At 67.5% G+C, this 54,685-nt stretch carries 54 protein-coding genes and 1 pseudogene (2 of these 55 cut by a window edge); 16 read left to right on the top strand and 39 right to left on the bottom strand.

Features of this window, described 5'->3' with window-relative positions; genetic code table 11:
* The 5 genes from ACZ5TO_RS03105 to ACZ5TO_RS03085 form a co-directional block, all read right to left on the bottom strand.
* Positions 1–87 carry the 5' portion of a S49 family peptidase gene (locus ACZ5TO_RS03105; protein WP_464799500.1) on the bottom strand. Its footprint begins 789 nt before the window's first position, so 87 of the gene's 876 nt are visible here — the first part of the coding sequence; it begins with the start codon at positions 85–87; its stop codon lies beyond the left edge, outside the window.
* 78 nt (positions 88–165) lie between these two features.
* Complete coding sequence (locus ACZ5TO_RS03100; RefSeq protein WP_184146188.1) at positions 166–486, bottom strand: type II toxin-antitoxin system RelE/ParE family toxin; 321 nt, start codon at positions 484–486, stop codon at positions 166–168.
* On the bottom strand, positions 486–749 hold the full coding sequence (locus tag ACZ5TO_RS03095) for a CopG family ribbon-helix-helix protein (protein WP_184146186.1): 264 nt from the start codon (positions 747–749) through the stop codon (positions 486–488). The genes ACZ5TO_RS03100 and ACZ5TO_RS03095 overlap by 1 nt, the downstream gene beginning before the upstream one ends.
* 49 nt (positions 750–798) lie before the next feature.
* Positions 799–1,575, bottom strand: coding sequence for a tRNA1(Val) (adenine(37)-N6)-methyltransferase (locus ACZ5TO_RS03090; RefSeq protein WP_464799499.1), 777 nt, complete (start codon positions 1,573–1,575; stop codon positions 799–801).
* Positions 1,576–1,804: 229 nt separating this feature from the next.
* Positions 1,805–2,026, bottom strand: coding sequence for a putative signal transducing protein (locus ACZ5TO_RS03085; RefSeq protein ID WP_184146181.1), 222 nt, complete (start codon positions 2,024–2,026; stop codon positions 1,805–1,807).
* A 107-nt stretch (positions 2,027–2,133) separates the two neighbouring features.
* Here ACZ5TO_RS03085 and ACZ5TO_RS03080 point away from each other — a divergent pair, with 107 nt between their 5' ends.
* The gene (locus tag ACZ5TO_RS03080) at positions 2,134–3,150 is read left to right on the top strand and encodes a polyprenyl synthetase family protein (protein WP_184146178.1); all 1,017 of its coding nucleotides are present in this window, start codon (positions 2,134–2,136) and stop codon (positions 3,148–3,150) included.
* Between the two features lie 296 nt (positions 3,151–3,446).
* Positions 3,447–5,288 carry a tetratricopeptide repeat protein gene (locus tag ACZ5TO_RS03075; RefSeq protein WP_184146176.1) on the top strand — a complete coding sequence of 614 codons (1,842 nt, stop codon included), beginning with the start codon at positions 3,447–3,449 and terminating at the stop codon, positions 5,286–5,288.
* Between the two features lie 50 nt (positions 5,289–5,338).
* Here ACZ5TO_RS03075 and ACZ5TO_RS03070 read toward each other — a convergent pair.
* Positions 5,339–5,492, bottom strand: a pseudogene (locus ACZ5TO_RS03070) (bifunctional diaminohydroxyphosphoribosylaminopyrimidine deaminase/5-amino-6-(5-phosphoribosylamino)uracil reductase RibD); the annotation flags it as partial.
* Between the two features lie 8 nt (positions 5,493–5,500).
* Between ACZ5TO_RS03070 and ACZ5TO_RS03065 the strand changes: the two are divergent.
* A complete protein-coding gene (locus tag ACZ5TO_RS03065) occupies positions 5,501–6,382 on the top strand; it encodes a 4-(cytidine 5'-diphospho)-2-C-methyl-D-erythritol kinase (RefSeq protein ID WP_464799498.1) in 882 nt (293 codons plus the stop codon).
* The gene (gene moaB / locus ACZ5TO_RS03060) at positions 6,369–6,917 is read left to right on the top strand and encodes a molybdenum cofactor biosynthesis protein B (protein WP_464799497.1); all 549 of its coding nucleotides are present in this window, start codon (positions 6,369–6,371) and stop codon (positions 6,915–6,917) included. Before ACZ5TO_RS03065 ends, moaB begins: the two co-directional genes overlap by 14 nt.
* Here moaB and ACZ5TO_RS03055 read toward each other — a convergent pair whose 3' ends face one another.
* On the bottom strand, positions 6,918–7,433 hold the full coding sequence (locus ACZ5TO_RS03055) for a glycosyltransferase family protein (RefSeq protein WP_464799496.1): 516 nt from the start codon (positions 7,431–7,433) through the stop codon (positions 6,918–6,920).
* Positions 7,434–7,752: 319 nt separating this feature from the next.
* On the opposite strand from ACZ5TO_RS03055, the gene ACZ5TO_RS03050 reads away from it, so the two are divergent.
* On the top strand, positions 7,753–8,910 hold the full coding sequence (locus ACZ5TO_RS03050) for a PA0069 family radical SAM protein (protein ID WP_464799495.1): 1,158 nt from the start codon (positions 7,753–7,755) through the stop codon (positions 8,908–8,910).
* A 126-nt stretch (positions 8,911–9,036) separates the two neighbouring features.
* Complete coding sequence (locus ACZ5TO_RS03045) at positions 9,037–9,705, top strand: ribonuclease HII (protein ID WP_464799494.1); 669 nt, start codon at positions 9,037–9,039, stop codon at positions 9,703–9,705.
* 248 nt (positions 9,706–9,953) lie between these two features.
* Here ACZ5TO_RS03045 and ACZ5TO_RS03040 read toward each other — a convergent pair whose 3' ends face one another.
* The 12 genes from ACZ5TO_RS03040 to ACZ5TO_RS02985 all read right to left on the bottom strand — a co-directional run bounded on the left by ACZ5TO_RS03040 (position 9,954) and on the right by ACZ5TO_RS02985 (position 21,349).
* A complete protein-coding gene (locus ACZ5TO_RS03040) occupies positions 9,954–10,439 on the bottom strand; it encodes a F0F1 ATP synthase subunit B (RefSeq protein WP_464799493.1) in 486 nt (161 codons plus the stop codon).
* A gap of 10 nt (positions 10,440–10,449) precedes the next feature.
* On the bottom strand, positions 10,450–11,082 hold the full coding sequence (locus ACZ5TO_RS03035) for a F0F1 ATP synthase subunit B (protein ID WP_184146579.1): 633 nt from the start codon (positions 11,080–11,082) through the stop codon (positions 10,450–10,452).
* An 88-nt stretch (positions 11,083–11,170) separates the two neighbouring features.
* Entirely contained in the window at positions 11,171–11,398 is a 228-nt protein-coding gene (locus tag ACZ5TO_RS03030) for a F0F1 ATP synthase subunit C (protein ID WP_160861648.1), read from the bottom strand.
* Positions 11,399–11,463: 65 nt separating this feature from the next.
* Entirely contained in the window at positions 11,464–12,216 is a 753-nt protein-coding gene (locus tag ACZ5TO_RS03025) for a F0F1 ATP synthase subunit A (RefSeq protein ID WP_464799492.1), read from the bottom strand.
* 60 nt (positions 12,217–12,276) lie between these two features.
* Entirely contained in the window at positions 12,277–12,645 is a 369-nt protein-coding gene (locus ACZ5TO_RS03020; protein WP_184146575.1) for an AtpZ/AtpI family protein, read from the bottom strand.
* 277 nt (positions 12,646–12,922) lie between these two features.
* Positions 12,923–14,011, bottom strand: a complete 1,089-nt coding sequence (locus ACZ5TO_RS03015; RefSeq protein ID WP_464800322.1) for a cell wall hydrolase — start codon at positions 14,009–14,011, stop codon at positions 12,923–12,925.
* A 304-nt stretch (positions 14,012–14,315) separates the two neighbouring features.
* On the bottom strand, positions 14,316–16,202 hold the full coding sequence (locus ACZ5TO_RS03010) for a potassium transporter Kup (RefSeq protein WP_464799491.1): 1,887 nt from the start codon (positions 16,200–16,202) through the stop codon (positions 14,316–14,318).
* A 14-nt stretch (positions 16,203–16,216) separates the two neighbouring features.
* Positions 16,217–17,200, bottom strand: coding sequence for a CorA family divalent cation transporter (locus ACZ5TO_RS03005; protein ID WP_184146571.1), 984 nt, complete (start codon positions 17,198–17,200; stop codon positions 16,217–16,219).
* Between the two features lie 277 nt (positions 17,201–17,477).
* Positions 17,478–18,659 (bottom strand): iron-sulfur cluster carrier protein ApbC, encoded by a 1,182-nt coding sequence (apbC, locus tag ACZ5TO_RS03000; protein WP_464799490.1) that lies wholly within the window; start codon positions 18,657–18,659, stop codon positions 17,478–17,480.
* Between the two features lie 130 nt (positions 18,660–18,789).
* Positions 18,790–19,536, bottom strand: coding sequence for a helix-turn-helix transcriptional regulator (locus ACZ5TO_RS02995; protein WP_184146567.1), 747 nt, complete (start codon positions 19,534–19,536; stop codon positions 18,790–18,792).
* An 81-nt stretch (positions 19,537–19,617) separates the two neighbouring features.
* Positions 19,618–20,352, bottom strand: coding sequence for a helix-turn-helix transcriptional regulator (locus ACZ5TO_RS02990; RefSeq protein WP_184146565.1), 735 nt, complete (start codon positions 20,350–20,352; stop codon positions 19,618–19,620).
* A gap of 259 nt (positions 20,353–20,611) precedes the next feature.
* Entirely contained in the window at positions 20,612–21,349 is a 738-nt protein-coding gene (locus tag ACZ5TO_RS02985) for an IclR family transcriptional regulator (RefSeq protein ID WP_464800321.1), read from the bottom strand.
* A 155-nt stretch (positions 21,350–21,504) separates the two neighbouring features.
* On the opposite strand from ACZ5TO_RS02985, the gene ACZ5TO_RS02980 reads away from it, so the two are divergent.
* From ACZ5TO_RS02980 to ACZ5TO_RS02960, 5 genes are all read left to right on the top strand, one after another.
* Positions 21,505–22,266, top strand: coding sequence for an SDR family NAD(P)-dependent oxidoreductase (locus ACZ5TO_RS02980; protein WP_464799489.1), 762 nt, complete (start codon positions 21,505–21,507; stop codon positions 22,264–22,266).
* On the top strand, positions 22,266–23,195 hold the full coding sequence (locus ACZ5TO_RS02975) for a 2-dehydro-3-deoxygalactonokinase (protein ID WP_464799488.1): 930 nt from the start codon (positions 22,266–22,268) through the stop codon (positions 23,193–23,195). Before ACZ5TO_RS02980 ends, ACZ5TO_RS02975 begins: the two co-directional genes overlap by 1 nt.
* A 10-nt stretch (positions 23,196–23,205) precedes the next feature.
* Entirely contained in the window at positions 23,206–23,844 is a 639-nt protein-coding gene (locus ACZ5TO_RS02970) for a 2-dehydro-3-deoxy-6-phosphogalactonate aldolase (RefSeq protein ID WP_464799487.1), read from the top strand.
* Positions 23,841–24,725 (top strand): SMP-30/gluconolactonase/LRE family protein, encoded by an 885-nt coding sequence (locus ACZ5TO_RS02965; protein WP_464799486.1) that lies wholly within the window; start codon positions 23,841–23,843, stop codon positions 24,723–24,725. Before ACZ5TO_RS02970 ends, ACZ5TO_RS02965 begins: the two co-directional genes overlap by 4 nt.
* A gap of 153 nt (positions 24,726–24,878) precedes the next feature.
* Positions 24,879–25,622 carry a PRC-barrel domain-containing protein gene (locus ACZ5TO_RS02960; protein WP_464799485.1) on the top strand — a complete coding sequence of 248 codons (744 nt, stop codon included), beginning with the start codon at positions 24,879–24,881 and terminating at the stop codon, positions 25,620–25,622.
* A gap of 90 nt (positions 25,623–25,712) precedes the next feature.
* Here ACZ5TO_RS02960 and ACZ5TO_RS02955 read toward each other — a convergent pair whose 3' ends face one another.
* Positions 25,713–27,254 carry a trimethylamine methyltransferase family protein gene (locus tag ACZ5TO_RS02955; RefSeq protein ID WP_464799484.1) on the bottom strand — a complete coding sequence of 514 codons (1,542 nt, stop codon included), beginning with the start codon at positions 27,252–27,254 and terminating at the stop codon, positions 25,713–25,715.
* An 88-nt stretch (positions 27,255–27,342) separates the two neighbouring features.
* On the opposite strand from ACZ5TO_RS02955, the gene ACZ5TO_RS02950 reads away from it, so the two are divergent.
* Complete coding sequence (locus ACZ5TO_RS02950) at positions 27,343–28,272, top strand: LysR substrate-binding domain-containing protein (RefSeq protein WP_464799483.1); 930 nt, start codon at positions 27,343–27,345, stop codon at positions 28,270–28,272.
* A gap of 147 nt (positions 28,273–28,419) precedes the next feature.
* Here ACZ5TO_RS02950 and ACZ5TO_RS02945 read toward each other — a convergent pair whose 3' ends face one another.
* From ACZ5TO_RS02945 to ACZ5TO_RS02935, 3 genes are all read right to left on the bottom strand, one after another.
* Positions 28,420–28,755 carry a PilZ domain-containing protein gene (locus ACZ5TO_RS02945; RefSeq protein ID WP_184146549.1) on the bottom strand — a complete coding sequence of 112 codons (336 nt, stop codon included), beginning with the start codon at positions 28,753–28,755 and terminating at the stop codon, positions 28,420–28,422.
* Positions 28,756–28,866: 111 nt separating this feature from the next.
* The gene (locus ACZ5TO_RS02940) at positions 28,867–30,222 is read right to left on the bottom strand and encodes a putative bifunctional diguanylate cyclase/phosphodiesterase (protein WP_184146547.1); all 1,356 of its coding nucleotides are present in this window, start codon (positions 30,220–30,222) and stop codon (positions 28,867–28,869) included.
* 141 nt (positions 30,223–30,363) lie between these two features.
* Entirely contained in the window at positions 30,364–32,103 is a 1,740-nt protein-coding gene (locus tag ACZ5TO_RS02935) for a response regulator (RefSeq protein WP_464799482.1), read from the bottom strand.
* A 426-nt stretch (positions 32,104–32,529) separates the two neighbouring features.
* Here ACZ5TO_RS02935 and mutL point away from each other — a divergent pair, with 426 nt between their 5' ends.
* Both mutL and ACZ5TO_RS02925 read left to right on the top strand, forming a co-directional pair.
* On the top strand, positions 32,530–34,320 hold the full coding sequence (gene mutL, locus ACZ5TO_RS02930; protein WP_464799481.1) for a DNA mismatch repair endonuclease MutL: 1,791 nt from the start codon (positions 32,530–32,532) through the stop codon (positions 34,318–34,320).
* Positions 34,321–34,395: 75 nt separating this feature from the next.
* A complete protein-coding gene (locus tag ACZ5TO_RS02925; protein WP_184146589.1) occupies positions 34,396–34,632 on the top strand; it encodes a DUF2093 domain-containing protein in 237 nt (78 codons plus the stop codon).
* 253 nt (positions 34,633–34,885) lie between these two features.
* On the opposite strand, the gene lpxK (ACZ5TO_RS02920) is transcribed toward ACZ5TO_RS02925, so the two are convergent.
* From lpxK (ACZ5TO_RS02920) to ACZ5TO_RS02885, 8 genes are all read right to left on the bottom strand, one after another.
* Positions 34,886–35,926 carry a tetraacyldisaccharide 4'-kinase gene (gene lpxK, locus ACZ5TO_RS02920; protein ID WP_464799480.1) on the bottom strand — a complete coding sequence of 347 codons (1,041 nt, stop codon included), beginning with the start codon at positions 35,924–35,926 and terminating at the stop codon, positions 34,886–34,888.
* Positions 35,920–36,987 (bottom strand): tetraacyldisaccharide 4'-kinase, encoded by a 1,068-nt coding sequence (lpxK, locus tag ACZ5TO_RS02915; RefSeq protein WP_464799479.1) that lies wholly within the window; start codon positions 36,985–36,987, stop codon positions 35,920–35,922. The genes lpxK (ACZ5TO_RS02920) and lpxK (ACZ5TO_RS02915) overlap by 7 nt, the downstream gene beginning before the upstream one ends.
* A gap of 231 nt (positions 36,988–37,218) precedes the next feature.
* Positions 37,219–38,148, bottom strand: a complete 930-nt coding sequence (locus ACZ5TO_RS02910; protein ID WP_464798050.1) for an IS110 family RNA-guided transposase — start codon at positions 38,146–38,148, stop codon at positions 37,219–37,221.
* A gap of 222 nt (positions 38,149–38,370) precedes the next feature.
* Positions 38,371–39,099, bottom strand: a complete 729-nt coding sequence (locus ACZ5TO_RS02905; protein ID WP_464799478.1) for an HAD family hydrolase — start codon at positions 39,097–39,099, stop codon at positions 38,371–38,373.
* Positions 39,100–39,109: 10 nt separating this feature from the next.
* The gene (waaA, locus tag ACZ5TO_RS02900; protein ID WP_464799477.1) at positions 39,110–40,426 is read right to left on the bottom strand and encodes a lipid IV(A) 3-deoxy-D-manno-octulosonic acid transferase; all 1,317 of its coding nucleotides are present in this window, start codon (positions 40,424–40,426) and stop codon (positions 39,110–39,112) included.
* Positions 40,427–40,519: 93 nt separating this feature from the next.
* Positions 40,520–40,756 carry a DUF4170 domain-containing protein gene (locus ACZ5TO_RS02895; RefSeq protein WP_184146535.1) on the bottom strand — a complete coding sequence of 79 codons (237 nt, stop codon included), beginning with the start codon at positions 40,754–40,756 and terminating at the stop codon, positions 40,520–40,522.
* A gap of 113 nt (positions 40,757–40,869) precedes the next feature.
* Positions 40,870–41,676 (bottom strand): 3'(2'),5'-bisphosphate nucleotidase CysQ, encoded by an 807-nt coding sequence (locus ACZ5TO_RS02890; RefSeq protein WP_464799476.1) that lies wholly within the window; start codon positions 41,674–41,676, stop codon positions 40,870–40,872.
* A gap of 4 nt (positions 41,677–41,680) precedes the next feature.
* Complete coding sequence (locus ACZ5TO_RS02885; protein ID WP_464799475.1) at positions 41,681–43,027, bottom strand: TldD/PmbA family protein; 1,347 nt, start codon at positions 43,025–43,027, stop codon at positions 41,681–41,683.
* A 107-nt stretch (positions 43,028–43,134) separates the two neighbouring features.
* Between ACZ5TO_RS02885 and ACZ5TO_RS02880 the strand changes: the two genes are divergently transcribed.
* Complete coding sequence (locus tag ACZ5TO_RS02880; protein ID WP_464799474.1) at positions 43,135–44,928, top strand: monovalent cation:proton antiporter-2 (CPA2) family protein; 1,794 nt, start codon at positions 43,135–43,137, stop codon at positions 44,926–44,928.
* Between the two features lie 36 nt (positions 44,929–44,964).
* Here ACZ5TO_RS02880 and ACZ5TO_RS02875 read toward each other — a convergent pair whose 3' ends face one another.
* Genes ACZ5TO_RS02875 through ACZ5TO_RS02865 form a run of 3 tightly spaced genes read right to left on the bottom strand, consistent with a single transcriptional unit; the run spans position 44,965 to position 48,257 of the window.
* A complete protein-coding gene (locus ACZ5TO_RS02875; RefSeq protein WP_464799473.1) occupies positions 44,965–45,831 on the bottom strand; it encodes a patatin-like phospholipase family protein in 867 nt (288 codons plus the stop codon).
* Positions 45,832–45,857: 26 nt separating this feature from the next.
* A complete protein-coding gene (gene rsmD / locus ACZ5TO_RS02870; protein WP_464799472.1) occupies positions 45,858–46,418 on the bottom strand; it encodes a 16S rRNA (guanine(966)-N(2))-methyltransferase RsmD in 561 nt (186 codons plus the stop codon).
* 6 nt (positions 46,419–46,424) lie between these two features.
* Positions 46,425–48,257, bottom strand: a complete 1,833-nt coding sequence (locus tag ACZ5TO_RS02865; RefSeq protein WP_464799471.1) for a pseudouridine synthase — start codon at positions 48,255–48,257, stop codon at positions 46,425–46,427.
* Between the two features lie 70 nt (positions 48,258–48,327).
* Here ACZ5TO_RS02865 and ACZ5TO_RS02860 point away from each other — a divergent pair, with 70 nt between their 5' ends.
* Entirely contained in the window at positions 48,328–48,771 is a 444-nt protein-coding gene (locus ACZ5TO_RS02860; protein WP_464799470.1) for a nucleoside deaminase, read from the top strand.
* Here the strand turns inward: ACZ5TO_RS02860 and ACZ5TO_RS02855 are convergent.
* From ACZ5TO_RS02855 to ACZ5TO_RS02835, 5 genes are all read right to left on the bottom strand, one after another.
* Positions 48,768–49,256 (bottom strand): GNAT family N-acetyltransferase, encoded by a 489-nt coding sequence (locus tag ACZ5TO_RS02855; RefSeq protein ID WP_184146517.1) that lies wholly within the window; start codon positions 49,254–49,256, stop codon positions 48,768–48,770. The two genes, ACZ5TO_RS02860 and ACZ5TO_RS02855, sit on opposite strands and share 4 nt — an antisense overlap.
* Positions 49,257–49,298: 42 nt before the next feature.
* On the bottom strand, positions 49,299–49,910 hold the full coding sequence (locus ACZ5TO_RS02850; protein ID WP_464799469.1) for a hypothetical protein: 612 nt from the start codon (positions 49,908–49,910) through the stop codon (positions 49,299–49,301).
* 194 nt (positions 49,911–50,104) lie between these two features.
* Entirely contained in the window at positions 50,105–52,993 is a 2,889-nt protein-coding gene (gene ileS / locus ACZ5TO_RS02845) for an isoleucine--tRNA ligase (protein ID WP_464799468.1), read from the bottom strand.
* A 399-nt stretch (positions 52,994–53,392) separates the two neighbouring features.
* A complete protein-coding gene (locus tag ACZ5TO_RS02840; RefSeq protein ID WP_464799467.1) occupies positions 53,393–54,373 on the bottom strand; it encodes a bifunctional riboflavin kinase/FAD synthetase in 981 nt (326 codons plus the stop codon).
* Between the two features lie 14 nt (positions 54,374–54,387).
* On the bottom strand, positions 54,388–54,685 hold the final stretch of the coding sequence (locus ACZ5TO_RS02835) for a TIGR01459 family HAD-type hydrolase (protein ID WP_464799466.1). It continues 551 nt past the right edge of the window; the window shows 298 of its 849 coding nt (coding positions 552–849); its start codon lies off the right edge, out of view; it ends in the stop codon at positions 54,388–54,390.

Genomic DNA, 54,685 nt, shown 5'->3' with positions numbered 1-54,685 from the left:
GATCGCCCCCTGCAGCCGCACGACGGGGATCGTCACCCCCTCGTTGCGAAACCTCCTGGGAACCAGCCTCTTCAAAATTCCGGCCATCGCGTGATCCTGTCTCTCATGTTGCCCGGCTGATGTATGCACGGCGGGCGAAAACGCAAGATCGGCCGCGGAAATCGCTTACGGCGCCTCGTAATCCGCATCGTCGTCGAGCGGCAGGCCGGGCTCCGCCTGGCGGCCATGGCGTATGAGCAGGACGAGGACGTCATCCCCCGCCAATTCGTAGTCCACGCGATAGTCGCCGAGAACGATGCGGTAGATACCGCCGAGCGGAATGTCCTGCCGCAGGAAACCCGACTGCGGAAAGCGGGCGAGCTGGCGGCCGAGATGCGCAATGCCGGCACGAAAGGCGATGGCGGCAGCCGGGCTGCGGTCGCGCAGGTAGAGGATTTCCTGTTCGACAAAGGCCCTTGCCGGCGGCGCGAACAGGACTTTCGGCATCAGGCGGCGTCGCCCGGCAGAATACGCTCCATTTTCGTCAGGAGGTCGTCGAGTTCCGTCGCCCCTTCTTCGGCAGCGGCACGCCGCGCCGCGTCGAGATCGAGGATGTCGCGGCCTTCGCTTGCAAGATAGGCCTTCATCGCCCGCACCATGACCCAGCTGCGGGTGCGCCCGCAGATCCGGGCGACCGCCTCGATATCCGCCAGCACGTCGCCCGGCAGCCGCAGCGTCAAGGGATCGGACAGGTTTCTTTGATTTTCCATGGGAAACCTCATATTTTGTAATACAAGGTCGCCGATTTTCGGAAAATTGTCAACGCGGCAGGCGGAGATAGGCGGCGCGGCCGTTGTTGAGGTCGTCGACGAAAGGGGTGAAGTCGTGCTGGCCGGGCTCGTGCATGACAAGCGGCATGCGCAGGGCGAGGCGGGTGCGCGAACCCTTGATGGCGGTGACGAGGATGCGCAGTGCGTTTTCGCCGGCGCGGGCGTGGAGGGCGGTGATCTCGATGCCGCCGAAACGGCGCCCGCAGGCGGCGATGATCTCGGCGATCGATTGCGGGCGGGCGATGAGCGAGAGCTGGCCGCCGGGCTTCATGATGGCGCCCGCCGTCTTGATCCAGCGCTCGAAGAGGTTGTGCTCCATCGCATGGGCCTCGGCCTTCAGGGCATCGGGCGTGCGGCTGTCGATGCGGTCGTTGAAGGGCGGGTTCATGATGACGTGGTCGAAGACGTCGTCGGCAAGGCCGGCCGCGATGCGCGCCTTGCCGGCGAGCGCGACGTCGGCCTCCAGCACCGAGACGCGGGAGGCGAAGGCGTCGTTGGCGGGAAGCGCCAGCGTCTTGCGGGCAAACTCCGCCATCATCGGGGAGCGCTCGACCAGCAGGACCTCGGCCTTCTCGATGCGCGCGGCGACGGCAAGGCCGGCCGCGCCCGCCCCCGCGCCGAGATCGGCGACGCGCATGGGGCCGTCACCCGTCACGAGGGCGGCCAGCAGCATGGCGTCCATGCCCGAGCGGTGGCCGATGCCCTTCGGCTGGACGAGGTGGAAGCGGCCGTAGTGGAAGGCGTCGACGGTTTCGCGGACGGTCATGGGTGGAAGCGCCTCTCGTGGGAGAAACGGGCGTCGCTCACCCCCCTCTGCCCTGCCGGGCATCTCCCCCTCAAGGGGGGAGATTGGATCGTGGCAAGGCCCCGCCCATCACCAGCGGCGCGGACGAAACGATATCCCCGCTCCCAGCCGATCTCCCCCCCTGAGGGGGAGATGCCCGGCAGGGCAGAGGGGGGTATCCCACGCTCCATCATCAACAGGATACCGGCCTTCACCCCCGCAACTCCGCCGCAAGACCCGCGTCCTTCAAGATCCGCCGCGCCTCGTCCTCCCGGTCGCTTTCCACGAGAAAACGGCGCGGCAGCATGCCGAGGGAGCCTTCCAGGATGCTCATGCCCTGGTCGGCGATCAGGCAGTGGATGCCGGCTTCCTTCATCAGGCTTTCGGCAAAGGAGAGCAGCACGGCGTCGTTGGTTCGGATCAATTCGATCATTCGGTCGTTTTCCAGCCATAATTCCGAGGGCGGGACAATTCGCCTCTTGCCGCAGAAGGCCCCGTTTTCTATTGTCTTTCAACAAAAATGAACAGGAGTCCGGGCATTTGGGCGTCGTGATACCGCTTGAAGAAGGCAAAAACAAACAGGCATCGGTGAAGCCGCTCGTCGACCTGACAAAAGCCGACATGGAGCGGGTGAACCAGCTCATCCTGTCGAAGGCCGGCTCCGACGTGCAGATGATCCCGGAGGTGGCCAACCACCTGATCTCCTCCGGCGGCAAAAGGCTGCGCCCCATGCTGACGCTCGCGGCCGCCGCGATGTTCGGCTACAAGGGGGACCAGCACGTCAAGCTCGCCACCAGCGTCGAGTTCATGCACACGGCGACGCTGCTGCACGACGACGTGGTGGACGAGAGCGACCTTCGCCGGGGCAAGTCGACCGCCCGCATGATCTGGGGCAACCAGGCGAGCGTGCTCGTCGGCGACTTCCTGCTCGGCCAGGCCTTCAAGATGATGGTCGAGGTCGGCTCGCTGGAGGCGCTCGACGTGCTCTCCACCGCCGCCACGGTGATCGCCGAGGGCGAGGTGCTGCAGCTTTCCGTCGCCAAGAACATGGAGACGACCGAGGACGATTATCTCGAGGTCATCCGCGCCAAGACGGCCGCGCTCTTCGCCGCGGCCGCCGAAGTCGGCCCCATCGTCGCCAACACGGGCAAGGCCGAGCGTGCGGCGCTGAAATCCTACGGCATGAACCTCGGCCTTGCCTTCCAGCTCGTCGACGACGCGCTCGACTACGGCGGCAAGGCGGCCGACCTCGGCAAGAACACCGGCGACGATTTCCGCGAGGGCAAGATCACGCTGCCGGTCATCCTCGCCTGGCGGCGCGGCACGGCGGAAGACCGCGCCTTCTGGCGCGAGGCCATCGAGGGCGGGCAGAGCGACGATGCGAACCTGGAGCGCGCATTCGGCCTCATCACCCGCTACGGCGGCCTTTCCGACACCATCGCGCGGGCCCAGCACTACGGCATGATCGCCCGCGACGCGCTGGCGCCGCTGCCGGCAAGCCCGTGGAAGGACGCGCTGCTGGAGGTCATCGACTTCTCCATCGCCCGCGTCAGTTGATCCCGGGCGGAGCGCGAAAACGGTTGACGCGCCGCCCGGCGATGGTAACCTTTCCTTCGGAACGGCCCTCTTTGTGGCATTCGCAAGAATGACCACGTGCAGGCACCAGATGCCGTCGGAGCGAGCCGTTCCACCCTCACCCTATCCGAAGCGGGCCGGCAGGATTTTCTTGCCGCACTGCGCCAAAAAAGCCATTCTCTGCCCCCATGTATCCGTGACTGATTTGGGCGGCACCGTGGCATGACCTGTACGGAAGACGCACCAAACGAACTCCCATTGCGGCGAAAGGCATCTTGATGCGGCAGTCCCTTCTTCTTCGGCTTCTCTGCGGCGCGGCGCTCGCGGCGAGCATCGCCCTCACCGGCCCCCTTGCGGCCTTCGCGGAGGAAAAACCGGCCGCGGCCGCCGCCGAGGAAAAGCCCTTCGACCCCGCGAACGTCAACACCTTCTCCGGCGCGTTCCTCGCCGCCCGCACGGCGGATTTCGACAAGGACTACAAGACCGCCGTCGCGCTCTACAAGATCGCCCTGCAGTTCGACCCGACCAATTCCGACGTCAAGCAGCGCCTGATGGTGACGCACCTGATGAACGGCGATTTCGAGGAGGGCGTGAAGTTCGCCGACGCGCTGAAGAACGATCCGGCCGTCGAGCGCATCACCTCGGTCGTGCGCGGCATGGAGGCGATCCGCAAGCGCGAATACAAGAGCGCGGAAAAGATCCTCGCCTATTCCGGCCCGAACGATCTCGACCGCATGATGAACGACCTGCTGCTCGCCTGGGCCAAGTTCGGCGACGGCAAGCCGAAGGAAGCCCTCAAGCTCATCAGCGGCATGAAGGGGCCGGAATGGCTCGCCATCTTCAAGAATTACCATGCCGGCGCGCTGGCCGCGGCGGCCGGTGACAAGGTCACCGCGCGCGCCCGCCTCAACGACGCCATCCTCGACCGCAACGGCGCGAGCGCCGCGCCGGACACGTTCCTGCGCGCCGTCATGGCGCTCGCCCGGCTGGAGGCGCGCGAGGGCAACAAGCAGAAGGCGCTGGACGCCATCTCGGTCGGCGACAACTTCATCGCCAGCTACGCGCCGCTGAAGGCGCTGCGCCAGAGCATCGAGGCCGGCGAGAAGCAGGAGCAGCAGGTGCGCACCGCCGCGCAAGGAGCGGCCGCCGTGCTCTTTTCCATCGGCGGCGCGCTGAACCGCGAGGGCGCGGAGGACATCGTCTCGCTCTACCTCCAGACCGCCCGCGCGCTCGATCCGGACAGCGACGACGTCCTGGTGCTGCTCGGCGGGCTCGCCGAGAGCGAGAAGAACCCGGAAAAGGCCATCGAATACTACCGCGCCGTGCCGGAAAAATCGCCGATGCGCCGCATTTCCGAACTGCAGCTCGGCATCAACCTCGCCGACACCGGCAAGGTCAAGGACGCGGAAACCCACCTCCAGGAGCTGATCGACGCCGACCCGTCTGACCTGCGCTCCTATCTCGCGCTCGGCAGCGTGCTTTCCGAGGCCAAGGACTATAAGGCCATGGCCTCGCTCTACGACAAGGCGGTCGCGGCCATCGGCGCCGTTCCGGCGCGCAACCACTGGAGCATCTTCTTCCAGCGCGGCATCGCCTACGAGCGGCTGAAGGAATGGGACAAGGCCGAGCCGAACTTCCGCAAGGCGCTGGAGCTCAACCCCGACCAGCCGCAGGTGCTGAACTATCTCGGCTATTCCTGGGTGGACATGAACCTGAACCTCGACGAGGGGCTGGACATGATCCGCAAGGCCGTCAGCCTCAAGCCCGACGACGGCTATATCGTCGATTCGCTCGGCTGGGCCTATTTCCGCCTGAACCGCTTCCAGGACGCCGTCGCCGAACTGGAGCGCGCGGCCGAGCTGAAGGCGGGCGACCCGACGATCAACGACCATTTGGGCGATGCCTACTGGCGCGTCGGCCGCAAGCTGGAGGCGACCTTCCAGTGGAACCGCGCGCTCGGCCTTAACCCCGAGGAAGCCGAGATCCCGAAGATCAAGCTGAAGATCGAGAACGGCCTGCCGGAACTGAAGAAGACCGACCCGGCCTCCGCCGAGGCGAAGGAAGACAAGCCGGCCGAAAACACCTCGCCGGAAAGCAAGGCGGCGGACCGCAAGTCCTGATCGGGGATGGCGGCCGGGACGCCTGTTTATGAGCCGTAGCATCACCGGACACCCCCCTCTGCCCTGCCGGGCATCTCCCCCTCAAGGGGGGAGATTGGATGGAGCATTGCCCCGCCCCTCTCCGACGTTGCAATTTGAGCGAGGTTCCCTCCGCTTGCCGATCTCCCCCCTTGAGGGGGAGATGCCCGGCAGGGCAGAGGGGGGTGCTCGCCATGCCTGACAGCCTCGCCCATTTCGCCCTCATCGAGCCGGCCCCGGCCAAGATCAACCTCGCGCTCGCCGTCACCGGCCGGCGGGAGGACGGCTATCACCTGCTCGACAGCCTCGTGACCTTCGCCGCCTTCGGCGACCGCATCGGCCTTTCGCCGGCGGAAGAGGACCGCTTCACGCTATCCGGCCCCTTCGCGGGCGCGCTTGCGGCGGAGGGCGACAATCTCGTCACCCGCGCCCGCGACCGGCTGCGGGAGGCCCTCGGCGGCGCGCCGGCGGTGCATATCCATCTCGAAAAGAACCTGCCCGTCGCCTCCGGCATCGGCGGCGGCTCGGCCGATGCGGCGGCGACGCTGCGCGGGCTTCTGGCACTCTGGCAGGCGGGCCTGCCGCACGACGCGCTGAATGCCATCGCGCTCGGCCTCGGCGCGGACGTGCCGATGTGCCTTGCAAGCCGCCCGCTGGTCGCCCGCGGCATCGGCGAGGCCATCACGCCGCTCGCCCTCCCCCCGCTTGCCATGGTGCTCGCCAATCCGCTCGTCGGCGTCTCGACGCCCGCCGTCTTCAAGGCCCTCGCCTCGACGGACAATCCGCCGCTCGCCCTTGAGGGAGCATCGGCCGACTGGCCGGCGGCCATCGCGGGCCTGCGCAACGATCTCGAACCGCCCGCCCGCCGGCTCTGCCCGGAGATCGCGCGGATATCCGAAAGCCTTGGCGAGACCGAAGCGCGGACCGTGCGCATGTCCGGTTCCGGCGCGACCTGCTTTGGGCTATATCCTTCGCGGGAGGCGGCGGACGCAGCGGCAGCCGCGCTTTCCCGGCGGCATCCGCACTGGTTCTTCGCCGCCACCACGACGCTTGGAGCATCCGATGGCGCGCATTGACGAGACGAGGCCCTTCATCCCGGTCGGCATCGCCGTGCTGACCGTCTCGGACACCCGCACGCCGGAGACGGACCGCTCCGGCGACACGCTCGTCGCCCGCGTCACCGAAGCCGGGCACCGCCTTGCCGCCCGCGCCATCGTGGCGGACGACGTCGCCGCCATCCGCGCGCAGGTGGAGGCCTGGACGCGGGAGGAGGCCATCGACGTGGTGATCACCACGGGAGGAACGGGCTTTACCGGCCGCGACGTGACGCCGGAGGCGCTGGAGCCGATCTTCGAAAAGCGCATGGACGGCTTTTCCGAGGTCTTCCACCGCATTTCCTACGACAAGATCGGCACGTCGACGATCCAGTCGCGCGCGACGGGTGGCGTGCTCAACGCCACCTTCGTCTTCGTGCTGCCCGGCTCGCCGGGCGCCTGCAAGGACGCCTGGGACGGCATCCTGAAGGCGCAGCTCGACTATCGCCACATGCCCTGCAATTTCGTGGAGATCATGCCGCGCCTCGACGAGCACCTGAAGCGCTCGGCCGGCTGATCAGCCGGCGCGCAGCGCCCGCGTCGCCCAGGCCGGCGCGATCTCGGCGGGCAGCATCCGCACCTTCGCCCCTGCCGCAAGTCCGGCAAGCCCCATGCCCGGCCGCGCCGCGTCGGCGGCCTGCCGCTTCGTAACGAGATATCCCTCTTCGAGCGGCAGCCTCTGCCCGAGCCGCTGCAGGAACGGCCGCTTGCGCGCGCCGCGGAACCGGGCCGGGCCAGGATGGGCGGCGACGTGATCGGCGATCGCCTCCACCCAGCCGGAAAGCGGCCGCGCGCCGGGCTCCAGCAGCAGCAGCCAGTCGCCGCGCGCCGAGCCCAGCACATCGGCAAGGTCCCACGTATCGAGGAAGCGGCAGCCGGCTGCGTCCGCCACCGTCGCCGAGCCGTCGCGCGAGCCGTGGTCGAGCACGATCACGTCGCGCACGAGGCCTTCCACGGCCCCGGCGACGAGCACCGACAGCGTCTGCGCCAGCTCCGCCTCGTTGTCCCGGCATTCCATGATGATCGTCAGCATGGCCTCTCTTACCGCATCGCAGCATGGTTTGTCATCGGCTCATCCATGAAGACCGCCCCTCATCCGCCTGCCGGCACCTTCTCCCCGCAAGCGGGGCGAAGGGGTATGTTGCGCCGGCTTCCTCAAACAGTATCTGCTCGTCAGGCACGTCCCCTCGCCCCGCTTGCGGGGAGAGGGTTAGGGTGAGGGGCAAAGCGGCATATACCGTTTTCCGCGCCTTCCACGAGAAGCCCCTCCAATTTTGTTCTTGCAATGTTCTCATTCCGGCGATAGGAATATAGTCATTGAATCGGGGCGGATGGCCCCGTCGGAGACAGCCATGAACGATCTTGTAAGCCTCAGGCAGGGCGCGCTTGCGCCCGGCCATGCGAAGGACGTTGCCGAAGCGTTGCTGGCCGAGACGGGCCTGCGCGTCGATACGGAGCGCCGGCGCGGCCGGGGAGCCGGGCTGAACTTCACCGGCCGGTTCGAGCCGCTGACGCGCGAGGGGTTCGACGACGGCTGGCAGACGCTGGAGGACCTGCCGCCCTTCCGCACGGAAGTGCAGGTGGAAAAGCCGCGCGCCATCATCACCCGCAACGAATCGCCCGACATTCCCTTCGACCGCTCGATCAATCCCTATCGCGGCTGCGAGCACGGCTGCATCTATTGCTTCGCCCGGCCGACCCATGCCTTCATGGGCCTGTCCGCCGGCCTCGATTTCGAGGCGAAGCTTTTTGCCAAGCCCGATGCGCCGAAACTCTTAGAGCGGGAGCTTTCCAGGCCCGGCTACAAGCCGCGCGTCATCGCCATCGGCACCAATACGGACCCCTACCAGCCGATCGAGAAGGAATGGCGGATCATGCGCCAGATCCTCGAGGTGCTGGACAAGGCGAACCATCCGGTCTCCATCGTCACCAAGTCGGCGCTCATCATGCGCGACATCGACATCCTCTCGCGCATGGCGGCGCGCGGGCTTGCCTGGGTCGGCCTTTCCGTCACCACGCTCGACCGCAAGCTCGCCCGCACCATGGAGCCGCGCGCCGCCACGCCGCCGCGCCGGCTGGAGGCGATCCGTGCGCTCTCGGAGGCGGGCATCCCGACCGCCATCATGATGGCGCCGATCATTCCCGGCCTCAACGACCACGAGATCGAGCGGGTACTGGATTCGGGCAAGGCGGCCGGGGTGCTGGAGGCGAGCTACGTGCTGCTCCGCCTGCCGCTGGAGGTGAGCCCCCTCTTCCGCGACTGGCTGCTGCGCAACTATCCCGACCGCTACCGCCATGTCATGTCGCTGGTGCGCTCCATGCGCGGCGGCAAGGATTACGACGCCGAGTTCGGCAAGCGCATGAAGGGCGCAGGCCCCTATGCCTGGCAGATCGCCCGCCGCTTCGAGATGGCCTCCAAGCGGCTGGAGCTGACGCGCACGCGCCGCAATCTCGCCGTCGACCAGTTCGTGCCGCCGTCGGGCAGCGGCGTGCAGCTCTCGCTGCTGTGAGCACGGCGCGCCATGAAATCGGCCGGGCGACGTCGCCCGGCCCCTATCTCCGGTCCGCTTCCCCGCGCTGACCGGCGTTCCTCCGGCATCCGCCTCCTGCCGGAGGACTTGCAGGGAATCGGATGGATGTGCGAGGTTCGCCGCATGTCCCGTCCCGCATCCTCCGATTCCCGCCTTCTTTTCGACCTGCCCGAAGGGCCGGATTTCTCCATGGAGCTTGCCGCCCGCAATCGTGGGATCTGGCCGGTCGCCGGCACGGACGAGGCGGGCCGCGGGCCGCTCGCCGGCCCCGTCGTCGCTGCCGCCGTGGTACTCGATCCGGAGAATATCCCGCCCGGCCTCAACGATTCCAAGCAGCTCAGCGCCGCGCGGCGCGAGGCGCTCTTTGCCCTCATCATGCAGAGCGCCTTCGTCTCCGTCGCCTCCAGCTCGTCGCGGCGGATCGACGTCATCGATATCCGCAAGGCGAGCCTCGACGCCATGCGCCGGGCCGTGGCGGGGCTGGAGGTCGCGCCGAAGCTGGTGCTCGCCGACGGGCGCGACGTGCCGCCGGGCCTTGCCTGCGAGGGCCGCGCCGTCGTCAAGGGCGATGCCCGCTCGCTCTCCGTCGCCGCCGCCTCCATCGTCGCCAAGGTGATGCGCGACCGCATGATGGCACGGGCCGACGCCACCTTCCCGGGCTACGGCTTTGCCGTCCACGCCGGCTACGCCACCGAGGTGCACCGGCGGGCGATCGAGGCGATCGGGCCCTGCCGCCTGCACCGCATGAGCTTTCGGCCGCTTCGGCAGGAGTGAGGTGCGGCGGCGGCGTGCCGCAGGGCGTGGATCCTCGGGTCAAGCCCGAGGATGACGATGGAAGAGAGGTCTGGCGATAAAAGCGGCGGCACGGCGTTCCGCGCCGTTCAATGGGCCGGTGTCCTTCCCCACCCACCGTCATCCTCGGGCTTGACCCGAGGATCCACCGCCACAGCCTCCCCACCCCGCAGACGCAAAAAAGGCCGGATCGCTCCGGCCTTTTTCAAATCGTCCGATGAGGGCGCCGCTTAGTTGAGGCGGGCCTTCACTTCGCTGATCGCGTTGTCGAAGAGCGCCTTGCTGGTCGCGGCATCGGCCTTGGCGGCGATGACCTTCTCGGCGGCGGCGACGGCAAGGTCGACGGCGGCGGCGCGCACGGCGTTGATCGCGTCGGCTTCCGCCTGCTTGATCTTCTGCTCGGAGAGCGCCGTGCGGCGGGTGACGTATTCTTCCGTCTTCTGCTTGGCGTCGGCGGTCAGGGCGCTCGCCTCGCGTTCGGCGGCGGCGACGATGCTTGCGGCTTCCGCCTCGGCATCCTTGCGCTTGCGCTGGTATTCGGCCAGCAGGTGCTGGGCCTCCTCGCGCAGGCGCTTGGCCTCGGCCAATTCGTTCTGGATCTTTTCCGCGCGTGCGTCGAGACCCTTGGCCATCATGCCCGGCACCTTGAGATAGGCGATAAGGGCAAGGAACAGGAGGAAGCCGACGAAGGCGAAGAATGTTGCGTCGAATGCCATGGGAACCTCCTTATTCGCCTGCGGCCGTCTTCACGGCCGAAGCGACTTCGGCCTTGGTGGCCTTGGCGCCGATCAGCTGCTCGACGAGCGCGCCGGTCGTGTCCTCGGCGATCGTACCGACATCGGCAAGCGCCTTGGCCTTGATCTCGGCGATGCGGGCCTCTGCGCCGGCGATCTTGTCCTGCAGCGAGGCTTCGATCTTGGCACGCTCGGCATCGGCCTTGGCCTTGGCTTCGTCGCGGGCGGTCGAGGCGATCGCGTTGCCCTTGGCGCGGGCGGAGGCCAGTTCCTGCTCGTAGGAGGCGATGGCGGCGTCCGCTTCCGCCTTCAGGCGGGAGGCCTCGTCGAGGTCCTGCGCGATGCGGTCATGGCGCGTCTCGAGAATGCCGCCGATACGCGGAATGACGAGCTTCGACATGAGAAGATAGAAAAGACCGAAGGTGATCGCCAGCCACAGGACCTGCGATGCGAACGTGGTCTGGTCGAAAGGCGGGAAGACGCCGGAGGCGTGCTCTTCACCGTGTGCCACACCCGTCTCGGTGTGCACTTCGCCCGCCGGCTGCGCCGCATGCGTGTCCGCAGGGGTTTCCGCCTGGGCGATTTCGAAAGGGGTGGACTCGGCCGACGCCGGGGTCACGGACATGCTCACCTCCAGGGGGCATTCACAATCATGTACTCAAGCGTACGATGGACCACGGCCCGAAGGGCCATGGTCCGGTCCTCGGCCGATATCAGACGGCGAAGAGGAGAAGGAGAGCGATGAGCAGCGAGAAGATGCCCAGAGCTTCCGTAACGGCGAAGCCGAATACGAGACGGCCGAACTGGCTGTCGGCAGCAGACGGGTTGCGCAGAGCACCGGAGAGGTAGCTGCCGAAGATGTTGCCGAGGCCGAGGGCCGTGCCGGCGAGACCGAACGTGGCAAGACCTGCGCCGATGAACTTTGCTGCTTCCGCTTCCATGTTGAACTCCTTGAATGGGTTGTTGCGGCTTTTAAGCGACGCCCGTGGGCGCCGGCGACTGTTTCCTAGTGACCACCCGGATGCAGGGCATCGTTGAGGTACATGCATGTCAGGACTGCGAAGACATAGGCCTGCAGGAACGACACGAGGAATTCGAGACCCGTCAGGGCGACGGTCATGAGAAGGGGCAGGATCGAACCGGCGACGCCGATGGCGCCGAACGCGCCCAGCGAGGCGACGAAGCCTGCGAAGACCTTGAGCGTGATATGGCCGGCCAGCATGTTGGCGAAAAGACGGATCGACAGGCTGATCGGACGCGAGAGGAACGAGATGACCTCGATCGAGACGACCAGCGGCAGGAGCGCGCCGGGAACGCCGGACGGCACGAAGAGCTTCAGGAAGCCGAAGCCGTGCTTGAAGAAACCGTAGAAGATGACCGTGCCGATGACGAGCAGGGCCAGCGTGAAGGTGACGATGATCTGGCTGGTGACCGTGAAGAAATAGGGCACCATGCCGATGAGGTTCGCCGTCAGCACGAACATGAAGAGCGAGAAGACGAACGGGAAGAACTTCATCCCGTGGCTGCCCGCCCCGTCCCGCAGCATCGAGGCGACGAACTCGTAGGACATTTCGGAGACCGACTGCAGGCGGCTCGGAACGAGGCCGCGCTGGGAGGTCGTGAAGTAGAGGAAGCCCGCGGCGGCCGCGACCGTCGCGACCATGAACAGCGAGGAATTGGTGAACGAGAAATCGATACCGCCGATCTCGATCGGAACAATCTTGTTGACCAGGAACTGGTGGGTCGGATCGTTTGACACCGTGTATCTCTCTCGCTTGCCCGCCTTGCGGCGGAAGTCACCCTAATTGAGACCGCGCCGTCAGGCGCCGTCCTTCGTCTTACTTCCGTCCCGCCCCGCCAGCCTGTCGACCGGGTGGGGCGATGCCACCATGCCGGCCGCGCGCATGACGTTCAGAACGCCGGCACCGAAACCGAGGAGCAGGAGTGCGATCATCCCCCACGGCCCTGTACCCGCAAAATGGTCCAAAAGATAGCCCAGAAGCGCCCCGACGATGACGGCGGCGACGAACTCGCTCGAGAGCTTCATGGCGACCGCATAGCCCGTACGGCTCTCGGCTGCCCGCGTCTCGGCGGCTTCTTCCGCCCCGTCCGTCCTGCGCTTCTCCGCGAGTTCCGCGTCCAGGCGCTTCAGCCGGTCTTCCAGACTTCCCTTTTGCTGATCGGTCATGGCATCCTCACATTCTTTCCGGCGGTGCTTTCGCCCCATTGCGGACATATTGAAGGCTAGGATTCAAGCCAATTCCGACCCCTTTCGAAGTCGGGCGCAACATAGTTTTAGGTGCCTGCATAGTCAAGGCGTGGCAGAGCTTTGCGCGACTGCAAATAAATCAAATAAAATCAATAGATTATCGTGAATCGCGTGTCAGGGTGCGACTCTCCGCCCGGGAATCGCGCGCGCCGCGGGGCGGACTCACCGCACCGCGCAGGGGCGGGCTTGCCGCCCGTCAGCTCCAGCCGCCGCCATAGGTGCGGTAGAAGATATGCTTGCCGATCTTGGAGACGCGCTGCATCGTGCGGCCCCACGGCGGGTTCACGTAGGTGGCGTGGTAGTGCGTCGCCGAGCCCACGTCGTCGAGCCAGATCTTGCCGGCCGTCACGGCCATGGCGATTTCCTTGGCGGTCTTCCAGTTCCAAGGCGAGAGGATGAGATCGGGAATGCGGTCGCAGGCGAACGAGAACTGGCAGCGCCCGCGCATGTGTTCGTTCTGGTAGACGACGCCGCAGATCGTGTTGGGATAGGCGGGGTTGCGCACCCGGTTGAGCACGACCTGCGCCACCGCGGCCTGGCCCCTCGGCTGTTCGCCGCGCGCCTCGAAGTAGATGGCCTCGGCAAGGCACTTCTGCTCCCTGGCGGTGAACACCTCCGCCGGCAGCACGCTTGCGGCCCAGGCATGGTCGTCAGGCGAGATGTCCGGAATGAAGCGGCCCGCCTCCTTCTTCGGCTTCAGGATGGAATCGAAGGGAGATTCGCGGGCATAGTCCGGCTCGACGCGGGCATAGGCGGTCGCCAGCACATCGGCGGTCTCGTTGGTGACGAGGCTTGCGATCATCGGCGAGACGCCGTCGTCCGCATGGACCGGCTTCTTCTTGTAGAAGGCGGTGGCGATCTCGATCTCCTTGCCCTTGATCTTCGGCCGGGCGAAGGCCATGCGCTCGCCGCTGTCGAAGAGGGGCGAGAGGAGCGAGCTGGTGCGCTCCAGGATGGAGCCGGCGGCAAAGCCCTTCGGCGGCGTCACGGGCAGCACCGCCACGATGCGCCCCTTCTTGTCGCGCCGGTTGACGCGGTCCTCGTCGGGCGTGCCGCCCTTGCCCTTGCTTTCGCTGCGCAGCGCCGCCGTGCGGCCGTCCGGCAGCTCCACGCCCGCCCCGCCCTCGATGCCGCCCGTCGTCATGGCGTCGGCGAAGGCGATCTCGACCTCGTGCACCGAGCCGGCGGGCGAGCGGGTGAGCACCATCGTCTCGTTGCCGCCCTTGCGGTTGATGCCGGCGAGATAGGCGGCAAGGTCTGTGCGGGCCGATTGGGTGGGAAGGATCGCGACGAGGCCGAGGCCGAGCGCGAGGGGAAGTTTCCACTCCCGTTTCAGGGCGGCGAGAAAGGGAAAACGGCCTGCCCGGGCATGACGAACGCTACGCTTACGCAACTGTTTACTCCGCACTTCCACGCATGCGCAGGCCCTTCGCGCCGACGCATGCCGGCGTGTCGTCCTGCCCGGATAAGATCGTATGGGAGCCTGCCGCGCCGAGGCACGGGCCTTGAGCGGCTCGTTCTCAGGCTAAAATGAAGCATTAACCTTGATGGTTGGTTAATGCCGGCGGCCGGCAAATGGGGAGGCGGCGTCAGATGACGACGTGCGAGCCGAGTTCGACCACGCGGTTGGTCGGCAGGCGGAAGTAATCGGACGGGTCGGCCGCAAGGTCGGCGAGCGCGATGAACAGGCGGTCCTGCCACATGGGCATGCCGGATTGCGCATCGGGCACCAGCTTGCGGCGGCCGAGATAGAACGAGGTCGACATGATGTCGAACTTGTGCCCGGCCTTGCGCAGGAGGCCGAGCGCCTGGGAGACGTTCTGCGTCTCCATGAAGCCGAAGCGCATTTCTATGCGCGCGAAACGTTCGGAGATCTTTTCCACCGCGAAGCGCTCGGCGGGGATGACGCGCGGCGTGTTGGCGGTCTTCACCGTCAGGATGAAGTTCTGCTCGTGCAGGACGTGGTTGTGCTTGAGGTTGTGCAGGAGCGCGGCCGGCGCGAAATCCGGGTCGCTGGTGAGGAAGATCGCCGTGCCGGCGACCTTGACCGGCGCATGGGCGCTCTCCTTTTCCACCGACTTGACGAAGGCCGGCAGCGGCACCTCCGTGCGGCGCGTCTTCTCTCGCAGGATGCGCGTGCCGCGCGTCCAGGTCCACATCAGGATGACGACGCCGCCGGCGATCGTCACCGGCACGTAGCCGCCGTCGTGCACCTTGAGGAGGTTGGCGCCGAGGAAGGTGAGCTCCAGGAGGAAGAGCGGGGCGAGCGCGGCGGCGGCCGCGAGCGGCCGCCAGCGCCAGCGGATGCGCAGGAACTCGAAGGCGAGGACGGTCGTCACCACCATCGCGCCGGTGACGGAGATGCCGTAGGCGGTCGCCAGCGCCTCGGAGGAGCCGAAGATGAAGACGAGGACCATCACGCCGAAGAGCAGCACCGTGTTGACGCCGGGCAGGTAGATCTGGCCGGTCTGGGTCTCGGAGGTGTGGAAGATCTCCATGCGCGGCAGGAAGCCGAGATGGATCGCCTGGCGGGTCAGCGAGAAGGCGCCGGTGATCACCGCCTGGCTGGCGATGATGGTGGCGGCCGTCGCCAGGACGACGACGGGCAGCAGCGCCCATTTGGGGAACATCAGGAAGAACGGGTTGTCGACCGCCTCCGGATGGGCGAGCACGAAGGCGCCCTGCCCGAGATAGTTCAGCGTCAGCGCCGGGAAGACGAGACAGAACCAGGCCCACTGGATCGGCCGGCGGCCGAAATGGCCGAGGTCCGCGTAAAGCGCCTCGGCGCCCGTCACCGTCAGGAACACCGCGCCGAGGACGACGAGGCCGACATAGCCCTCGCTCGCCATGAAGAGCACGGCATACCAGGGATTGAACGCGGAGAAGATGCCGAGGTCGTCGCTGATATGCTCGATGCCGCCGAGGCCCATGACGAGGAACCAGACGGCGGTGACCGGCCCGAAGAACTTCGAGACCGCGGCCGTGCCGAGCGACTGGACGGCAAAGAGCATGACCATGATGACGACGGAGATGGGCACGACATAGTCGGCGAGCGTCGGCGTCACCAGTTTCAGGCCCTCGACGGCCGAGAGCACCGACAGGGCCGGCGTGATCATGGCATCGCCGATGAAGAGCGCCGCGCCTGCCGCGGCGAGGAAGAAGAGGACGGTGGTGCGCTTGCCGGCCGTCTTCGTCAGCAGCGCCAGAAGCGAGAGCGTGCCGCCCTCCCCGTGGTTGTCGGCGCGCAGGAGGAAGAGCACGTATTTCAGCGTGACGATGATCGTGAGCGTCCAGATCATCAGCGAGATGAGGCCGACCACCTCGGTGCGCTGGAGGCCGTCGCCGGCGACCGGCCGCAGCGCCTCGCGGAAGGCATAGAGCGGGCTCGTGCCGATGTCGCCATAGACGACGCCGACGGAACCGAGGGCGAGAAGGAACAGCGTACGCGCCCGGCTATGGGCCTGCGGTGCTTGCATGGGAGCGATCCGGCCTAGAGCCAGCCTTTCCAGCGGAAGAAATAGAAGGGAAGAACCGCCGACAGGACCATCGCGCCGAGCGTCACCGGATAGGCGAAGGGGACGTGCAGCTCGGGCATGAACTCGAAGTTCATGCCGTAGATGGAGGCGATCAGCGTCGGCGGAAGCAGCACGACGGAGGCGATCGAGAAGATCTTGATGATGGCGTTCTGCTCGAGGTTGATGAGGCCGAGCGAGGCGTCGAGCAGGAAGGTGATGTTGCCGGCGACGAAGTTCGCGTGCTCGGACAGCGACTGCACGTCGCGCGTCACCGCGCGGCAGAGCTCCAGGCTCTCGCGGTCGGACTGGAGCGCCGGCAGGCCGTGCAGGAAGGTCAGGAGCCGCGAGAGCGACATGAGGCTGTCGCGCGTCTTGGCAAGCAGGCGGTGAAGGGCCGAGACCTGCACGACGCGGTCTTCCAGATAGCGCGGCGGCCGGCGGGACAGGTGGCGGTTCTCGCCGAACACTTCGAGGGAGAGCCGGTCGGCGCGCGCCACGGCGATTTCGAGGATCTCGGCGGTGCGGTCGGCGATGGTCTCCAGAAGCCGCGTGATCATCACGGTCGGCGAGGAACAGCCGCCGGGAATGCGGTGCATGCCGGCCTTGAAGAGCGCGAAGGAGCGCGGCTCGGCATAGCGCACGGTCAGGAGCTTGCCGTCGGTGAGGATGAAGGCGATGTCGGTGAGGTGCGGCAGGTCGCTTTCGGCCTTCACCATCAGCGAGGCCGTCATGTAGGCGGCCTTCTCGTCGGTATAGAGGCGGCTCGACGGCTCGATGTCCTTGAGCTCGTCGCGGGTCGGCACGTCGAGGGAAAGCACGCGCTCGATCAGCGCCTCGTCCTCCTCGGTCGGCTCCAGGAGATCGACCCACACGGCCCCGGCCAGCGCCTCGGCGGCGGCGGAATCGTCGTTCGTCGGCAGGCTGCGCGCCTCGCCGTTGGGACGGAAAACCGTGATCACCGGCGAATGGCTCCGCAACGGACCATCGCGCTTACTCCTGGTTAAACACCGCCGGGCGGCAGGCGCGCGATATTGCGCAACGCACTATAAAAATCAAGGGCCTCTTGTTTTTGGGGTGTTGACGGCGTGCCGGGTGGCTTACCCCCCTCTGGCCTGCCGGCGATCTCCCCCACAGGTGGGGAGATTGAATCGTGGCACCGCCTCGCCCCAAGCCGATCTCCCCCCTTGTGGGGGAGATGCCCGGCAGGGCAGAGGGGGGTGCTCCGAGGAAGAACGCCTACTCGAACACGATCGCCGGCGCGCCGCGCTCGCCCTTGCCCTTCAGCGTTTCCAGCTCCTGCCAGACGCGGGTGGCGATCTCGCGGTAGACCTTGGCGGCCGCACCGTCCGGGTTGGAGACGACGACGGGGGTGCCGGCATCCGAGGTCTCGCGGATATCCATGGTCAGCGGCACCTCGCCAAGGAAGGGCACGCCGATGCGCTCGGCTTCCTTGCGCGCGCCGCCATGGCCGAAGATGTCGTAGCGGTTGCCGGTGTCCGGGGCGATGAAATAGCTCATGTTCTCGACGATGCCGAGCACCGGCACCTCGACCTTCGAGAACATGTTGAGGCCCTTGCGCGCATCGATGAGGGCAAGGTCCTGCGGGGTGGAGACGATGACGGCGCCGGCGAGCGGCACCTGCTGGGCCATGGTGAGCTGGGCGTCGCCCGTGCCCGGCGGCATGTCGACGACGAGGACGTCAAGATCGCCCCAGGCGACCTCGCGCAGCATCTGCAGGAGCGCCGACTGGATCATCGGCCCGCGCCAGATCATCGCCACCTCCTCGTCGACGAGGAAGCCCATGGACATGACCTTGATGCCGTAGTTCTCCATCGGCTTGATCGTGCGGCCCTCGAGCTGCTGCGGCCGGCCGGAGATCTTGAGGAGCCGCGGCATGGAGGGGCCGTAGATATCCGCATCGAGCACGCCGACGCGAAGGCCGTTCGCCTTGAGCGCCAGCGCGAGGTTCACCGCCGTGGTGGACTTGCCGACGCCGCCCTTGCCGGAGGCGACCGCGATGATGGCGCCGACGCCCGGAATGCCGGTCTTGGCGCGCTGCGGCGCTCCGCCCGGTGCGCCGTGGGCATGGCCAGCATGGCCCTGCGGGGCGCTACGGCCGGGCGGCGGGGGCGCGGGCGCGCGGGCGGCGGCGGGGCCGGAGGCGGAGCGCTTGTCCGCCGTCAGCGCCACCATGGCCGCCGTGATGCCGGGGATTTCCTTGACGACGCGCTCGGCGGCGGCGCGCATCGGATCGAGCTCACGGGCGCGCTCGGCCGGCACGGTGATGGAGAAATAGGCCTTGCCGTCGGAGATGAAGACGTCGGAGACCAGCCCCAGATCGACGATGTTGCCGTCCATGTCCGGCCCGCGCACCGTGCGCAGCCGTTCCAGCACCTGTTCCTTGCTTACGTCCGTCATGAAACCCTCGAAACCCTGCTGCGGCCATGCCGGCCGCTTCTTCCCGTAGATAGTGCACGGCGAAGCCGCCGCCAAACGAATTTACCTGCGACGAGAGGCAGCGGCTTTGCGGCAGAGCATGGAACTTCGATTAGGCGATGAGCCCGCGGCGGATGGCCTTGACGACGGCCTGGGTGCGGTTGACCGCCTCCAGCTTGCGGGTGACCTGGTTGAGGTAGTGGTTGACCGTATGCTCGGAGAGGCCGAGGATTTCGGCGATCTCCAGGCTGGTCTTGCCCGCGGCCGTCCAGCTCAGGCACTGGATCTCGCGGTCGGTCAGCACCACCTGGCCCGACTTCCACGCCGCGCCGATCTCGGCCAGCCGGTTGAAGAGATGGACGGAGATCATCTGCAGCATCAGCCGGTCGTCGCGGCCGAGCGTCGGGCTTTCCCCGCCCCAGACGACCGCGCCGCGGTTGCCGAGGGCGTCGTGCACCGGGAAGAAATGGCCGATGAGCATGCCGTGGCTGTTCATCAGGTCGAGCACTTCGCTGAAATCCGCCTGCTCGGAGGATTCGCCGATCCATTCGCGCATGTCGTAGGAGAAGGGCACCGTGGTCAGGCGCAATTTGCGGATGCCGGCGCTGTGGCGCACCATGCGCAGCGCGTCGTACTTGGCAAGGATCTCCTGCGGCCAGTTGCTGACGACGGAATAGGCCGACAGCTTTTCCGCCTCGAAGCCGGGCAGCGTGAAGACGATGAAGTATTTGAGGCCGTATTCCTCGCACTTGCGCCGCATGTAGCGCACGATATCGAACTGCGTTTCGAGGGCGGCGATCTCCGCGCCTTCGTCCTGAAGCTGGTTTTCGCCGCTGCTGGTCTCGTCAGGCGTCATCATATCCCGCCTTCCGTCGTCTTCGCCTCGTGCAATCGGAGCAGAGCCATATGAATTCCTGAAAAACAACGCGGTGAATATGCATTAGTTCAAAAGTCCGGCGCGGATCGCCTTGGCGACCGCCTGAACCCGGTTGACCGCGTCGAGCTTGCGCGTGGCGCGGTTGAGGTAATGATTGACCGTATATTCCGAAAGGCCGAGGATTTCCGACATCTCCACGCTGGTCTTGCCGGCCGAGGCCCAGGACAGGCACTCGATCTCGCGGCGCGACAGCGAGACGTGCTGCCGGCGCCCGGCGCGGTGCTCCAGGATCTCGGTGAAGGCGCGGTTGGCAACGGCATTGAGCTCGGCCATCTCGCGCGGATTCAGCGCCTCGCGCATGCCGCCGAAGGCGAGCGCGCCGCGCTGGCCGGCCGAGTTGTGCGCCGGGAAATAGGCCCCGCGCGACAGGCCGTGCCGCTCGAAGAGATCGGCGGCGATCGTCGCCTTGCCGTCGGCGCGGCGGCGGTTCGTGCGCTCGGCATCGTAGACGAAGGGATTGGTGCTCTGGCGCAGCCGCTCGATGACCGGACTGCCGAAGATGAGGCCGGCATGGTCGTAGGTCTTGAGCATATCGTCCGGCCAGGAGGTGAGCAGGACGTTGGAGGAAAAATCGGTCGAGGTCTCGGAGGGGACGGTGATCAGCAGATAGCCGCGGAACCCGAAGCGGGCGGCAAGACCGCCCAGCGTTTCGGCAATGTCGTCCTCTGTACCCGGGACGACCGGGCTCGCGCCCCAGCCGCGGGACTGTGCAGACGCCGTATAGAATCGATCCGCCATATCCATCTTCCTTCAGCACGCACGCAAGACGCGGCAGCCCCTGCCGGCGCAATGCACTGCTTGCCTCAGGAACCCCCGTATCCCAATGCAAGTATGTTCGAAGTACCGCGCCTCAAGTCGCGGGCGGCGACGCAGCTCCAGGCCGGTCGAAAGGGAAGCTAATGACGCCCCTTTCCCACGTCCAGCGCGATTTTCTAATTTACCGTAAATTGCCCTCATAAGACAACCTCGCGATCATGAATGCATAAGTAAGCTCGACTTATCGTTGCGGGCCGAGCCTTGCCGAGAGTTCCGCGGTGATGGCGCGGGCGGTATCGCGCACCAGCGGCGCCCATCCGTCCAGCCTCTCCTCGCCGACCCGGTAGGCGGGCCCCGTGACGGAAACGCCTGCGGCGAGCGCGCGTTCCGCATCGAAGACGGGCGCGGCCACGCAGCGGATGCCGGGCTCGTGCTCCTCCCGGTCGAAAGCGACGCCCGACCGGCGGATCGCCTCGAGCTCGGCGAGGAGCCCGGCCCGGTCGGTGATCGTCGCCGGCGTGAAGCGGCGGTATTCGATGCCCGCCAGGATCGCGTCGAGCGCGGGACCGGCCAGCGCGGAGAGCGCGGCCTTGCCGACGCCGGTGCAATAGACGGGCGAGGCATTGCCGATCTGCGAGTTCATGCGCACGGCCTGCCGGCTCTCCACCTTGTCGAGATAGATGATCTCGCGCCCGCGCAGGACGCCGAGATGCACGGTCTCGCCCGTCTCCCGGTGCAGCGCCTCCAGGAAGGGCGCGGCGACCATGCGGAATTCGTTGCGGGCCCAGCTCGCCGAGGCGAGTTTCAGGAGGCGAAGGCCCGGCACATAGGCATGGTCGGCATTGAGCTCCAGGAGCCCTTCCTGCACGAGATGGGAGAGCTGGCGGTGCAGCGTGCCCCGCGGCTGGCCGCTGAGGCAAAGCACGTCGGTGAAGCGCATCGGCCCCTCGGCGAGCGCCACCGCCTCCAGCACGGCCATCGCCTTGCCGAGCGTGCCGGTGCCGCCGTCCTCGTCTTCCCGCTGCCGTATCGTCACCGCAGGCCCCTTTTGCTTGACAGAGCTCGCATCCTAGCGGAATAATTCCGAATAATCAAACTCAGTTCCACATATTGGAACATTCTGGGAGGATTGCGATGGCCGGCCGGTATCCGGACCTTGCAGGACAGGGCGTGCTCGTCACCGGCGGCGGCTCGGGCATCGGCGCGGCGCTGGTGCGCGCCTTTGCCGCCGAGGGCGCGCGCGTCGCCTTCCTCGACATCGCCGAGGCGGAAAGCCGCACGCTGGTCTCGGAGCTGGAAGGCAAGGTCGAGCACCTTCCCCATTATAGAAGGGTCGATCTGCGCGACATCGCCGCCCTGCGCGCGGCCGTGGAGGAAGCGGCAGGCCTGCTCGGCGGCATTCGCGTCCTCGTCAACAATGCGGCGCGCGACGACCGGCACGATCTCGAAACCGTCCAGCCGGACTATTGGGACGAGAACCAGGCGGTCAATCTCCGCCACCATTTCTTCGCCGCGCAGGCCGTCGTGCCGCACATGCGCGAAGGCGGGGGCGGCGCGATCGTCAACTTCTCCTCCATCGCCTACCTTCTCAACATGGGCGAGCTTCCGGGCTATGCGGCAGCCAAGGCCGGCATCATCGGCCTCACCAAGTCGCTCGCCGGCAGGCTCGGGCCGGACAAGATCCGCGTCAACGCCATCCTGCCCGGCATGGTGCTGACCGAGCGGCAGAAGCGCCTGTGGATCGACGAGGCGGCGATGGCCGGCGGCATCGCCCGGCAATGCCTCAAGCGCTCGCTCGTCGCCGAGGACATGGCCGGCCCCTGCCTTTTCCTGGCGTCGGAGGCTTCCGCCGCCATCACCGCACAAACGCTCATCGTCGATGGAGGCATGCTCTGATGACCGATACCGCCCGCGAAGCCGCCTATGTGGCTGTCGACTGGGGAACCTCCAGCTTCCGCCTCTGGCTGATCGGCCGGGACGGCAATGTCGTCGCCGAGCGCCGCAGCGGCGAAGGCATGACGACCGCCGCCCGCACCGGCTTTGCCGCCGTGCTGGAAAGCCATCTTGCCGCCGTCGCCGCGCCCGCCGGCCTGCCCGTCCTCATCTGCGGCATGGCCGGGGCCAAGCAGGGCTGGGTCGAGGCCGGCTATCTCGACACGCCCGCAGCGCTTGCCGACATTCCCGCCGCCGCCGCGCGCATTCCCGGCAGCAAGGCGGATATCCGCATCCTGCCCGGCCTTGCCCAGCGGGACGCCGCCGCGCCGGACGTCATGCGCGGCGAGGAAACGCAGCTTCTCGGCGCCGCATCCGCGCTCGGCGGCGACGACCACCTCGTCTGCATGCCCGGCACGCACAGCAAATGGGTGCGCCTTTCCGGCGGCCGGGTCGCGGGCTTTTCCACCTTCATGACGGGCGAGCTCTTCGAGGCGATCGCCAGGCACACGATCCTCAGCCATTCCATCGCCGATGCCGGGGCGATCTCCGGCGACAACGCCGCCTTCCGCGCGGCGGTCGCGCGCATGGTCGAAAATCCGGCGCTCGCCACCAGCCAGCTCTTTTCCGTGCGCGCCGGGGCGCTGATCGCCGGGCTCTCGCCGGAAGACGCCAAGGCCCGCCTTTCCGGCACGCTGATCGGGCTGGAGATCGCCGGCGCCCTCTCGCTCGTCGCCGAAGGCACGCCGGTGGCGCTCGTCGTTTCCGGCGGGCTCGGCGCACTTTATAAGGAGGCGCTTGCCGCCGCCGGCCTTTCCGCCACCGTCATCGATGCCGATACCGCCGTTCGCAACGGCCTTGCCGCGGGCGCCAGGGCGCTCTGGTCCCTCTAAGGAAACGAACATGAGCCGCATTCCCTTCCCCCCCATGACCTATCCGCTGATCGCCATCCTGCGCGGCCTCAAGCCGGGCGAGACCGAAGAGGTCGTCGGCGCGCTGATCGAGGCCGGCTTCACCGCCATCGAGATCCCGCTGAATTCGCCCGAACCGTTCAGGTCCATCGAGATCGCGGTGAAGATGGCGCCGGAGAACTGCCTGATCGGCGCGGGCACCGTGCTGACGGTGGACCATGTCAACCGCCTTGCCGATGTCGGCGGCCGGCTGATGGTGAGCCCGAATGTCGAGCCGGACGTGATTTCCACGGCCGCGGCCAAGGGCATGGTGACGATGCCCGGCGTCTTCACGCCCACCGAGGCGCTCGCCGCCGCGAAGGCCGGCGCGACGGGCCTCAAATTCTTCCCGGCGAGCGTGCTCGGCCCGTCCGGCATCCAGGCGATCCGCGCCGTGCTGCCGGCCGAGCTGGAGATCGCCGCCGTCGGCGGCGTTTCCGACAGGAACTTCGCCGACTATGCCGCCATCGGCCTTCGCAGCTTCGGCCTCGGCTCCAGCCTCTACAAGCCGGGCATGAGCGGGGCGGACGTGCGCGCCCGCGCCAAGGCCACGATCGAAGCCTACGATGCCGTCTATGGAGTTTCCCGATGATCGAGACCCACGCCTTTACCGGCCGCATCCTCTGCGAGACCGACTGCCAGCTCGGCGAAGGCCCGAGCTACGACCCCGCAAGCGACAAGGCCTTCTGGTTCGACATCCGCGGGCAGAAGCTGCACGAATTGCACCTTGCAACCATGACCAAGGCCGTGCACGACCTGCCCTTCCTCGGCAGCGTGCTCGCCGTCATCGACGCGGAGCGCCAGTTGATCGTCTCCGACCAGGGGCTCTTCGTCCGGCATGTCGCGGACGGCCGGCTGACGCCCTTCGCCAAGCTCGAGGACAAGCCGCAGAACCGCTCCAACGACGGGCGCGTGCACCCGTCCGGCGCGCTCTGGGCGAGCACGATGGGCCGCGGGGCGGAAAAGAATGCCGGCGCGATCTACCATGTCGCCGGCGAGCAGGTGACGGAGCTCTATTCCGGCATCACCATCCCGAACGCCATCTGCTTCTCGCCGGACGGCGGCACGGGCTACTTCACCGATTCGGCCCTCAACCTGCTGATGCGCGTGGCGCTCGATCCTGCGACCGGCCTTCCGACCGGGGACCCGCAGGTGCTCAGCGACGAGAGCGGCACGCCGGGCGACGTGGACGGGGCGGTCTGCGATGCCGACGGGCTCATCTGGAACGCCCGCTGGGGCATCGGCGCCGTCGAGGTCTACCGGCCGGACGGCACGAAGATCGCCCGCTACGCCGTGCCGGCCACGCAATCGAGCTGCCCGGCCTTCGTCGGGCCGAAGGCCGACCGGCTGCTCGTCACCTCCGCCTGGCAGGACATGGACGCGGCGGCCCGCCGCGCCGACCCGAATGCCGGCAAGACCTTCGAGCTCGGCATTGCGGTCAAGGGGCGGTTCGAGCCGAAATTCGCGCTCTGAACCGCCTCTCCTGCATGGCTGTCATCAAAAAGAGGGCAATTTTCATCGGAACCAAACCGGGGGGACATCGTTCCTTGTCCATCAGCCGGCGCGGAACAGGTATTCGAAACCGCGCCGCGCCTTGATGCCAACGAGACGAAAGGCAGGTTCACGATGACCAATAAATTTCTCACTTCCGTTGCCGCTGGTGCACTCTTCCTGGGCGCGGCCATTGCTCCGGCAGCTTATGCGCAGGACAATACTCAGCCGGCCCAGACCCAGACCATGGACCAGCAGCCGATGAACGGTGACGCCGCCACCGGCACCACGCCGGGCGATACCGCCGCAAACCCCGACGCGGCAGCGCCGAGCGAAGACACCGCGCAGACCCCGGCCACCGGCACGGACAACACGGATACGGCCCAGACGCCGGCAACCGGCACCGACAATACGGACACGGCGCAGACCCCCGCAACGCCGAGCGAGGATACCGCGCAGGCTCCGGCCGCCGGTGAAAGCTATCTGACGGCCCAGACCGACGACCAGATCAGCGCCAACACCTATATTGGCCAGGCGGTCTATAACAGCGCCGACGAAAGCATCGGCAAGATCTCCGACCTGATCATGGAGAAGGATGGCGGCATCACCGCAGCCGTCATCGGTGTCGGCGGCTTCCTGGGCATCGGCGAAAAGTGGGTGGCCGTGCCGTTCGACACGATCTCGATCACGCAGGTCCCGGACTCCGACGACGTCAAGCTGACGACGACCGAGACCGCCGAAAGCCTGCAGGCAGCGCCGGAATTCAAGACCAAGGCGCAGCAGGTCGCCGAACGCCAGGCCAGCGCCCCGGTCGACAACGCGACGACCTCGTCGACGACCACGGGCACGGCCCCGGCCACGACCCAGCCGGCCGAATAACCCGGCCGACCCTTCTGACCTCCGCCCGGCAGCGTCCCCTGCGCTGCCGGGTTTTTCGTGCGTTAGCGGGCGAGATACCCCCACGCACCGTCAATACCAGGCGTCCGCCATCGACCGCTTCTTGCGCTCCATGTAGTCGCAAAGTGCCTCGTCGATGCCCTCGTCCAGCGGTGGGGCCTTGTATTCGGCGAGCGTCTTCTTCCACTGACGGTTGGCGCGGGTGGCGATGTCGGTCGAGCCGCCTTCCTCGCTCCATTTCTCGAAGGGTTCGTTGTCGGAGAGCGTCGAATCCCAGAAGGCCGTCTGGTAGTTGCGCATCGTGTGGTCGCAGCCGAGGAAATGGTGGCCGGGGCCGACCTCCAGGAACGCATCGAGCGCCAGCGCATTGTCGTCCACCGTGACGCCGGCGAGATAGGAATGCAGCGCGCCGCAGACATCCGCATCCATCACGAACTTCTCGTAGGACATGGAGAGAAGGCCGTCGAGGAAGCCGGCCGAATGCAGGATGAAGTTGGCCCCGCAATGGACGGCCGACAGCATGGACATCAGCCCTTCCTGCATGGCCTGCCCGTCCGGTAGCTTGGAATTGGAGAAGTTGCCGGCGCAGCGCAGCGGCAGGTTCAGGCGGCGGGCGAGCTGGCCGACGACCATGGAGCCGATGGCCGGCTCCGGCGTGCCGAAGGTGGGCGAGCCCGAGCGCAGCGACATGGAGGAGAGGAAGTTGCCGAAGATGACCGGCGCGCCCTTCCGTTCGAGCTGCGTCAGCGCGCAGCCGGCGAGCGTTTCGGCGAAGGACTGGGCGATGGCGCCGGCATTCGTCACCGGCCCCATCGCGCCACCGAGGATGAAGGGCACGATGACGGCGGCCTGGTTGGCGCGGGCATAGGCGCGCAGCGACTTCGTCATCGTGCCGTCCCAGACGAGCGGCGAGTTGACGTTGACATTGCCGAGGATGACGCAGTTCCGATCGACGAAATCGGCGCCGAACAGAATGCGCGCCATGTCGATGGAATCCTCGGCGCGTTCCTCCGCCGTGATCGAGCCCATGAAGGGCCGGTCGGAATACCTGATATGGCTGTAGACCATGTCGAGGTGGCGCTTGTTCACCGGGATGTCGACCGGCTCGCAGATCGTGCCGCCGGAATGGTGCAGCCAGGGGCTGGACTGGGCGAGCTTGATGAAGTTGCGGAAATCTTCCAGCGTGCCGTAGCGCCGGCCCTTGTCGAGGTCCATGACGAAGGGCGAGCCGTAGGCGGGCGAGAAGACGACGTTCTTCCCGCCGATCTGCACATTGTTCGCCGGGTTGCGGGCGTATTGGGTGAACTCGGCGGGCGCGGAGGAGACGATCTCGCGCAGCATGCCGGGCTCGAAGCGCACCAGGACGCCCTCGACCTTCGCACCGGCCCGCTTCCAATGGTCGAGCACGGCGGGATCGTCGCGGAACTCGATGCCGACCTCGGCGAGGATGCGGTCCGCCGTGCGCTCGACCTTCTTGAGGTTCTCCTCCGACAGCACGTCATAGGTCGGGATGCCCCGCACGATATAGGGCACGCCGAGAGGCTTTGCCGCATTGTCCCGCCGCGTGCCCCTGCTCCGCCTTGCCGGCGCTTCGCTCACTGCTGCCTCACCCATGAAGTCCTCCATAATTCACGATGAGGCTAGGCGCGAATGCGCGCGTTGTGACGCTGGAAAAAAGTTTTCGATACTATAAGCTCAATTTATGGAAACCCTGCGCCGCCTCCTGCCCTCCGCCTCCAGCCTCATCATCTTCGAGGCGGCCGGGCGGCACCAGAATTTCACCCGCGCCGCTCACGAGCTCGGCATGACGCAGGCGGCCGTTTCCTATGCGGTGCGCAACCTGGAGGAACAGCTCGGCGTCGCGCTCTTCCACCGCGTCCACCGCGCCGTGGAACTGACGGATGCCGGCGAGCGCTTCCATGCGGACGTGACGCTCGGCCTCTCGCGCATCCAGAAATCGGCCGAGGACATCCGCGCCAAGGGGCGCGAGGCGAACGTGACGCTCGCCGCCTCCACCGCCTTCGCCTCGATGTGGATGCTGCCGCGGCTCGCCAAGCTGCGCGCCGACCTGCCGGACATCGACCTTCGCATCCAGACCAGCGTGCGCGACCTCGATCTCGACGAGGAGCCGATCCCGCTCGCCATCCGCGGCGGGGATCCCGGCAAATGGCCGCGCTACCATGCCGCGCTGCTGGCGCCGGAGGTCATCACCGCCGTGGCGAGCCCCGCCTTCGTGGAAAGCCACGGGAACCCGCAGACGCCGGAAGTGCTGCTGAAGCTGCCGCTCATCCATCTGGAAGAGCCGGTGCGGTCGGCCTGCGACTGGCCTCACTGGTTCGCCAGCGCCGGCGTGCGCTACCCGCCGCAGGCGCGCCGGCTCGCCATCAACGATTATGTGCTGGTCATCCAGGCGGTGCTTTCGGGCGAAGGCGTGGCGCTCGGCTGGCAGCACCTCATCGAGGGCCAGGTGCGCTCCGGCGCGCTCGTCCCCGTCGGCGGCCATGCCCTCACCATGCAGGACGCCGGCTTCTACGTCGTCTGGCCCCGCTCGCGCGAGCTCAACGGCCCCGCCCGCCGCGTGCGCGACTGGCTGGTGGAGGAAGGACGGCTGAGCCGGGAACGGCCGGCCTAGAGCAGAAGGCCCTCTCTGCCTGCCGGCATCTCCCCCACAAGGGGGGAGAAAGGCTGGCTGCACGCTTTTCCCTCAAGTCGTGAACGCCGACAGTGCCGCGGGTTAAGTCCCTCCCCCTTGTGGGGAGGGATTAGGGAGGGGTCTGCTTCAGCGCCGCAGCACCGGCCGCACTTCCTCGTGGAAGAAGCGGAAATAGGAGGTGATCTGCGCCAGCGCATTGGTCGACAGCTTGTACTGGATGCCGAGGCGGCCGTTGGAATACCAGCGCACCGTTCCGGTGAGGCGGCCGAGTTCCTCGCTCTCCACCGTCACCATCTGGCCGGCCAGCGCCTGGATCGGCTTTTCCACATCGAAGGCCATTCCGGTCGGCGAAAGATCGACGACGCGCGCCCGCGTCGACTGATGCATCACCTTGACCGTTGCGAAAATGCGGACCCTGGAGCGATCGTTCGTCCGGGTGGGCATGTCCTTGATCGTCGCCATCCCTCTTCCCCATTGTTGTCGTGGGGGGAAGCATAACCGGCACCGATTGCCTTGCCGCTAAGGAAAAGGATGCAATTTTAGCGAACTGGCCCGTTCGGGGACAGGTTTGCCTCAGGAGACGGCACGGCTCTCGACGCTGACATAGCGGTCGGAGAGGTAGCGCATGGTGGCGACAGCGTCGGCCGGCTTGCCGTAGAAATAGCCCTGCCCCATGCCGCAGCCGAGCGCCTTCAATTTCAGCGCCTCGGAGAAATCCTCGATGCCCTCGGCGACGACGGAAAGGTCCAGCCCCTCGCACATGGCGACGATGGCCTTGATGATGTGTTCCGACGCCTTGTCGTTGGAGATGCGCGAAACGAAGGCGCGGTCGATCTTGACCTTGTCGAAGGTGAAGTCGCGCAGGCGCCCGAGGCTCGACTGGCCGGTGCCGAAATCGTCGAGCGAGATGCGCACGCCCGCCGCGCGCAGTTCGCCGACGATCTTCTGCGCCGTGTCGGCATCCGTCATGACGGCGGTCTCGGTGATCTCCAGCTCCAGCCGGCGCGGATCGAGCCCTACGCGGTTGAGGATCGCCAGCGTGTTGAAGGCCGTCTTCGGATCCATCAACTGGGCGGAGGAGAGATTGAAGGACAGGAAGAGCTCGCGCGGCCAGGAAAGCGCGGCCTCCGCCGCCTTGCGCAGCAGCGTGTCGGAGAGCGCATCGATGAAGCCGCGTTCTTCCGCGAGCGGCACGAAGGCGGCCGGCGAGACATAGCCGAGATCGGCATCGCACCAGCGGGCGAGCGCCTCGAAGCCGACGACCGCATCGTCGCGCAGGCTGACGATCGGCTGGAAATGCACGTCCACCTCGTTGGCGATGATGGCGTTGCGCAGCGCCTGCTCGAGCTGCGTCGCCCGCTTCATCTCCTGGGCGATCTCCTGCGAATAGACGGTGATCTGCCCGCGCCCGCGGCGCTTCGAGCGGTAGAGCGCGGTATCGGCGCTCTTCAGGAGCTCGGCGAAGTCCTCGCCGGCGAAGGGGAAGATGGCAAAGCCGAAGGAGGCGGAAAGCCGCACGTTGCGGTCGCCGAGGTCGAAGGGGGCCGACAGCACCTCGCGCAGCATCTGGCCGATCTTCTCCGCGCCCTTGCGCTCGAAGACGAGCGGCAGCACGAAGGCGAACTCGTCGCCGCCATGGCGCGTGACGGTCGCCCCGTCCGGAATGCAGGCTTTCAGGCGATGGGCGACCTGGCAGAGGATCTCGTCGCCCGCGCGCGGGCCGAAAAGATCGTTGATGGGCTTGAAGCCGTCGAGATTGGCGATGCCGATGGCGAAGGGCGCAGGGTCCTCCTCGCGCTCGCGCGCGATCTGGCGGACCTTGTCGCGCAGGCGATAGAGATTGCCCAGCCCCGTCAGCGGGTCGGTATAGGCCATGGCATGGAGGTCAGTCTGGGAAACGTCCAGCGCCGCATGGTCAGCAGACTTCATCAATGATTTCCCGTACTTGCACCTGGCCTTCCGATTATTTTCCCACGATGAGGCATGACTGTTAACAAAAGCATAGCAAGCGATCGTCAGTCCTGCCCACCTGCCTCCCCAAATCTGGGGAGTTGACCGGCCCTGCTCAACCTAGGCGACAGATTTCTGGGGCCTCTCGGCCGCATAGCGCCGGTAGATGGCCTCGATCATGTCGGGGCTGACCGGCTTGGTGATGTAGTCGTCCATGCCGGCATCCATGCAGTTCTGCATGTCGACGTTGAGCGCCTGCGCCGTGACGGCGACGATGGGCGTGCGGGTTCCGGTGCCCTTTTCCGCCTCGCGGATCTCCAGAGCGGCGTCGATGCCGTTCATCACGGGCATGGAGATGTCCATCAGGACGAGGCGCGGCTGGTGCTTGCGCCAGAGCATGACGGCCTCCTCGCCATTCTCGGCGATGCGGTGCGAGACGCCCATGCCCTCGAGGATCTGCGAGAAGACGAACTGGTTGATCTGGTTGTCCTCGGCCACCAGCACCTCCACGTCGCCGACGGCGGCCGGCAGCATGGTCGAGATGTCGGTGGCGATGTACCAGTCGTCGGAAAAGCCGACGGGCGTGACGATGTCGCCGAGCGGCGAGCCCTCGTCCGATAGCAGCTCGTGCTCTTCCACGAGGGTGCGCATGAAATCCGGGCCGATGCCGTCCGGCGCGATCGGCCGCACGGCAATGCCGTGGCCGTTCTCCAGGATCGCCTCGTGGCCTGAAAGGTTGTCGTCGACGATGACGAGATCGATCGCAAGCCCCTCCTCCGCCGCAAGGGCGAGGAAGGCGTCGTGCTCGCGCACGCTGGTGACCGCGCAGCAATCGGCGCCGCGGGCCTTGAACTCGGCGAGAAGGATATCCTCGATATGCGGATTGGGCGTCACCAGCAGCACGCGGCGGCCGGCGAGGGCGCGCAGCTCGTCGGGATTGAGCTGGTCGAGCAGCAGGCGGCGCTCGGCGTCGCGCACCGGATCGAAGCAGTTCTGCGCCTCCACGAAGCCGCCCGGCACGCGCAGCAGCGCGTCGTCGGCATCCGTCATCGGCTGCTCGCCCGAAACCAGCGCGGAGACGTCCTCCATCACGGTGACGAGCGCGTAGTGCCCCGACGCACCGATGCGGTACTTGCGGGTGATGACGTAGAGGTCCGAGCCGTCGGCGCGCACGATATGCTCGGCAAGGACATGCGGCTCGCCCGTCTCCAGCACGGAGCGGTCGGTGGTTTCGATGCGCTCGGCGCTCTCGGCGTCGGCAAGGCTCCAGATCGAGCGGCCGACGATGCTGTCGGCATCGACGTCATAGATCGCGCAGAAGGCGGCGTTGGCGGCGATATAGGTGAGGTTGCGGTCCTTGATGACGATGGGTGACGGCAGCGTCTCCAGGATCTCCTCGGTGAGCGCGATGCGCTCCAGGTCGAGGCGCCATTGCTCTTCCTGCTTCTTCTGCTCGGAGACGTCGACGAGCGTCGTCACGTTGTAGCCGTTCGGCAGGCGGCGCTTGCGGAAATGGATCCAGCGGTCGCGGCTCAGGCGCTCGATGGCGTCGTACTGCTCGCGCCAATGGGCGGAGATCTGGGCGGAGATCCATTCCTCGCGGTTGACCGCGCGGTGGCGCTGGTCCGGGGCGAGGCCGTAGCGCATGCCGCTGTCGAAGATGGCGCCGAGCACGTCGCGCAGGCGCGCTCCCGGCTTCAGCGCATCGGCGGGAATGGGAAAATAGCGCAGGACCTGGCGACTGGCGAAGACGAGGCTGTCGTTCTTGTCATAGACGATCACGGCCGCGGCGAGGATATCGCACGCCGCTTCGAACATTCCCAGCCGGATGTGCGCGTCGGAGGACGCTACATCATTCATCGTGGCAGACCTCGCCTGTCTGGCATTCCCGAAGACATGCTGATCGGTGCTTTCCGCACCCTTGGACATGGGAATGACAGCGGCCAGCGACGCTGAAATTGTCCGCCGGAGACCGGCCGGCTTGTGCTCATACAAGCGCCTGCGCACGTTGGCAGCATTTTATTAAAGCCTGATTAAACACAAGGGCCGGTAGTGCCCCTGCTGCGCGGGGCCGCCCTCTCTGCCTGCCGGCATCTCCCCCACAAAGGGGGGAGAAAGGCTGGCCGCACCCTTTTCCCTCGATTTTTAAACGCCGGACGTGCCGCGGGTTAAGTCCCTCCCCCTTGTGGGGAGGGATTTAGGGAGGGGTCTTCAACACGACGGATTGCCTTGCATAAACCATCCCGCCCACTGGCGGGCGGCGGGCGAATCCGCGAAAATGGCGCCATGAGCATCAGGCAGCTTTCCGAAACCCTCATCAACCAGATCGCCGCCGGCGAAGTCATCGAGCGGCCGGCGAGCGCCGCCAAGGAGCTGATCGAGAACGCGCTGGACGCGGGCGCGACGCGCATCGAGATCGCCACGGCCGGCGGCGGCAAGACGCTTCTGCGCGTGTCCGACAACGGCTCCGGCATGACGCCCGCCGACCTTGAAATGGCGATCCGCCGGCACTGCACCTCCAAGCTCGAAAGCGACCTCCTCGACATCCGCACCCTCGGCTTTCGCGGCGAGGCGCTGCCCTCCATCGGCTCGGTGGCGAAACTCTCGCTCCTCAGCCGGACGGCGGAAGCGAACGAGGGCGCGGAGATCAGCGTGACGGGCGGAAAGGTGGTGCCCGTGCGCCCGGCCGCCGCCAACCGCGGCACGGTGGTGGAAGTGCGCGACCTCTTCTTCGCCACGCCCGCGCGCCTCAAATTCCTCAAGAGCGAGAAGGCCGAGGCCTCGGCGATCTCCGACGTCGTGCGCCGCATGGCCATCGCCTTCCCGCATGTGCGCTTCGTTCTCTCCGGCTCCGACCGCACGACGCTGGAATTTCCCGCAACCGGCACGGACCGGCTCGCCCGCATCGCGCAGGTGCTCGGCCGCGATTTCCGCGACAACGCCATCGAGATCGATGCGGAGCGCGAGGGCGTACGCCTGACGGGCTTTGCCGGCGTTCCGACCTTCAACCGCGGCAACAGCCTCAACCAGTTCGCCTTCGTCAACGGCAGGCCGGTGCAGGACAAGCTGGTCTGGTCGGCGCTGCGCGGCGCCTATGCCGAGACGATCCCGCACGGGCGCTATCCCGTCGCCGTGCTTTCCATCGAGATCGACCCGGCGCTGGTCGACGTCAACGTGCATCCGGCGAAATCCGACGTGCGCTTCCGCGATCCCGGCCTCGTGCGCGGCCTCATCGTCGGGGCGATCCGCGAGGCACTGGCGCGCGAGGGCGACCGGGCGTCGACCACGGGCGCCTCCGGCCTGATGCGCGCCTTCCGGCCCGAGGCGCCGCGCCCCGCCGCGCCCTGGACGCCCGCCGCCTCGCCCTACCGGCCCTTCGAGGCAGCCCCTTCCAGCCCGGCCGCCGGCCGGCAGGCGGGCTTTGCCGAGTTCGAGGCGCCCTCGGCGCGCAGCGAGCCGGCCTTCGCCCCCTCGCCCGCCGAGGAGCCGCCGCAGCGCCATCCGCTCGGCGCGGCGCGCGCGCAGCTCCACGAGAACTACATCGTCGCGCAGACCGAGGACGGCCTCGTCATCGTCGACCAGCACGCCGCGCACGAGCGCCTCGTCTTCGAGGCGATGCGCAACGCGCTGCATGCGCGCGCCGTGCCGGCGCAGGCGCTGCTGATCCCCGAGATCGTCGATCTTCCCGAGGACGATTGCGACCGGCTCGTCGCCCATGCGGAGGAGTTTTCGAAGCTCGGCCTCGGCATCGAGCGCTTCGGCCCCGGGGCGGTCGCCGTGCGCGAGACGCCCGCCATGCTCGGGGAAATGGACGCGGCAGGCCTCATCCGCCAGCTTGCCGACGAGCTTGCCGAATGGGACACGGCGGGCGGCCTCAAGGCCAGGCTCGAATACCTCGCCGCCACCATGGCCTGCCACGGCTCGGTGCGCTCGGGCCGGCGCATGCGGCCGGAGGAGATGAACGCGCTCCTGCGCCAGATGGAGGCGACGCCCGGCTCCGGCCAGTGCAACCACGGGCGCCCGACCTATATCGAACTGAAGCTTTCCGACATCGAGCGGCTGTTCGGCCGCAGCTAGGCGCGGCGAAAGGGCTGGCTATTTTCCGGTCGCCACGCTATGGCATGGCGAAGAAATCTGCGGATATTGAAGTCGATGATGAACCGTTTTGAAGGCCGCGGCGGCAGCCGGGAAGCGAAGATCCGTTACCTCGACGGCGATTTCCAGATTCTGATGCCCGGCTCCCACGTCATCTGCGCCATGACCGGCGAGACGATCCCCGTCGACGAGCTGCGCTACTGGAGCGTCGCCCGCCAGGAAGCCTATGTGAGCTGCGCCGCCTCGCTGGACGCGGAAAAGCGCGCCGGCGCGCTGCCGACGCAAAAGCGGTAATCCCGCCCGTTTCCTCTCCGTGACAGCCCCTCATCCGGCCTGCCGGCCACCTTCTCCCCGCTTGGTGGGAAGGCGCATCCTGCATGGATTCGGTTGGCGCCACCTGCCCCTTCTCCCCTCGGGGAGAAGGTCGCGGCAGCGGGATGAGGGGGGAGCCGCTGGCGAAATACGGCACGCTTGCCCCCTCATCCGACCCTTCGGGCCACCTTCTCCCCAAGGGGAGAAGGGCAAGGGGCCGGATATGCCTTGAAAATCATTCCCCGCGCGGCCGCTGCAATTTCCGCCGGCGGGCATTGGCGATCGCGGCATCGATGATCGCATCCGGGCCCTTCGGATCGTCGAAGCGGATCTCCACCTCGATCACCCGGCTCTTCTCGCGCAGTTCCTCCGAGCGGCCGTGGCCGCCGGCAAGGCGCACGCTGTCCTTGGCGGTGGTGACGAGGCGGTAGCCGCGGGCCGCCGCGTCGTCGAGGAGGTCGGCCACCTCGTCGTCGCCGAGATAGTGGTGGTCCGGAAAGCCGCGCGTCTCGGCGAGTTCCGCGCCCGTCTCGCGGACGGTGCGGTGGAATTTTGCGTTGTCGGCAATGCCCGACCAGGCGATGACGACCTCGCCTTTCAGGTCCTCCGCCCCGACGGTGACGAGGGTGGCGGAGTGGATCGCCTTGCCGGCGCGGGCGGCTTGGCGGATCAGCCGGTCGGCCGCCTCGCCGTCGCCGATGGCCAGAAGCGCGCTTGCCTGCCGCATCTGCTCGGCAAGCGGCGCGCGCACCGGCCCCCCCGGCACGAGATGGCCGTTGCCGATGCCGCGGCGGGTGTCGATGACGACGAGCGCATAGTCGAAGGCGAGCTGCGCGCTCTGGAAACCGTCGTCCATGATGATGAGGTCGGCGCCCTCCTCGACCAGCTTCTGCGCCCCCTTGACGCGCCGGCGCGAGATGACGGTCAGCGCCTCACGGGCAAGCAGCAGCGGCTCGTCGCCGACCGCCCGGGCGCGGTGATGGTGCGGGTCGACCACGGTGGTGACGTCGAGCGAGCCGCCATAGCCGCGCGACAGGAACCCCGGCTTCAGCCCGCGGGCCTTGGCGGCGCGGGCGATGGCGATGGCGGTCGGCGTCTTGCCGGCCCCGCCGACCGTGAAATTGCCGACGCAGATCACCGGCACCGGCACCTCGGCGCGGCGCCCGCGGCGCATGCGCCGGCCGGCGACGAAGCCATAAAGACGCGAGAGCGGCCAGAGCGCATAGGCGCGCCAGTCCGGCTCCGTCCACCAGAAGGGCGGCGCTTCACTTACCATTGCTGTCCCCTGCCATCGGCCATGTGGGCCACAAGAAACGCGAGACGGCGGGGAAAATCAACTGAGGCGAGGACAAAGCCTGGGGCCTGCCCCTCATCCCGCTGCCGCGACCTTCTCCCCGCAAGCGGGGCGAAGGGGAACGCCGTGCGGGTTTCCCGCATCTCGATTGTGGAAGGCACCCGCCTCCTGCCTCCTTCGCCCCGCTTGCGGGGAGAGCCGCGGGCCGCCGCGTCGTCGAGGAGGTCGGCCACCTCGTCGTCGCCGAGATAGTGGTGGTCCGGAAAGCCGCGCGTCTCGGCGAGTTCCGCGCCCGTCTCGCGGACGGTGCGGTGGAATTTTGCGTTGTCGGCAATGCCCGACCAGGCGATGACGACCTCGCCTTTCAGGTCCTCCGCCCCGACGGTGACGAGGGTGGCGGAGTGGATCGCCTTGCCGGCGCGGGCGGCTTGGCGGATCAGCCGGTCGGCCGCCTCGCCGTCGCCGATGGCCAGAAGCGCGCTTGCCTGCCGCATCTGCTCGGCAAGCGGCGCGCGCACCGGCCCCCCCGGCACGAGATGGCCGTTGCCGATGCCGCGGCGGGTGTCGATGACGACGAGCGCATAGTCGAAGGCGAGCTGCGCGCTCTGGAAACCGTCGTCCATGATGATGAGGTCGGCGCCCTCCTCGACCAGCTTCTGCGCCCCCTTGACGCGCCGGCGCGAGATGACGGTCAGCGCCTCACGGGCAAGCAGCAGCGGCTCGTCGCCGACCGCCCGGGCGCGGTGATGGTGCGGGTCGACCACGGTGGTGACGTCGAGCGAGCCGCCATAGCCGCGCGACAGGAACCCCGGCTTCAGCCCGCGGGCCTTGGCGGCGCGGGCGATGGCGATGGCGGTCGGCGTCTTGCCGGCCCCGCCGACCGTGAAATTGCCGACGCAGATCACCGGCACCGGCACCTCGGCGCGGCGCCCGCGGCGCATGCGCCGGCCGGCGACGAAGCCATAAAGACGCGAGAGCGGCCAGAGCGCATAGGCGCGCCAGTCCGGCTCCGTCCACCAGAAGGGCGGCGCTTCACTTACCATTGCTGTCCCCTGCCATCGGCCATGTGGGCCACAAGAAACGCGAGACGGCGGGGAAAATCAACTGAGGCGAGGACAAAGCCTGGGGCCTGCCCCTCATCCCGCTGCCGCGACCTTCTCCCCGCAAGCGGGGCGAAGGGGAACGCCGTGCGGGTTTCCCGCATCTCGATTGTGGAAGGCACCCGCCTCCTGCCTCCTTCGCCCCGCTTGCGGGGAGAGCGACTGTCTTTGTGGTCAAGCGTTTTTCCATGGTTTACCGTCGCGGATGATTGCGTTGAGGATGGTGAGGAGTTTTCGCATTGTCGCGACGATGGCGACGATCTTCGGCTTGCCGGCAGCCACGAGCCTGTCGCGGAAAGCCTTGAGGACCGGGTTGTGACGGGACGCCACGAGGGCGGCCATGAAGAGCACGGCGCGCACCTTGCCGCGACCGCCGCCGATGAAGCTCCTGCCTCGCCATTTGCCCGATTGCCGCGTGAACGGCGCGATCCCCGCCAGTGAGGCGATCTGGCGCCGATCGAGCGTGCCGAGTTCGGGCATCTCGGCAATCAGCGTGCGGGCGGTGGTCGGCCCGACACCCGGCACAGACGTCAGAAGCGCCTCGCGCACCCGCCACAAGGGCGACTTGCGAATACGGCCGTCGAGCTCGTCGTCCAGGCTTGCAAGTTCGTGCCGGAGCGCGGCAAGCAGGCGCTTGATGCTCTTCTGTGTCTCCTTCGTCTGCGCCATCCGTGCCCGGTTCTCTTCCGCCGTGATCATCTGCACGATCTGGCGGCGGCGCGACACGATGGCCGAGAAGGCTTCACTCTCCTCATCGCGCAACGGCCGGATATCCGGTTTCGTCGCCGCCACGAAGGCTGCGATCACCGCCGCGTCGATCGGGTCGGTCTTGGCACGTTTGCCCAGCGCATTGGCATAGGAACGAACCTGCGCCGGATTGACCACGACAACGGCAAGGCCGGCCGATGACAGGCCCGCAGCCGCAAGCATCTCGTAACCGCCGGTCGCTTCCAGCGCCACGACATCGGCCTTTGCCTCTCGCAGCCGGGTGATCAGTCCATCCACGCCGGCATGGTCGTTGCCGACAAGGAAACTGTCACCGGCCGGAAGAACATGCACATCCAGCCGGTCCTTCGAAACATCAATGCCAACGATCACGTCCATCCTGTCCCATCCTTGCCTAAGCGGGCTTCGCATGCGCGAGCGGCCCTGGCGACTGTTCGGGTTCGATGGAACGGCGGATGAAGACCCAGGCTCTCCCACGGGCTTGGTGTCCCAAAGGTGCTGCGGTCTCTCATCCGCCACCGCAATCGGCAGTACAACGCCAATCCCGGGCAAAGGGAAGTTACAAAGGTGCCGGCAGGCGGATGAGGGGCAATCCCGGCCTCACTCCGCCGGTACGCCCGCCCCGGTGAAGAGCGGCACGAGCTCGGTGATGTCGTTGAGGCAATAGTCCGAGGCGGCGGAGAGGGATTCGCGCGAGCCGGTGCCGGTCAGCACGGCGACGGTGAGGCCGGCGCCGGCGGCGCGGCCCATGTGCAGGTCGTGGTTGTTGTCGCCGACGACGGCGACCTGGTGCGGCTCGAGGCCCGTCGCCGCGCAGAAGCCGAGCACCATGCCGGGCTCCGGCTTGACGCCGAAGCCGCTGTCGTAGCCGGCGACATAGTGCAGGTAATCGGCAAAGCCGAAGCGCTGCGCCGTCGCGCGGATCGAGGCCTCGTTGTCGCTGGAGGCCACGCCGAGGCGATAGCCGCGGGCATGCATGGTGGCGAAGAAGCCCGCAAGGTCCGTGACGGCGACGGCAAGCGCTGCGGAATTGGCGAAGAGCCCGTCGAAGAGTTCGGCCAGCGCCTCGACCGAAAAGGGCGCGCCCGCGGCGACCAGCCCCTCGGCGATCTCCACCGTGTTGCCGGCGGCCAGCAGGCTGTCCGGCGTGACATAGCCGGTGTCCGGGTCCATGCCGCCCGCGACCAGCAGGCGGCGCGACAGGTCCTCGTCGCCGCCGGCGGCGATGCGGGCGAGCTCGTAGTTCACCGGCACCCAGCTCCTTGCATAGTCGAGGAGCGTTCCGTCCTTGTCGAAGAGGATGCCGGAGATCGTCGCTGCCTCGGTCATGGCTGCTCCTTCAGGAGGTCTGGCGCGGATGGAGCCGCGCCTTCACGGTAAGCGGGTTGATATAGGGCTCCAGCCCCTTGACGGTCGCGCGCAGAGCCCCGCGCATCTCCTGCACGGTCTCCTGCCCCGCGTCGATCATCTGGCGGCGCATCTCGTCGTGGTTGAGGAGATAGTGCACGCCCTTGGCCAGCATCTCGACGTCGCGCACCATCTTGGCGCTGCCGTTGCGGGCGAGCTGCTGGTAGGCCTCGCGGAAATTCTGCACGTTGCCGCCCGAAAGGATGGCGCAGCCGAGCATGGCCGGCTCCAGCGGGTTCTGCCCGCCTTCGGCGAAGAGCGAGCGGCCGACGAAGGCGATCTCCGTCATGCGCAGGTAAAGTCCCATCTCGCCGATCGTGTCGCCGAGGAAGATATCCGTCTCGGGCGTCAGCGGCTCGCCGGAGGTGCGGCGCACGACCTTGAGCCCGCGCGCGGCGAGCATGTCGGCGACGGCATCGCTGCGCTCGGGATGGCGCGGCACGATGATGGTGAGGAGGCCGGGCGTGCGCTCCTTGAGGGCGCGGTGCACGTTGCCGGCGGCCGCCTCCTCACCCTCGAAGGTGGAGATGGCCGCCCAGGTGCGCCGGCCGGCGATCTGGTCGAGATAGGTTTTCAGCACCACAGGATCGGCGGGCGGGGCGTCCGTATCGACCTTGAGGTTGCCGGAGACCATGACGGGCAAGGCGCCGAGCGTGCGGAAACGATCCGCATCGATCTCCGACTGGGCGATGACCAGCGCGAAATTCTCGAAGAGCGCGTCGGCGAAGGCATGGCGGCGCTTCCAGCGCGGGAAGGAACGGTCGGAGATGCGGCCGTTCACCAGAACCTGCGGGATATGGCGCTTGCCGAGCTCCAGGATGGTCATCGGCCAGATTTCGGACTCGGCCATGATCGCGAGGTCCGGGTGCCAGTATTCGAGGAAGCGGCTGATCGCCGGCTTCAGGTCGAGCGGCACGAACTGGTGGATGACGTCGGAGCCGAGCCGGTCGCGCACCACCTTGGCCGAGGTGACGGTGCCGGTGGTGAGCAGCACGGCGATGCCGCGCCGGCGCACTTCCTTGACGAGCGGCACGATGGAATTGGTCTCGCCGACGCTTGCGGCATGGAACCAGACGAGCGGGCCGGCCGGCCGCTCGACGCCGGCCACGCCATAGCGTTCGCGGCGGCGGGCGCGGTCTTCCTTGCCCTTGGCTGCGCGCAGCGCGATGTAGGGGCCGACGACCGGATAGAGCGCGACGCCGCCCCAGCGGTAAAGCGACAGCGCTAAACGGGCGAGCCGGCTGCTCATGGGCAGGGCACCTTCGTCTTAGCGCTCGGGCGGTCGAGGATCATGGGGTCCGGTCTTTCTGTCCGGCGCGGAAAGGCCGCGCGGGACGGACGGTCAGCCGTTCTTCGGGTCCAGGAGACGGTGCATGTGGACGATGAAATAGCGCATGTGCGCATTGTCCACGGTCTGCTGCGCCTTGCCCTTCCAGGCGACGAGGGCGCTGGCGTAATCCGGGTAGATGCCGACGATGTCGAGCTTGTCGAGGTCGCGGAACTGGACGTCCGTGAGGGTCTTCAACTCGCCGCCGAAAACGAGATGGAGAAGCTGTTTCGGTTCGATCGATTCGGTCATGTTTCTCTCTTTTGTTCTTGCGCAATTCCGGAGGGGAAACCGGGTCCCACTTTCCCGGGAATTGCCTGTTATGCCGATTTCGGCAGACGGTTTGCGGTATTCCGCGGGAAAGGTCAATGGCCGGAAAGGTGCCGCGCGGCCTCGACAAGCCCGGAAAGCCGGGCGCTGCCCGCCGCGCACAGCGTCTCGTGGCTGACGGTCGGCCGGTTGTAGGAAAGCGGGGCGCCGTCGAGCGTCACGAGCCCCCCGCCGGCGCGCGAAAGGATGAGGTCGGCGGCCGCCAGGTCCCAGTCGTGCGAATTGCGCTTGACGAGTGTGGCGTCGATCCGCCCGTCCGCCACCATGGCGAGGCGGTAGGCGAGCGAGGGCACATGGGAGATGCGCTGGACGCCGCCCGCCATGTTCGGTTCGAGGCCGTGCGCCATGTCCTCGGCCGCGGCGATGCGGATCGGCCGGCCGGCATCCGGCTCGCTTGCCGAAACGGGCCTGCCGTTCTTGAGGGCGGGCCCGTCCGCGGCGGCGGTGAAAAGCTCGTCGAGCGAGGGGGCGAAGAGCACGCCCGCCACCGGCCGGCCGCGATGGACGACCGCCGCGCTGACGCACCAGATGTCCTTGCCGGCGATGAAGGCGCGCGTGCCGTCGATGGGGTCGATGACGAAGACGGTCTCGCAGTCGAGCCGCGCCGCGTCGTCGTCGGTCTCCTCCGAGAGCCAGCCGTAGTTCGGCCTTGCGGAGAGCAGTTCCTTCTTGAGGATGTCGTTGGCGGCGAAATCGGCCGCGCTCACCGGCGAGCGGCCTTCGTTCTTCCACCAGACTTCCGGCCCCTTGCGGAAGAAATCGAGCGCCCTTGCGCCGGCAAGCCGCGCCGCGCCGGTAAGAAGATCGAGATCGGCGGTCCAGGCGGCAGCGGCATCGGGCATGGTCTTACTTCCCGGCCAGCGTCATGCCTTCGACGGCGAGCGTCGGGGCGGCCACGCCGAAGGAACGGTCGATGTCGTTCGCCGGCGTGATGCGCAGGAACATGTCGGCAAGGTTGGAGGCGACGGTGACCTCCGAGACGGGGAAGGTCAGCTCGCCGTTCTCGATCCAGTAGCCCGACGCGCCGCGGCTGTATTCGCCCGTCACCATGTTGACGCCCTGGCCGATCAGTTCGGTGACGTAGAAACCGTTACCGACGGAGCGGATCAGCTCTTCCGGCGAGATGTCGCCCGGCTCCAGCGCGAGGTTGGTCGAGGCGGGCGTCACGGACGTGCCGCCGCGCACGCCGCGGCCGTTCGTCGTAAGGCCGAGTTCGTTGGCGGTGGAGGTGGAGAGGAACCAGTGCTGCAGCACGCCGTCCTCGATCATCGCGAGGCGCCTGCCGGTGACGCCCTCGCCGTCGAAGGGGCGCGAGGAGGGGCCGCGCACGATCAGCGGATCGTCGGTGACGGAAAGGCCGGCCTTCAGCACCTGCTTGCCCATCCTGTCGCGCAGGAAGCTGGTCTTGCGCGCGACGGCCGCGCCGTTGATGGCGCCGGCGATATGGCCGGCAATGCCGCGCGCCACGCGCGGGTCGAAGACGACCGTGACGTTCTTCGCCGTCGGCACCTGGCGCGGGTTGAGGCGGCGCACCGCACGGGCGGCGGCCTCGCGGCCGATCTCCTCGCTTGCGCGCAGGTCCGCGAAATAGAGCGCCGAATCGAAGTCGTAGTCGCGCTCCATCTTCGTGCCCTCGCCGGCGATCACGCTGACGGAGCGGCCGAAGCGGCTGGCGCTGTAGGCGCCGGAAAAGCCGTGCGAGGTGGCGAGCACCAGCCCGCCCATGCCGGCCGAGGCGCCCGCCCCGCCGGAATTGGTGACGCCGGAAACGGCAAGCGCGGCGGCTTCCGCAGCAAGCGCGGCTTCCGTCAACTGGTCGGCGGAGACTTCGGTCGGGTCGTAAAGCTGAAGGTCCGGCCAGTCCTTCGCAAGGTCGGCTTCGGCGGCGAGCGTCGCATAGGGGTCCTCCGGCGAGGCCTTGGCCATGGCGACGGCGCGCTCGGCGAGCACCTTGAGGTCGAAGCCGGGATTGGCCGAGACGCTGGCGACGCGCCTGCCGACGAAGACGCGCAGCGAGAAGTCGTCGCTCTCGGAGGCTTCCGTGCCCTCGACCTTGCCGAGCCGCACGCTGACGGAGGAGGAGCGGCCCCGCACGACCACCGCATCGGCCGCGTCGGCCCCGGCCTCCCTCGCCCGGTCGATGAGCTCGCCGGCGCGCGCGAGAAGGCTTGCGGTTTCGATCGTCTCAGACATGACTTGGCCTTTCTTTGCTGCCCCATTTATTGTGCACCGTGACGGGCATCAAGGGCCACGCGCCTTTTTTGCCCTGCCACCGGCCCGAAGCATGGTAAGCCTTCCCGATGACCTATACCCACAGCTCCTACAACGAAGTGCTCCTGATGCTCGGCGGCGCGCTTCTTGCCGCCCCGATCTTCAAGCGGCTGGGGCTCGGCACCATTCTCGGCTACCTCGCCGCGGGCGTGGTGATCGGCCCGATCCTCCACCAGATCCGCGACGGCGAGGAACTGCTGGGCGTCGCCGAGCTCGGCGTCGTCTTCCTGCTCTTCCTCATCGGGCTGGAGCTGAAGCCATCGCGCCTCTGGGCCATGCGGCGCGATATCTTCGGCCTCGGCATCGCGCAGGTGACGGTCACCGGCCTCATCCTTGCCGGGCTTACGCTCTCCTTCGGGCTGGAGGAATGGGACGGGGCGCTCATCATCGGCTTCGGTCTCGCGCTTTCCTCCACCGCCTTCGCCATGCAGATCCTCGACGAGCGCGGCGACATCAACACGCGCTACGGCCAGCGGGCCTTTTCCATGCTGCTGCTGCAGGACCTCGCCATCGTGCCGCTGCTCGCGCTGATCCCTCTCCTTGCCGAGCAGAAGCCGGAGGACACGACCAGCGCCTTCGAGGATTTCGCCATCGCGCTTGCCGCCATCACGGCGCTCCTCGTCGCCGGCCGCTACCTGCTCAACCCGCTTTTCCGCGTCATCGCCCGCACCGGCGCGCGCGAGGCAATGATCGCCGCCGCGCTCTTCGTCGTGCTCGCCGCCGCCATGCTGCTGCAGCTTGCCGGCCTCTCCATGGCCATGGGCGCCTTCCTTGCCGGGGTGCTGCTCGCCGATTCTTCCTACCGCCACGAATTGCAGGCGGACGTGGAGCCTTTCCGCGGTATCCTGCTCGGCCTCTTCTTCATGGCCGTGGGCCTGTCGCTCCATCTCGACGACATCTTCTCGCACTGGCTGACGGTGCTGATCGCAACACCCGCCGTCATGCTGATCAAGAGCTTCGTCATCTACGCGCTCTGCCGCCTCACCGGCTCGCCGCACAACGATGCGGTGCGCATCGCGCTCGTCCTGCCGCAGGGCGGCGAATTCGGCTTCGTGCTCTTCACGGCGGCGGCGGCCGGCGGCATCTTCTCCAACGGGCTCGCCTCGCTGCTGATCGCCGTCGTCACCATCTCCATGGCGCTGACGCCGATTGCCGCCGCGCTCTCGCGCTTCCTCCTGGTCGAGGACCCGGAGGAGGAGATGGAGGAGGACTTCGAGGGCGCGGGGGCGGACGTGCTGATGATCGGCTTCTCGCGCTTCGGCCAGATCGCCGCGCAGATCCTGCTGGCCGGCGGGCGCGAGGTGACCATCATCGACCATTCGACGGACCGCGTGCGGCAGGCGGCGAATTTCGGCTTCCGCATCTATTTCGGCGACGGCACGCGCAAGGACGTGCTGCGCGCCGCCGGCATCGAGCGCGCCAAGATCGTCGCCATCTGCACGCAGGGCAAGGCCGCGACGGACCGCATCGTCGACCTCGTGCAGTCCGAATATCCGAACGCCACGCTCTTCGTGCGCTCCTACGACCGGGTGCACACGCTGTCGCTGCGCGCCCGCGGGGTGCAGCACGAGGTGCGCGAGACCTTCGAATCCGCCCTCGTCTTCGGCCGGGAGACGCTGGAGGAACTGGGCGTGAAGCCCGACGACGCGCTGGCCATCAGCGACGACATCCGCCGCCGCGACCTCGCCCGACTGGAGCTCCAGGCCGTCGAGGGCATCAGCGCGGGACGGCACATGCTGCATTCCAAGCCGGTGAGCCCCGAGCCGCTGCTGAAGCCGAAGAAGAAGACGCAGAGCGAGGCGGAGGAAGAGGAGAGCGCTTGAGGGGTAGCGTCTGCCGCGCCCCCTCTGCCCTGCCCGCTACGGCAGCGCAGAGAACGCGGCATCGAGCGCCCGCTTCAACTCTTCCCGCACACCGGCGGAGGCCGCCAGCACCTCTTCCGCCTTGATGAAATCCATCACGCGGAAACGGCCGACCTCCGGGCGCAGGTAGATATCCGGCGCGCCCTTCTCCAGCTTCAGCGCGACGATGGAGCGCATGGTGAGCTGGGTGGCGCCGTAGAGGCTGTCGATGCCGTTCGGCACTTCCGCCGTGCCGGCGGGCGGCTGGCCGATGACGTCGATGCCGATGGCGATATCCGCCTTGCCGGCGAGATGGTCGAAGGGCACGGGGTTCCACAGGCCGCCGTCGATCATCACCCGGCCGTCGAGGAGCACCGGGCGGAAGATCGCGGGCAGCGCCGCGGAGGCGGCAAGCGCCGGCAGGAGCGGCCCCGCCTCGCAGACGCATTCGCACTGGGCGTAATAATCCGAGGCGATGACCTTCAGCGGGATTTCAAGGCCCTCGAAGGTCTCCGGCAGGCGCTCCGGCAGGAAGGCCTTCAGCACCCGCTCCAGATTGAACTGCCCGAGGCGGAAGCCGCCCGCCACCATCTCGGAAAAGCCGGCCGGACGCAAGCTCCACAGCCGGTTGGCGATGTGGCGCGGCTGGCCGATGGTCGCCAAAGTATGCTCGCGGATCTCCCGGCCCGACATGCCCGCCGCCATGGCCGCACCGAGGATGGCGCCGATGGAGGCGCCGGCGATCAGCACCGGGCGGATGCCGAGCTCGTCCAGCACCTCGATGACGTGGATATGGGCAAGACCCCGCGCCCCGCCGCCGCCGAGCGCAAGGGCGACCTTCGGGCCGGAGGGCCGGCGTTCAGGGGATACGAGGGCGTCGGTCATCGCGGACCTCCTCGGGCGGGCGGAACTCAGCCGGCCCGGTAGCGATAGAAATGCATGCGCGTATCGCCGAAGGTGCGGACCTCGAGGGGCTCGAAACCATCGACGGCGGCAGGCTGAATATCGGCGCGCTCCTCGAGGATCGCAAGGGCGCCGCCGACGAGGAAGCCGCCGCGCGCCGCCGCATCAAGCGCCTTCTCGCCGAGACCCTTCGCATAGGGCGGATCGGCGAAGAGGACATGGAACGGCTCCATGGTGCCGACCGCGCCGAGCGCCGTCGCATCGCGCCGGAATATCTTGGCGCGGCCGATCACGCCGAGCGCCTCGATGTTGGAATGGAGAAGCCCCCTGCCCTCGACGCCCTGCTCGACGAAGAGCACGGCGCGCGCGCCGCGCGACAGCGCTTCGAGGCCGACCGCGCCGGTGCCGGCGAAAAGGTCGAGCACGCGCGTGCCGTCGAGCGCGCCCGGATAGGCGTGGGAGAGGATGTTGAAGAGGCTTTCGCGCGTGCGGTCCGAAGTCGGGCGGATGGCGTCCGACTTCGGCGTTGCGAGCGCGCGGCCACGGAATTCACCCCCGACGATCCGCACGGCGCGTTATTTCCCCTTGCCGCGCGGACGGCTGCCGCCGGCCGGCCGGCCACCGCCGGGCCTTGCGCCGCCGGGTTTGCCACCGGAGGGACGACCGCCCGGCTTGCCGCCGAAGGATTTTCCGCCCGGTTTTCCGCCGAAGGGTTTCCCGCCGAAAGGTTTGCCGCCGTCGCGGCGCGGCGGGCGGTCGCCGAAGGAGCGTTCGCCTTCCGCGCGCGGCTTGCGGTCGCCGCGGGGCGGACGGTCGCCGAAATCGCGGGGTGCGCGCTCGTCGCCGGCGCCGGAGCGCTTGCGGGCGAAGCCGCCGCGGCCGCCCTCGTCGCGGTCGCGCTTTTCCGGCTCGGCGGCGCGAATCCACTCGCCGTCCTCGTCGCGCGTCTTCAGGATGCGCGGCTTGTCGTCCCTGCCGCCGGCGGGTCCGCGGGCGCCGGCCTTACGGTCCGGGTCGAACTTCTGGGCCGAGCGGGTGAGCGCGCCCTCGGCGGTGCGGCCGTAGCGCTTGGTCTTCGGCGCGCCGTCCGGGCGCTCGCGCGGCGCGCGCTTTTCGCCTTCGGCGGCCTCGGCCTTCTTCTCGGCGACCGGGCGGGCGCCCGGGGCCATCCAGACATTGGACTTGCGGGCGCGCCCGCCGGGCTCGCGCTTGGGCCGGGCCTCGAAACGATCGTCGTCGCGGTCATGGCCGCGGTCGCGCGGGCCCCCGCGCGGCTTGTCGGAGAAACGGTCGTCGCGCTTCGTATCGAGGCGCGCGCGGGCGTTCTCGCGCCGGTCAGCCGGCTTTTCGCTGCGGGCGGGCCGGTCGTCGCTGCGGGGCTTGCGCGCAGGCGCCTCCGCCTCTTCCTCCTCGGCCTTGCGGTCGAAGAGCGGGGCATCGAAATTCGCCCCGGATTCCTCGATGAGGCGCGGGCCGAGCTGGTCGCGGAGCGTGCGGCCGCGGATCTCCTGGGCATGGCCCTCCGGCAGTTCGCCGAGCTGGAAGGGGCCGTAGGAGATGCGGATCAGGCGGTTCACGTCGAGGCCGAGCGCGCCGAGCACGTTCTTGACCTCGCGGTTCTTGCCTTCGCGGAGGCCGAGCGTCAGCCAGACGTTGGAGCCCTGCACCTTGTCGAGCGTCGCGTCGATGGCGCCGTAGAGCACACCGTCGACGGCGATACCCTCTTTCAGCTTGTCAAGGTCGGCCTGCTCGATCTTGCCGTGGGCGCGCACGCGGTAGCGGCGCAGCCACCCCGTCGTCGGCAGCTCCAGCATGCGGGCAAGGCCGCCGTCGTTGGTCAGCAGCAGCAGGCCTTCGGTGTTGATGTCGAGGCGGCCGATGGACATGACGCGCGGCAGGTCCTCGGGAAGGTTCTCGAAGACGGTCGGGCGGCCTTCCGGGTCGGCATTCGTCGTCACGAGGCCGGCGGGCTTGTGGTAGAGCCACAGGCGCGTGCGCTCGATGCCGCGGATCGGCGCGCCGTCCACCTCGATATGGTCGGCGAAGGTGGCGTTGAGGACGGGCGTGTCCAGCACCTTGCCGTTCACGCTGACGCGGCCTTCCATGATCATGCGCTCGACGTCGCGGCGCGAGGCGACGCCCGCCCGGGCAAGCAGCTTGGAGATGCGCTCGGGCGCAAGCTCCGCGCCGGCGGTGCTCGGCTCGGGCCTTGCAGGCCGGGCCGGCCTTGCCTCGCGCACGGGCTTGCCGTTGCCGGCGGAGGGCTTTCCGCCGAACGGCTTCTTGCCCGCCGGCTTTCCGGCCGGGAAGGATTTCTTGCCGGCGGCCGCCGATGCGGCGCCACGCGGCTTGGTATCGCGGCCCGAGGGCTTGGCGCCCGGCCGTTTTGGCTTGTCTTTGGATGTCATTTGTGCTGCCTGCGTTTTGCCGTGTCCTATCAGGTCAGGCGTCCGGGGTTAAGAGGAATTCGTGCCGGTCATGACAAATCGCTTCATGGAGATCGCGCTTGCCGAAGCCCGCGATGCCGGCGCGCGGGGCGAGGTGCCCGTCGGCGCCGTCCTCGTGCTCGACGGGAAGATCCTCGCCCGCGCCGGCAACCGCACCCGGGCGGAGAACGACGTCACCGCCCATGCCGAGGTCGCCGTGATCCGCGAGGCCGCCGGAAAGCTCGGGCAGGAACGGCTGGCGGGCGCCGATCTCTACGTGACGCTGGAGCCCTGCACGCTCTGCGTCGCCGCCATCTCCTTCGCCCGCATCCGCCGCCTCTACTATGGCGCGGAAGACCCGAAGGGCGGCGCGGTGGACAATGGCGTGCGCTTCTTCGCGCAGCCGACCTGCCATCATGCGCCGGACGTCTATTCCGGCATGAGCGGCACCGAGGCGGCCGGAATTCTCAAGGATTTCTTCACCGAACGGCGCTAGGCCGTTTCCGCGAAGCGCTTCAGCTTCTCGCCGGAAAGGCGATAGCGGATCCATTCGCCGTGGGGCTCGGCGCCGATCGCGTCATAGACGCGGATGGCAGGCGTGTTCCAGTCGAGCACGCTCCATTCGAAGCGGCCGCAACCCTCATCGAGGGCGATGCGGGCGAGCGCACGCAGCAGCATCTTGCCGACGCCGCTGCCGCGATGGTCGGGCGTGACATAGAGGTCTTCGAGATAAAGGCCGTTCTTCGCCTGCCAGGTGGAATAGGTGTTGAAGAAGACGGCGGAGCCGGCCGGCTCGCCCGTCTCGGTCTCGCAGATCAGCGCCCGGCTCACCGAGCCCTCGCCGAAGAGCGAGGCGGCGACGGTCTCTTCCGTCGCGGCGACCTCGTGCAGGGCCTTCTCGTAATCGGCAAGCTCGCGGATGAAGCGCAGGATGATGCCCGCGTCGGCGACACTCGCCGGACGGATGCGGTAGCTCGTCATGAGGTCATCCCTTTGCGAACGGAAAGCGCCTGCGGCGTCAGGTCAGAACGGCCACCAGGAGGAGCCCTGCTTGGCGGCCTTCGCCTCCTTCTTGCGGCGGCGCTCCTTCTGCTTTTCCGGCTCGCCGAGATCGGCCTGCGCCTCTTCCGGCATCTTGCGATACTCGACCGGCGGATCGCTCAGGTAGCGCCGCTTGTCGGTATAGGCGCCCATCTGCAGGCGGCGGGCCTCACGATAGGCCTCCGTCTGCTCGGCCGTGGAAAGCTTGCGGTTCGTCGCGTTCTGCGTGACGAGCGGCGAGCGGTAGTTCGGGTCGTCGCGCTTCTCGTCGGCCTCGGTGCGCAGGCGCTCGCGCATGTCCTCGGGGCTTTCCAGCCATTGCGGATTGTCCTTGCCGGCAACGGAATCCTGCGGCGTGACGAGCGCCGTCTGGTCCTTCGGCACGACGAGCTTGCCGCGCGGCTGGTAGCGGATCTTCTTGGCTTCGTCATTGCCCGGCTGGATCATGATGGCGTTGCCGAGATCATCGACGAGCTGTTCGCCGGCGGTCTTGTCGGTGCCGTAGGTCGGGCCCATGCAGCCGGTCAGCAGGAGGCTTGCGCCGAAGAGGCCGAGAAGGCCGGTTCGTACCCGAATATTTCGCGTCATTCCCATGAACACCCTTCCAGCAGAGCCGGCACGCCTAAAACTAACGCATGGCGATAGCACTAACGTAAAACGTCAGTTCGCCGTGCCATGGCGGAACAATCCGACCATTTTCAGGCAGCAATACCGGATGACGCCCTCAAGCGCAATTCACCCGGCAAGATCGACGGCCGGAAAGCACCGGCCGTCAACAGAAGGGCCCGTCAGGCCGCGCGGCGGAAGCCGATCTCGCGCAGCGCCGCGGCGTCGCGCGCCGAGACGTCCGGATAATCCGGGTCCGAGCCGACATCGGTGGTGATACGCCAGGAGCGTGCGCATTTCGTACCCTCGGCCAGCTTCGGCTCGACGGAGACCCTGGCGACCTCCGGCAGGCGGAAGGCGCCTTCCGGCCCTTCGCCGGCAACGACGGTGATGGCCGAGGTGATGCAGATTTCCGCGAAATCCTCGCCTTCCAGCGCCTTCAGCAGCTCCGGATCGGCGACATGGACGACCGGGGCCGCTTCCAGCGAGGCACCGATGCGCTTCTCGCGGCGCTCGATCTCCAGCGCGCCGGTGACGACCGAGCGCACTTCTCGGATCTTCTCCCACTTCGCTTCCAGCGCATCGTCGCGCCATTCGGCCGGCACCGCCGGGAACTGTTCGAGATGCACCGAGACGGCGTCGGGCTTCAGCGACAGCCATGCCTCCTCCGTCGTGAAGGGCAGCATGGGCGCAAGCCACGTCACGAGGCATTCGAACAGCTTGCGGATGACGGCAAGCGCCGCGCGGCGGCGCAGCGAGGACGGGGCGTCGCAGTAGAGCGCATCCTTGCGGATATCGAAGTAGAAGGCCGAGAGCTCGACATTGGAGAAGTCGATGAGCGCGCGGGCGATCTTCTTGAAGTCGAAGGCGTCGTAGCCCTCGCGCACCAGCGCGTCGAGCTCGGAGAGCCGGTGCAGCATCAGCCGCTCCAGTTCCGGCATGTCGGCAAGGGCGATCTCCTCGCCCGTGTCATGGGCGAGCGTGCCCAGCATCCAGCGGATGGTGTTGCGCAGCTTGCGGTAGGCGTCGATGTTGGTCTGGATGATCGTCTTGCCGAGGCGCTGGTCTTCCCAGTAGTCGGTGGTCATGACCCACAGGCGCAGGATATCGGCGCCCGATTCCTTCATCACGTCCTGCGGCGAGACGACGTTGCCCTTGGACTTCGACATCTTCTCGCCCTTCTCGTCCATGGTGAAGCCATGGGTGATGACGGTGTCGTAGGGCGCGCGCCCGCGGGTCGCGGCCGATTCGAGCAGCGAGGAATGGAACCAGCCGCGGTGCTGGTCGGAGCCTTCCAGATAGACGTCGGCCGGCCATTTCAGGTCCGGGCGGTCTTCCAGCGTGAAGGTGTGCGTCGAGCCCGAATCGAACCAGACGTCGAGGATGTCCATGACCTGCGTCCAGCCCTCGCCGGCGCGGTTGCCGAGGAAGCGCTGGCGCGCGCCTTCGGCGAACCAGGCGTCCGCGCCTTCCTTCTCGAAGGCCTCGAGGATGCGGGCATTGACGGCCTCGTCGACCAGCACTTCGCCCTTCTCGTCGGCGAAGACGGCGATCGGCACGCCCCAGGCGCGCTGGCGCGAGAGCACCCAGTCCGGGCGGCCCTCGATCATGGCGCGCAGGCGGTTCTGGCCGGCAGAGGGCACGAAGCGCGTGTCGTCGATGGCCGCAAGCGAGCGCGAGCGCAGCGTGGTGCCGTCACCGAGCTCCTTGTCCATGTAGACGAACCATTGCGGCGTGTTGCGGAAGATGACCGGCTTCTTGGAGCGCCAGGAATGCGGATAGGAATGCTTCAGCCGCCCGCGGGCGAAGAGGTTGTTCGCCGCGATCAGCGCCTTGATGACGCGCTCGTTGGCATCGCCCTTCTTGCCGTTGTCGTCCATGACGCGCGCACCCTCGAAGCCGGGGGCGTCGGCCGTGTAGAAGCCGGCGTCGTCGACGGTGAAGGGGATCTTGGAGGAGATGCCGCGCGCTTCGAGATTGCGCGCCTCGGCCATCCAGGCGTCGAAGTCCTCGCGGCCGTGGCCGGGCGCGGTGTGCACGAAGCCCGTGCCGGCATCGTCGGTGACATGGTCGCCATCGAGCAGCGGCACCTTGAACGTGTAGCCGAGGTCCTTCAGCGGATGGGCACAGGTGATGGCGGCAAGCTCTTCCGGCGCGACATCGCGGACGAACCTGAAGGTAAGCTTCGCCTTGGCGGCGGCTTCGTCGGCAAGGCGCGTCGCGAAGATCAGCTTTTCGCCGGGCTGCGGGCCGAAGGTGTTCTCGGCGCTCTCGACCTCATAGAGGCCGTAGGGGTAGCGCGAGGAGAAGGCGATGGCGCGGTTGCCGGGGATCGTCCAGGGCGTGGTCGTCCAGATGACGACGAAATTGCCCTCAAGGTCGGCCGGACCTTCCGTGACCGGGAACTTCACCCAGATCGTGTCGCTCTCGACATCGGCATATTCGACCTCGGCCTCGGCGAGCGCCGTGCGCTCGACGACCGACCACATGACCGGCTTGGAACCGCGGTAGAGCTGACCGGATTTCGCGATCTTCAAGAGCTCGCCGGCAATGCGGGCTTCCGCGTGGAAGTTCATCGTCGTGTAGGGATGCTCGAAGTCGCCCTCGATGCCGAGGCGCTTGAACTCCTCGGTCTGGACCTGGATCCAGCCCGCCGCGAAGTCACGGCATTCCTGGCGGAATTCGTTGACCGGGACCTCGTCCTTGTTCTTGCCCTTCTCGCGGTACTTCTCCTCGATCTTCCATTCGATCGGAAGGCCGTGGCAGTCCCAGCCGGGCACGTAGTTGGCATCGCGCCCGCGCATCTGGAACGAGCGGGTGATGACGTCTTTCAGGATCTTGTTCAGCGCATGGCCGATATGGATATGGCCGTTGGCATAGGGCGGGCCGTCGTGCAGCACGAACTTCTGGCGGCCGGCGGCGGAGGCGCGCAGCTTTTTGTAGAGGTCCATCTTCTGCCAGCGGGCCACCATCTCGGGCTCCTTCTGCGGCAGGCCGGCGCGCATCGGGAAATCCGTCTGCGGCAGGTAGAGGGTGGACGAATAATCGACTTTTTCGGGCGTATCGGTCATGGGTATGGCTATCGTCTTTTCGCGCGGAATGGTGTCAGGCACTGACGGCGGGGGCGCTTTTCTGGAAACGCCCGAAATCCCGGACCTTCCGGCCTCGCTCAGAGCGCGCGGAAGGCCGGGCCACTAATTCGCAGGGCGATGGTCGGCCGGTGGAGCATCATGCGCGCGGTCTTACGGCCTTTTCAGCGTTTTGAAAAGACGGCGGACATATATTTGGGCGCTGTCGGCGGTTGGCAGTGGATTGCCCCTCATCCGGCTGCCGCCACCTTCTCCCCGCAAGCGGGGCGAAGGGATATGCCGCACCGGTTTCTTCTTCCAATGTCCGTTCGTGGGGCAAGTCCCCTCTCCCCGCTTGCGGGGAGAGGGTTAGGGTGAGGGGCAAACCCGCACGGGAAAAGCTCAAAAACAGAGACGCGCATCGATGCTGCCCAGCGGTCTGACGCCGGAAAGGAGTGCCCTTGCCTCCTCCTCGTCGCGCTTCATCTGCACGACCAGCGGATCGAGGCCGTCGAATTTCAGTTCGTCGCGCAGGTGGCCGAAGAAGGAGACGGCGGAGATTTCGCCGTAGAGGTCGCCGGAGAAGTCGAAGAGGAAGGTTTCCAGCAGCGGGGCGCCGTCCGCGTCCACCGTCGGGCGGCGGCCGTAGCTGGCGACGCCGTCGTGGAGGGAGCCGTCCGGGCGGCGGAAGCGCACCGCGTAGATGCCGTTGCGTAGCTCCACTTCCGGCGGAAGCTGCATGTTGGCGGTGGGAAAGCCGAGCGTGCGGCCGAGCTGCTTGCCGCCGACGATCTCCGCCTCGACCGTGTAGCGGTAGCCGAGCTGGCCTGCCGCTTCCGCCACCTTGCCCTCGCCGACCAGCGCGCGGATGAAGCTGGAGGAGATGACCGAGGCGTTCTCGTCGCGGAAGGCATCGACCAGCGTGACGCCGAAGCCGTTCTCCTCGCCGGCGGCCATCAGGAAGGCGGGGCCGCCCTCCCTGCCCTTGCCGAAATGGAAATCGAAGCCGGTGACGACCTCGGAGGCATGCAGCCAGTCCATCAGGATCGCACGGATGAAATCCTGCGCCGAGATTTCCGAGAAGGAACGGTCGAAGGGATATTCGATGACGGCGGAAAAGCCCATGCCTTCGAGGATGCGGGCCTTGAGCGGGGCGGGCGTCAGGCGGAAGACCGGCTTGTCCGGCCGGAAGACGGTGCGCGGATGCGGCTCGAAGGTCAGCACCAGCGCGGGAACGCCGCGGCTGCGCGCGATATCCAGCGCCCGCTGCAGTACGGCCTGGTGGCCGCGGTGCACGCCGTCGAAATTGCCGATGGCGATGACGCCGCCGCGCAGATGCTGCGGCAGCGGCTCTTTCGTCTCGTTCCTGTGAAATACCGTCATGATGCGCCTCTGCGTCACTGAAGCCGGGGCATCCACCATTTCGGGTGGGCGTTCTCGGCGGCGAGGAAGGCGGCGAGCCTGTCCTCGTCGGTGCGCCCGCCCTCGACATAGTGCTGCGCGTGGATGCCGCCGGAAATGTAGAGCACGTCAAGGCCGAAGGCTTCGGCGCCGCGCACGTCCGTCGGCATGCCGTCGCCGACGGCGATCACGCGCGACAGGTCGAAGGCGCCGTGGACCTCGCGCGCCTCGGCGAGCGCCTGCTCGTAGATCGGCCGGTGCGGCTTGCCGGCGATGCGCGTCGCAACGCCGAGG

The organism is Shinella sp. Sh6 (genome assembly GCF_055392685.1).
The sequence above is the reverse complement of the archived record's forward strand: the minus strand, read 5'-3'. Positions and strand labels throughout refer to the sequence as shown.

Coding starts and splice junctions, on each gene's coding strand:
- ACZ5TO_RS03100 (WP_184146188.1), bottom strand. CDS start 486: ATGCCGAAAGTCCTGTTCGCGCCGCCGGCAAGGGCCTTTGTCGAACAG.
- ACZ5TO_RS03095 (WP_184146186.1), bottom strand. CDS start 749: ATGGAAAATCAAAGAAACCTGTCCGATCCCTTGACGCTGCGGCTGCCG.
- ACZ5TO_RS03090 (WP_464799499.1), bottom strand. CDS start 1,575: ATGACCGTCCGCGAAACCGTCGACGCCTTCCACTACGGCCGCTTCCAC.
- ACZ5TO_RS03085 (WP_184146181.1), bottom strand. CDS start 2,026: ATGATCGAATTGATCCGAACCAACGACGCCGTGCTGCTCTCCTTTGCC.
- ACZ5TO_RS03075 (WP_184146176.1), top strand. CDS start 3,447: ATGCGGCAGTCCCTTCTTCTTCGGCTTCTCTGCGGCGCGGCGCTCGCG.
- ACZ5TO_RS03065 (WP_464799498.1), top strand. CDS start 5,501: ATGCCTGACAGCCTCGCCCATTTCGCCCTCATCGAGCCGGCCCCGGCC.
- moaB (WP_464799497.1), top strand. CDS start 6,369: ATGGCGCGCATTGACGAGACGAGGCCCTTCATCCCGGTCGGCATCGCC.
- ACZ5TO_RS03055 (WP_464799496.1), bottom strand. CDS start 7,433: ATGCTGACGATCATCATGGAATGCCGGGACAACGAGGCGGAGCTGGCG.
- ACZ5TO_RS03050 (WP_464799495.1), top strand. CDS start 7,753: ATGAACGATCTTGTAAGCCTCAGGCAGGGCGCGCTTGCGCCCGGCCAT.
- ACZ5TO_RS03045 (WP_464799494.1), top strand. CDS start 9,037: ATGTGCGAGGTTCGCCGCATGTCCCGTCCCGCATCCTCCGATTCCCGC.
- ACZ5TO_RS03040 (WP_464799493.1), bottom strand. CDS start 10,439: ATGGCATTCGACGCAACATTCTTCGCCTTCGTCGGCTTCCTCCTGTTC.
- ACZ5TO_RS03035 (WP_184146579.1), bottom strand. CDS start 11,082: ATGTCCGTGACCCCGGCGTCGGCCGAGTCCACCCCTTTCGAAATCGCC.
- ACZ5TO_RS03030 (WP_160861648.1), bottom strand. CDS start 11,398: ATGGAAGCGGAAGCAGCAAAGTTCATCGGCGCAGGTCTTGCCACGTTC.
- ACZ5TO_RS03020 (WP_184146575.1), bottom strand. CDS start 12,645: ATGACCGATCAGCAAAAGGGAAGTCTGGAAGACCGGCTGAAGCGCCTG.
- ACZ5TO_RS03010 (WP_464799491.1), bottom strand. CDS start 16,202: ATGCAAGCACCGCAGGCCCATAGCCGGGCGCGTACGCTGTTCCTTCTC.
- apbC (WP_464799490.1), bottom strand. CDS start 18,659: ATGACGGACGTAAGCAAGGAACAGGTGCTGGAACGGCTGCGCACGGTG.
- ACZ5TO_RS02995 (WP_184146567.1), bottom strand. CDS start 19,536: ATGATGACGCCTGACGAGACCAGCAGCGGCGAAAACCAGCTTCAGGAC.
- ACZ5TO_RS02990 (WP_184146565.1), bottom strand. CDS start 20,352: ATGGCGGATCGATTCTATACGGCGTCTGCACAGTCCCGCGGCTGGGGC.
- ACZ5TO_RS02985 (WP_464800321.1), bottom strand. CDS start 21,349: ATGGCCGTGCTGGAGGCGGTGGCGCTCGCCGAGGGGCCGATGCGCTTC.
- ACZ5TO_RS02980 (WP_464799489.1), top strand. CDS start 21,505: ATGGCCGGCCGGTATCCGGACCTTGCAGGACAGGGCGTGCTCGTCACC.
- ACZ5TO_RS02975 (WP_464799488.1), top strand. CDS start 22,266: ATGACCGATACCGCCCGCGAAGCCGCCTATGTGGCTGTCGACTGGGGA.
- ACZ5TO_RS02970 (WP_464799487.1), top strand. CDS start 23,206: ATGAGCCGCATTCCCTTCCCCCCCATGACCTATCCGCTGATCGCCATC.
- ACZ5TO_RS02965 (WP_464799486.1), top strand. CDS start 23,841: ATGATCGAGACCCACGCCTTTACCGGCCGCATCCTCTGCGAGACCGAC.
- ACZ5TO_RS02960 (WP_464799485.1), top strand. CDS start 24,879: ATGACCAATAAATTTCTCACTTCCGTTGCCGCTGGTGCACTCTTCCTG.
- ACZ5TO_RS02955 (WP_464799484.1), bottom strand. CDS start 27,254: ATGGGTGAGGCAGCAGTGAGCGAAGCGCCGGCAAGGCGGAGCAGGGGC.
- ACZ5TO_RS02950 (WP_464799483.1), top strand. CDS start 27,343: ATGGAAACCCTGCGCCGCCTCCTGCCCTCCGCCTCCAGCCTCATCATC.
- ACZ5TO_RS02945 (WP_184146549.1), bottom strand. CDS start 28,755: ATGGCGACGATCAAGGACATGCCCACCCGGACGAACGATCGCTCCAGG.
- ACZ5TO_RS02940 (WP_184146547.1), bottom strand. CDS start 30,222: ATGAAGTCTGCTGACCATGCGGCGCTGGACGTTTCCCAGACTGACCTC.
- ACZ5TO_RS02935 (WP_464799482.1), bottom strand. CDS start 32,103: ATGAATGATGTAGCGTCCTCCGACGCGCACATCCGGCTGGGAATGTTC.
- mutL (WP_464799481.1), top strand. CDS start 32,530: ATGAGCATCAGGCAGCTTTCCGAAACCCTCATCAACCAGATCGCCGCC.
- ACZ5TO_RS02925 (WP_184146589.1), top strand. CDS start 34,396: ATGATGAACCGTTTTGAAGGCCGCGGCGGCAGCCGGGAAGCGAAGATC.
- lpxK (WP_464799480.1), bottom strand. CDS start 35,926: ATGGTAAGTGAAGCGCCGCCCTTCTGGTGGACGGAGCCGGACTGGCGC.
- lpxK (WP_464799479.1), bottom strand. CDS start 36,987: ATGGTAAGTGAAGCGCCGCCCTTCTGGTGGACGGAGCCGGACTGGCGC.
- ACZ5TO_RS02910 (WP_464798050.1), bottom strand. CDS start 38,148: ATGGACGTGATCGTTGGCATTGATGTTTCGAAGGACCGGCTGGATGTG.
- ACZ5TO_RS02905 (WP_464799478.1), bottom strand. CDS start 39,099: ATGACCGAGGCAGCGACGATCTCCGGCATCCTCTTCGACAAGGACGGA.
- waaA (WP_464799477.1), bottom strand. CDS start 40,426: ATGAGCAGCCGGCTCGCCCGTTTAGCGCTGTCGCTTTACCGCTGGGGC.
- ACZ5TO_RS02895 (WP_184146535.1), bottom strand. CDS start 40,756: ATGACCGAATCGATCGAACCGAAACAGCTTCTCCATCTCGTTTTCGGC.
- ACZ5TO_RS02890 (WP_464799476.1), bottom strand. CDS start 41,676: ATGCCCGATGCCGCTGCCGCCTGGACCGCCGATCTCGATCTTCTTACC.
- ACZ5TO_RS02885 (WP_464799475.1), bottom strand. CDS start 43,027: ATGTCTGAGACGATCGAAACCGCAAGCCTTCTCGCGCGCGCCGGCGAG.
- ACZ5TO_RS02880 (WP_464799474.1), top strand. CDS start 43,135: ATGACCTATACCCACAGCTCCTACAACGAAGTGCTCCTGATGCTCGGC.
- ACZ5TO_RS02875 (WP_464799473.1), bottom strand. CDS start 45,831: ATGACCGACGCCCTCGTATCCCCTGAACGCCGGCCCTCCGGCCCGAAG.
- ACZ5TO_RS02865 (WP_464799471.1), bottom strand. CDS start 48,257: ATGACATCCAAAGACAAGCCAAAACGGCCGGGCGCCAAGCCCTCGGGC.
- ACZ5TO_RS02860 (WP_464799470.1), top strand. CDS start 48,328: ATGACAAATCGCTTCATGGAGATCGCGCTTGCCGAAGCCCGCGATGCC.
- ACZ5TO_RS02855 (WP_184146517.1), bottom strand. CDS start 49,256: ATGACGAGCTACCGCATCCGTCCGGCGAGTGTCGCCGACGCGGGCATC.
- ACZ5TO_RS02850 (WP_464799469.1), bottom strand. CDS start 49,910: ATGGGAATGACGCGAAATATTCGGGTACGAACCGGCCTTCTCGGCCTC.
- ileS (WP_464799468.1), bottom strand. CDS start 52,993: ATGACCGATACGCCCGAAAAAGTCGATTATTCGTCCACCCTCTACCTG.
- ACZ5TO_RS02840 (WP_464799467.1), bottom strand. CDS start 54,373: ATGACGGTATTTCACAGGAACGAGACGAAAGAGCCGCTGCCGCAGCAT.